The following is a 55,575-nucleotide window of genomic DNA, read 5'->3' as shown; positions in this document are numbered from 1 at the left end:
GCACAAATCAACCGACTGCTGGAACCCGGCCTCAGACAGCAGCAGATCCTGATCGCCGGACCCTATCGTTCTGGAACGGGAGACGATCCGAATCTTATCCGGCGGAACATGGACTTCATGAACGAAATGGCTCTTCGAATATATGAGGCCGGGCATCTACCTGTTCTTGGCGAATGGTATGCGTTGCCGTTAATCGAGAAAGCGGGATCGCGAACGATCGGGGACGAGATCTTCGATCGCATTTTTCACCCCTCCTCCGTTCGGCTCTTGAATCATTGCGATGCTGTTCTTCGCATCGGAGGGCCCTCCCTAGGCGCCGATGAAATGGTGAGAACCGCGCTGGAATTGGGAAAGATCGTTTACCGGGATCTTCAAGAAATCCCTCCGTGCAATGGTGTTTGAAATGATACTTATAGTCCGTCGATCTCGCATCCCATTTCCCGTTACCATCTATAATGGGGGAGACGGAGAGGAATGGGGAGTTGCGATTTCCCCCGGAACCGTGAAGAAAAGGAATGATTCAATGGCTAACATGAGAAAAGGAGAGAATGTCATTGAGCGAAAAAGAAATTATCGAACGTACGAGGCAGCCCAACACCGTATCTTCCATGACCCGACAACTCGGGCAGCTGGGCGTGCGTCAGGGAGATACGCTGCTCGTGCATTCTTCGCTGTCCCGCCTCGGCTGGGTATGCGGAGGTCCGCAAGCCGTGATTCAGGCGCTGCTCATGGCAGTCGGCGAAGAAGGCACGATCGTCATGCCAGCGCAGAGCGGCCATTGGAACGATCCAGCCGGCTGGCGTAATCCAGGCGTTCCAGCCGAGTGGCTCGAGACGATCTACCGCGAGATGCCCGCATTCGATCCGGCGCTGACGCCGACAAGCGGGATGGGGCAGATCGCGGAGTTGTTCCGTACTTGGCCCGGCACGCTGCGTTCCAGCCACCCGCAAGTGTCCTTCGCGGCAAACGGCAAGCATGCCGCGGATATTGTCTCCGAACATCCGCTCACGCCGCAATTCGGAGCGGATTCACCGCTCGGCAGGTTATATGAGTTGGAGGCTAAGGTGCTGCTGCTCGGAGCCGGATACGACTCGTGCACCTGTATGCATCTGGCCGAGACAAAGATCCCCGGCATGCCGAGGAAGCGCAAGGGAACCGCGATGATGGCGGGAAAAGAACGAGAATGGCGCTGGTTTGAGGATTTCGAATACGATGCGGACGATTTCGACCAGATCGGTCTTCTCTTCGACAGAAGCGGGCGTGTCGCATCCGGCCGAATAGGCGAGGCCGAATGCAAGCTGTTCGGGGCAAGGGAAGCCGTCGACGCTGCGGAAAAATGGCTGCGGGCGAACCGCAGGTATGATCGAGGGTAAAATAGTGCTTCACTATAAGCGTTAAACATACTGAAGTAATATATTCCTGGGCAAGGTACCTTGGTTAACAATAGGCATATGATGGGGTATTCAAGTGCGGGAGGGCATGAAAGAAAATGTACGCTGTGAATCATTTCACGAATCCAATGCATCCCTGGTATCCTTGGCTATTGTATTATCCCTATCAAATGCGTTTCCATCCTCATTACGCAATGGGATTTCCATCGGTGTATCAACCCTACAATGCCAGCGAGAGGTTCAATTCTTGGCATAGGATGGAAATACGGGACCATGGAAAAGAACCGTTTGTTGTCAACATCAACCAAGTAGCAAAACAAAATAACACGTACCGTACCGCTTTATGGACAGGGGAGCATTTTCAAGTCACTGTAATGAGTATTCCTGCGGGAAGCGATATCGGTTTGGAAGTACACCCGAATACCGATCAGTTTATTCGAATCGAAGAAGGACAAGGCTTGGTTCAGATGGGAAAATCCCGAGACAAGCTGGATTTCGAGACTTCGGCCTTTGAGGATGATGCCATTATGATCCCCGCCGGGACATGGCATAACGTAACCAATACCGGCAATAAGCCATTAAAGGTTTACGTCATTTATGCACCGCCTCAGCATCCGTTCGGCACCGTTCATCTAACGAAAGCTGACGCTATGGCATCCCATGAAGAACGGTATCGATAGTAAGTGTTGGAGTTCGTTAATTTAGATATTGATTTGGAGAGAAGCCGGCTACCCGATACGGGGCGCCGGTTTTTGTTTTATTTAGGTTCCTTAAGATGATTAAGTTCTTCATATGGTTTCGTATCCTGTTTGACAAAATAATCGATCATCATTATTATACCCATAGGGGTATAGGTAATCTATCAAATGATTTAAATCTAAGGAGGTTCTCGATATGCCCGATATCAAAGCGAATCAAACGCTGGATTGCAAAGGTCTTGCTTGTCCGATGCCTATCGTGAGAACGAAGAAGGCGATGGATCAGCTTCAGGCCGGCCAAGTCATTGAAGTTCAAGCAACAGACAAAGGCTTTCTTGCGGACATCCAAAGATGGGCTCAAAATACGGGCCACCAGTATTTAGGAACTATAGAAGAAGGGGACGTTATGAAGCACTACCTTCGCAAGTCCAGTCCAGAAGAAGTCAAGGAAGAGAAGAAACATCCGAGAGTCGTGTCTGCCGAACAGCTGCAAAGCAAGCTCGCTGTTGGCGAGAAGGTAACGGTCCTCGATGTTCGGGAACCGGCCGAATATGCGTTTCATCGGATTCCAGGCGCTATATCCATTCCGCTCGGCGAACTCGTAAGCCGCATCCGCGATCTGAATCCGGACGACGATATTTATGTTATTTGCCGGACAGGCAACCGCAGCGACCTCGCCTGTCAGTTGCTCGCGGAGAAGGGCTTCAAAAAAGTGAAAAATGTGGAGACCGGCATGTCCGGATGGACCGGACCTACGGAGAAAGCTCAATAAAAAGGGGGAAACGTAAGATGGAGGCCTCTACAGGATTGAACACTATGACGGCCAAGGACCTTACTCGAATCGTCTTGGACAAGGAACCGCTTTTCATTCTCGACGTGCGCAACGAGAGCGACTTTATCGACTGGAAGATCGAAGGCGCAAGCATCGATATTCTGAACATCCCGTATTTTGATCTGTTGGATGGTGTGGACGAGGCGATGGAGAAGATACCGGCGGGCCATAAACTGCTCGTGGTCTGCGCGAAGGAAGGTTCTTCGAAGTTCATCGCCGAGCAGATGGTTGAAGCGGGCCGAACCAACGTGTACTACCTGGAAGGCGGAATGAAGTCGTGGAGCGAGCATCTGGAGCCGGTGAAAATCGGCGACCTGAAAGACGGAGGATCTCTGTACCAATTCGTACGATTCGGTAAGGGCTGTCTCTCGTATATGGTCATTTCAAACGGCGAGGCTGCTGTCATTGACACGCTGCGTATGACCGACGTGTTTGTACGATTCGCGGCAGAGCAAGGCGTGCAAATCAGACATGCCCTCGACACGCACCTGCATGCGGACCATATTTCCGGCGGACGAAAGCTGGCCGAAGAGACAGGGGCTAGGTACTGGCTGCCGCCGAAGGATGCGGACGAAGTGACTTTCTCCTATGAGAAGCTGGAGGAAGGCCGGGATATTGCGGTAGGGAATACCTTAATTCGTATTCAGCCGATTTATTCCCCGGGCCACACGATCGGCAGCACATCTTTAATAATAGACGATCATTACTTGATGACCGGAGATCTTCTGTTCATCGAATCCATCGGCCGACCCGACCTGGCAGGCAAAGCGGGGGATTGGGTAGGGGATCTTCGAGAGACGCTTTATAAGCGTTATAGAGGACTCTCGCAGGAATTGATCGTTCTGCCTGCTCACTTTGGCAAAGTCGCCGAATTAGGTGAAGGCGGCCGCGTGATGGCCAAGCTGTCGGACCTATACCGAAGCAATCCGGGGCTGCGCATTCAAGACGAGGATACGTTCCGGCGCACCGTAACGGAGAATTTGCCGCCGCAACCGAACGCGTACCAGGAGATTCGGCTGACAAATATGGGCAAGTTGACGCCTAACGAAGACGAACAGCGCGACATGGAAATCGGTCCGAACCGTTGCGCGGTCCACGATCGTTAAGAGGAGGAAAAAGGATGAGAAAAGCAGATATTGTTGTAGACACGAAGGGAATGGCATGCCCGATGCCGATTGTGAAAGCAAAGAAAGCTTTGGACGGTCTTGCAAGCGGCCAAGTCATGGAGGTGCTGTCGACGGATAAGGGCTCCGTGAATGACTTTCAGGCATGGGTGAAGCAGACGAAAAACGAGCTTCTTGAACACGCGGAGGAAAACGGCGTCTATAAATTCTATGTTAAGAAAGTCTAACGCCCAAGCCGACATCCTATTTTAGATAAATAGTAAAGGTGGACTGTAGAAAATGGCTGATAAATCAACGATCGTCCTCTTCAGCGGCGATCTCGATAAAGCTATCGCGGCTTTTATTATCGCAAACGGTGCAGCAGCCTATGATCATGAGGTGACGATCTTCTTCACCTTCTGGGGGTTGAATGTCCTTCGTAAAGATAAGGCAGTGAAAACCAATAAGGGCTTGCTCGAGAAAGCTTTCGGGTGGATGATGCCGCGCGGTGCCAAGAAGCTTGGTTTGTCCAAATTGAATGTCGGCGGATTAGGGCCGCAAATGATCAAGCATGTCATGAAGAAACATAATGCCTTGTCCTTGCCGCAGTTGATAGAGCTTGCGAAGGAGCAGGGAGTGAAGCTCGTAGCCTGCACGATGACGATGGATCTTCTGGGTCTTAAGCAAGAGGAATTAATCGACGACTTGGAATACGCCGGGGTAGCCGCTTATTTAGGCGATGCGTCGAACGGAAAGGTGAACTTGTTTATTTAATAGGTGTACGCTTATATTTTTTACCTTATACTATACCTATACCGGTATGTATATGAAAGGTGCAGGTGAACGATGGATTACAATTACACGGATTCGATGAAAACGCGTCTAAGAAGAATCGAAGGGCAGATACGCGGCGTTCTTCGGCTAATGGAAGAAGGGAAGTCTTGCAAGGAGGTTGTGGCTCAGCTATCCGCCGTTCGAAACGCTTCGGATAAGGCCATTGCGCAGATTGTCGCCGAGAATCTGCACCAATGTATATTAGCTGAGTTAGAAGCGGGCAATAAAGATACGGACAAGATGGTCCAGGAAGCTGTCGAGCTGCTGGTGAAGAGCCGTTGATTAACGACCCGCAAGAGTTCCGGCAAGATGGATGGCTATGATTACACTTTAGCCACAAGACTATCGTTGGGGAGCTTGCCAAGAAGGCAAGCTTCTTTTTCTTATATCGAATTTATCGGGCATCGTTGGGATTTTAAATATAGGGGGGTGGGGTAAAATTTCTGTTGACTAAATATAGGGTACGGGGGTATTCTATATACGCGAGCTAAGTGCATTCAACCCATCATGAAAGGATGAGGAAATATGACGAACGTAACATTGAAAGTCCAAGGAATGAGCTGCCAACATTGCGTTCATTCGATTGAAGGCGCCCTGAAGGAGATCGGAGCGCAAGGGAAAGTGAATCTTCAAGATGATTCCGTTGATGTTGCTTTCGATGTGAGCAAAGTTTCCCTTGAACAGATTAAGGAAGCGATCGAAGAACAAGGCTACGATGTCATATAAAGCGGCCCATAAGGGGAGTTGGTAAATATGGAAGCTGAAGAAACAATCGAGATGCCGGGTGATGACACGGTCTCCGAGGTCGCTCAATTTGCTCTCGAAGGAATGACATGCGCTGCATGCGCGAATAGAATCGAAAAAGGACTCGGCAAGTTGCCCGGTGTTTCTAACGCATCGGTAAACTTTGCAATGGAAACCGCACGCGTCGAATTCTCGCCCGGTGAAGTCTCCATCGAGGATATGCAAAGCAAGGTCCAAAAGCTTGGATATAAAGCAATCGTTAAGCAGGGAGACCGGAAAGCAAGCGATCATCGAAGCAAAGAAATAAGCAGTCAGAAACGGAAGCTTCTGATCTCGGCCATCCTTTCATTCCCTCTGTTGTGGACAATGGTAGCTCATTTTTCATTTACCTCCTGGATCTACGTCCCGGATTTTTTGATGAATCCCTGGTTTCAACTTCTCTTGGCCACTCCGGTTCAATTTTATATCGGGAAGCCGTTTTACGTCGGTGCCTATAAGGCTCTCCGCAATGGCAGCGCCAATATGGATGTTCTGGTTTCCCTTGGAACATCGGCTGCTTACTTCTATAGCTTATATCTTACAATCGACTGGTTCGGCATGGGCGACGGCATGCACCATGGACCATCCTTGTATTTTGAGACAAGCGCGATCTTAATTACTTTAGTCATTATGGGGAAATTGTTTGAGGGACTTGCAAAAGGACGAACCTCGGAAGCGATCAAGTCCTTAATGGGCTTACAAGCCAAAACGGCTCTGGTTATACGAGATGGCAGCGAGCTGACAATCCCCGTGGACGAAGTAAGGGTAGGAGATGTCGTCCTGATCCGTCCTGGCGACAAGGTTCCGGTGGATGGGGAAGTTCTAGAGGGAACATCGTCGATAGATGAATCCATGCTGACTGGGGAGAGCCTTCCCGTAGAGAAGAAGGTCGGCGATACCGTAATCGGTGCCACAATGAATAAGAACGGTATCCTTCGTATAAGAGCCACAAAGGTCGGGAAAGACACCGCGTTAGCGCAAATCATTAAAGTCGTGGAAGAAGCTCAAGGATCCAAGGCGCCGATCCAACGGGTAGCGGACGTTATTTCCGGAATCTTCGTTCCGATCGTTGTCGGGATCGCAGTGATTGCTTTCTTGGTCTGGTACTTCTTCATTACCCCGGGAGATTTCTCTGGATCCCTAGAAAAAGCAATTGCAATTCTGGTTATTGCATGCCCGTGTGCTCTCGGACTGGCAACTCCGACATCGATTATGGCGGGATCCGGACGTTCTGCCGAACTTGGCATCTTGTTCAAAGGCGGAGAACACTTGGAACAAACTCATAAAATCGATGCGATCATCCTCGATAAGACCGGTACTGTAACAAAAGGAAAACCGGAACTAACCGATGTTTTGGCTAGTTACGAGGAGTCCGAATTTCTTAGGCTTGTCGGATCGGCGGAGAAAAACTCAGAACATCCTTTAGCGGAGGCAATCGTTGCGGGCATTATTGCTCGCGGCGTTGAACTTCCTGCAACCGAATCTTTCGAAGCCATTCCGGGCTTTGGCATTAGAGCCGTGGTGGAAGGCAAAGACTTGCTGGTCGGAACTCGCCGACTCATGGAGAAATACGAGATCGACGCGAAATCTGCTTACGATACGATGTCTCGCTTAGAAGAGGCGGGAAAAACCGCTATGCTCGTTGCCATTGACGGTCGGTATGCCGGCATGGTCGCAGTGGCGGACACAATCAAAGAAACGTCGAAAGCCGCTGTAAGCCGACTGAAAGAGATGGGGATTCAGGTGATCATGATAACCGGCGATAACGAAAGAACAGCCAAAGCAATCGCTGCCCATGTGGGAATTGATCACGTTCGCGCCGAAGTTCTTCCTGAAGGAAAAGCAGAAGAAGTCAAGAAACTCCAGTCTCAAGGCAAAAAGGTGGCAATGGTCGGCGACGGAATCAACGATGCACCGGCTCTTGCGACGGCGGATATTGGGATGGCAATCGGAACTGGAACGGACGTTGCGATGGAAGCTGCCGATGTCACCCTTATGCGCGGCGACCTTTCAAGTATCCCAGATGCCATAGCCATGAGCCGCAAGACCATGAGCAATATCAAGCAAAATTTATTCTGGGCGCTTGGGTATAATGCTCTCGGCATTCCTGTCGCAGCAATCGGTCTGTTAGCACCGTGGGTTGCAGGCGCAGCGATGGCTTTGAGTTCGGTTTCCGTAGTGCTCAACGCCCTTCGACTGCAACGTGCAAAAGTTCGTCACTAATTAGACCAATGACAGGAGAGGGTCCAATATGAAAAGGAAAGCGATGATTATGTTAACCGGCGTTGTGGCTTTCGGTGTTTTGTCTGCTTGCGGGAACTCCAAAGAAAGCGCGCATTCGGATAGCCACGGCGGCATGAATCATGAAGCAAAGAGCTCCGTATCCGCTAATGAATCGGCAGGCGACTATCAGGCGGCATTTTCATTTGCATCCGGAGCGGTGATGGCAAACGAACAATCTAATATTCATATCCAAATTACCGACGCAACAGGCAATGCCGTAAATGATTTCGAACTAAATCATGAAAAGCTGCTTCACCTTATCGTGATAAGCAAAGACTTGTCCTATTTTAGCCACATTCACCCTGAATATCAGGGGGAAGGGAAATTCTCTATCGGCACGACGTTCCCGAGCGGGGGAGAATACAAGGTCTTTGCCGACTTTGTACCTAAGGGAGGATCGAGCACCATACTCAGCGATTGGGTGAATGTGGAGGGCGAACCCCATGCGGCCGAGACGATCAAAGCCGATTCAAACCTAACCAAAGTAGTTGATGGAATAGAAATCGAACTGACGATGAGCAGCGCTAAAGTAAACGAAGAAGTCACCTTGTCGTTTAACATTCTAGACGCGCAGACAAAGGAAGGAATCCGTAATCTCGAGCAATATCTCGGGGCAGTCGGCCATGTCGTTATTTTATCGGAAGATGCGGAGCAATATCTCCATGTTCATCCAATGGATGCGACAGCGACGGGGCCGAAGGCGGAATTCATGACGTCCTTCCCCAAGAGCGGCATCTATAAGATATGGGGTCAGTTCCAACATGGAGGCAAAGTGTTCACAGTACCTTTCGTCGTGGAAGTAAATTGATGATCCAGATCGTAGGAAGGGAAGATATTTATGGGGGAAACGGTGAAAATCGCCATAAGTCCAGCGGTTCAGCTTGGTGGCAGCTTGTTTTCTTCGAACCAGCTTGTTGAGATCGGGAAAGTCGTTGAGGCTAACACGAAAATAGAGCTGACGCCTTTTAAACAGCTCTATGCGGAAGTGCCCGCCTCTCGGCGAGATGCCATCAAAGATCAGCTGGAACGACAAGGGCTCGAGATCAATCCAGCGGGCTTCGTGACGAAAAGTCTTATCGCTTGTAACTTCTGCAAAGGAGCCGAGATCGCGGGACTTGAAGTCGCGAATCGCTTGAATCGAGCAATATCGGGAATAGCGACTCCGACTCCGCTTAAAATCGGATTTGCCGGATGCGCGTTAGGTACAAGCGAGCCGTTGATCAAGGATATTGGCATCGTCAAAATGCGCGATAAATTCGACATCTATGTTGGCGGCGAGCCGAAGGGACTTAAACCTTCTTTCGCTAAGTTGCTTAGTTCCGGAGTAACGGAAATTCAACTTATTCCCGCTGTTATGGCCATTATAGAATTTTATAAGGGACATGCAAAGGGGAAAGAAAAGTTCAGCAAATTCTTGGACCGGATTACGCTTGAACGGGTTAAGGATTTACTTAGGGCGAGAGGGGATGTTAATGTGTAATTCAAAGGAGTTGATCTAATTGAACGAATCGACACCGCAGGAGTCTGCCTCATGTAATCATACATCTGAACGTAAAAGTCACCATTCCGAAAAAACGAAACAAAGCTTGATTCATCGATTAAATCGTATCGAAGGGCAAGTTCGTGGAGTAAAGGGAATGATCGAAAAAGACACTTATTGCGACGATGTGTTGCATCAAATCGCCTCCATCCAGTCTGCTCTTAATGGATTGGGCAAACAGCTTCTAGAGCATCATTTAAAAAGCTGTGTCATTGAACGAATCGAGGAAGGCGATAGAGACGTGTTAGATGAACTGATGACCACGTTTAATAAGCTTATCAAATAATCAGTCCACAGGATAAACAGAAAAAAAGGTGCTCCATCTGGAGCGCCTTTTTCGTGTATCTAAGGAGGGAGGGATTAAAAATTCCGATCTAACAGAATCCCCGTTTGTTCTGCCATGACAAGAGGAGGTATGGGCATGCCATTCCTGAACCACCATTCCACTGCGCCCACGACCGCCGCTCCAAAAAATTGAAGAATGACCTCTTCGCTTAATCCTTTATTTTTCCCTTCGGTTACATTTACTTCTACCTTATACTCTTGGACGACTAAATCCAGGAATCGACTGCGAAAATAAGCCGCGCTCTTCGTGTTTAACATGGTTGAAAAAAACAAGTGATTTTCCGCAAAGTACTCGAACCAGACATAATTTCCTTCTTGGAAGGTCATCTCGGACGCAGAATGGCAAAGCTCGCGTAGATTGCCGATGTGTTCTTCGATAAGCTTATCAAGCAAATCATATTTGTCCATGTAATGGAGATAGATGGTTCCTCGATTCACATTGGCCCTGTCGGCAATATCCCTGATGGTAATATCATCGAAGTTTTTTTCGGACATCAGTTCAAGAATAGCCTTCTTAATCGCTTCTTGAGATTTAAGTACTCTTCGATCCACTTTCGTCATGGTAAATCTCCTTCTGAGATAATCGGCAATTTGGAATGATATGTTGAGTAATTCACACAATACGCAGAAGTGATTATTGCACGCATTCGGCTTCCGTATAGAATTATAAACGTGAGTTGATTAAACGATCAATGTCCATTTTGTTTGAAGACGCCGTTTAAGCAGGAGGTTTCGTTATGAATCGAATCGAAAAGAGCGAAGAAACATATAAACGTCTATTCGGCGACGGAGTGCCGGCAGCCTATGCTACCGATCCTGCCTTTCAGGATATCCTGGGACGTTTCATTTTTGGCGAGGTGTTCGATCAAGGCAACCTGGACGATAAACAGCGCGAGTTGATCACCCTGGCGGTGCTTGCCGCTAACCAAACCTTGCCTCAGCTCAGGGCACATGCCGACGCGGCCCTGAATGTCGGACTTACGCCGGTGGAAATCAAAGAAGCTGTTTACCAGTGTGCGCCATACCTTGGATTCCCAAAAACGCTAAACGCGGTTAACGAGATCAATGAGGTTTTCAAAGCAAGAAATATCGCCTTACCCCTGGAAAACCAGACGCGAGTTACAGAGGAAACTCGTTTTAACAAGGGACTAGCCGTGCAGACCGAGATTTTTGGCGACGTTATCGCCAAAATGCGCGAAAGCGTTCCAGCTAACCAAAAACATATCCAGGACTTTCTTTCTGCTTTCTGTTTCGGTGATTTCTATACGCGCGGCGGGCTTCATTTGCAAACACGGGAGTTGCTGACCCTGTGCATCATAAGCGCGATCGGCGGCGCGGAAGGGCAAGTGAAGGCTCATGTGCAGGGCAACAAGAATGTGGGCAACGACAAGGAAACCTTGATTGCCGCCATAACTCACTGTTTGCCCTATATAGGCTTTCCGAGAACACTGAATGCCCTAGCTTGCATCAATGAAGTGATTCCGGAACAAGCGTAAAGGAGACAAAAACATGTTTAATGAAACTATCAAATTATCAAACGGCGTAGAAATTCCGAAATTAGGTTTGGGCACTTGGCTGCTTAACGATGAACAAGCGGCACAGGCCGTTCGCGATGCGGTATCTATCGGATATCGACATATGGATACGGCTCAAGCTTATATGAACGAGGCTGGTGTAGGAGAAGGAATCCGTTCCTGCGGCGTCGCAAGGGAAGAGCTTTTTATTACGACGAAGGTTGCTGCTGAAGCAAAGAATTATGATGCCGTTACGAAGTCGATTGATGAATCTTTAGCAAAAATGAGACTGGATTATATAGACCTTCTAATTATCCATAGCCCGCAGCCATGGAAGGAGTTCCGCGAGGATAACCGTTACTTCGAGGAAAACAAAGAAGTATGGAAAGCAATGGAGGACGCTTATAAGACGGGCAAACTAAAGGCCATCGGCCTTTCCAACTTCCTTCAGGACGATATAGAGAATATTCTTGCTAGCTGCGAGATCAAGCCGATGGTCAATCAGATATTGGCGCATGTAAGCAATACTCCTCTAGAGCTCATTGAATTCTGCCGAAAAAAAGACATTCTGGTGGAAGCTTATTCGCCAATTGCTCACGGTGCAATCCTTGATCATGCAGAAGTTAAAGGAATAGCCGATAAGTATGGAGTGTCCGTTGCTCAGCTTTGCCTGCGTTATGATATCCAGCTGGGTCTTGTCGTCCTTCCCAAGACGGCAAATCCGGATCACATGAGAATCAATGCCAAGCTTGATTTTGTAATCGGCGATGCGGATATGGAGGCTTTAAAGAATATGGAGCTTATTCAAGATTATGGAGAGCATGGCTTCTTTCCTGTATTCGGCGAGAAAAATAAAATAAAATGATTTATTAATTGGAGGGTGCAAAGTGGCAAAACATGAAGAAGTAAAAAACGGCGTGATTTTCCCTGCGGGCGAGAAGAATGATGCATTCGCCAAATATTTCGTGGGACAAAGTTACCTAAAGACCTTGGTTGCCGATCCTAAAGTTAACGTTGGGGTGGGGAACGTGACCTTTGAACCGGGGTGCCGGAATAACTGGCATATTCATCGCAATGGATTCCAACTTCTATTGGTAACCGGCGGCGAAGGCTGGTACCAAGAAGAAGGGAAGCCCGCTCAGTTCTTAAAAGCCGGCGATGTTATCATTATTCATGACGGCGTTAAACACTGGCACGGTGCCGCCAAAGACAGCTGGTTTGAACATATTGCAATCACAGCGGGTACGCCGGAATGGCTGGAGCCCGTCTCGGACGAAGAGTATAACAAACTCTAGGCGCCTAGAGTTTCCAACAGCCAAGGCTCTATTCGTGTCCGAATAGAGCCTGATTTTTAAAATCGGATTCCATTGCATGAAGCAATTGCAACATTTCCAGATGAGCATGAATTTGTGCCATTGTTTTTTGTGCGTCGGCTAATTGACCTGTTAACTCATTAAAAATATTGATTTGAAGTTGATTTTCTGTCATTTCGATCGTATTTAGTTGATTTTCGAGGCTTTCTTTTTTAGGCTCTATCGAAGTTTCTGCCGCCGTTGTTGCATTTGACGTTGCTTTTGGTATGATTTTTGGCATTCCTTTTGGCGATGCTTTCAATGTCGCCTTTTGAATTTCTTCTTTTACGAATTGTCTCATTATCCTTAAATCGCGTTGAATATGTTGCTCCGCGCTTTGAATTTCGCTTTTCATTTCTTGCTTGAGTTTGTCGTTCGATAGTTGAATAAATTCCTGTAGCTTAATTCGCTGAGCATGCAATAAATCTTTAATCCAATCCTGCATTTTATCGTTTGCTTTTTTAATGTGCATTTGATTTTCTTTTTGAACATGAATAAGCCCTGATTGAATTTCATTTTTTGCTTTTTCGATATCGTTATGGTATTGTTCCGCGAAATTTATCATGTTGTCATAAGTTGTTTCTTTATCGTACGCTTCAAATTCGAGAGCAGCCTCGATATCCGTTTTTGCTTGCCATCGACTTAACGGCAAAGGAGTTTGTTCGGGAACGGAGGCGTTGTTATTAGAATGGGATTTTCGAATAACGACTCCGATGGCTAACGCGAACGCCAATAAGATCACGATCGAGACAGTTAAGAGCATTGGCCATTCCCTTTCTTTAAAAAGAGGGTTACGTAACCCTACGCAACCCCGCTTGTGAATTATTGAATCGTCGACTGATTCATGTTGCTTTGGTTCGTATTTTGGAAGCCGGAGCTTTGTTGCGTCATTTGATTGGCTTGTTGTTGGGATTGCTGGATGAGCTGCTGCATTTGGCTTAACATTTGAAAAGATTGAACGGTTTGATTCGCTTGATTCAGGGTTTGATTCGCTTGTTGGATAGACTGTTGAAGCTGTTGGATGGATTGTTTTTGTTGGTTTTGAATTTCAGTGCTGAATTGGTTCATTTGACCGATCAGTTGGTTGAGCTGTTGCGAATTTTGGCTCTTCGATCCCGACGAAGCCGAGCTCGAGCTTTGGTTCGAGGACAGCTGAGCTTGAGACAAAATCTGTTGCATTTGTTTAAGCTGATTCTCTAACGGAGAAAGCTCATTCGCAACTTCCGTTTTTACCGTTTCCGCGATTTCCGCCGCCATTCCCGATTGAGCCACGGATTTTATTACTTCGTCTTTTTTGGAAGTCATTTCTGATGGATTCCTCCTAAGCTGATTTGACAACGGATTGTAGTATGCGTCTGGGAACTGTTTTTATTCTTTACATATAGGCATTATTTCGTTTATCAAGTCAAGGAACATACGGAATTATAGGGACTGCGATTACACTAAATGATTATCCCAGTACGGGAGCTAAACCGGCAGCAACGACGACCAAAACGTCTCTTGCCATGTCTTCCGCCGATTTAGATTGCGGATGCCTGCTCCACTCGACGGCCGATCCAAAAATACCCCAGCTTGCAATCAAAGCGGCAGTCTCCACCGTCTCTCGTGAAACGGTCGGTTCCGCTTGTTCACTTAACCAGGTTAATAATAGGTCATATAGTTCCTTTTGCATCGCGACCTGAAATAACGGTTCATACTGACGATCGGATAAAGTCAAATACGGACGAGTGCAGAAAAGAAAATCGTAAACGATTAAAATAAGCGTTCGCAGGCTTCCTATATCGGATAATGCAGCATTAGGCAGCTCATCCTGCAGCTTCTCTTTGAATTTCTCCCTCATCCAGCTCTCAAGAAATGCGAATTTGTCTTCAAAATGCGCATAGAACGTGGAGCGATTTACGGTTGCGTAAGCCGTGATATCTTGTACGGAAATAGAAGAGACATTTTTCTTCTGCTCAAGCAATTCCATAAAAGCTTGCATTAATAGTTGACGCGTCCGTTTCACACGGGGATCTTCTGTACGAGTGAGCATGTTATGCATCTTCCTCTCTCTTGGGATATATGGGTTAGCCGTTCGTTTCGGGAAAAAAGGACAACAAATAAGCACGTGTGTCGGATAAGCCACGAATACGCTTGTTTACTGGTTGTACATCCCAAACCTCTTAGCTAAGATTAGCACAGACAGTGTAGGTTTTACTACACTGTCGGGTTAATCGTTATAAACCAAGGGAGGAAGTTGAGAATGGAAAACAATCCAGTAAGTAAATATGCAGGCAAGAACGTCGTGATCACGGGAGGGAGCAGCGGTCTTGGCCTCGCGACGGCGAAGCTTCTAGCGGAGGAAGGAGCGCGCGTTCTGATCACCGGACGTACCCAGGCTACGCTCGACTCGGCGCGCGAAATACTCGGCAATAATGCGGTAGCGGTACAGAGCGACGCCGCATCGTTGACGGATATCGACAAGTTGGCCGACCGGGTCAAGGCCGAGTTCGGCACGATCGATGCCCTGTTCGTTAACGCCGGCATCACGCGCTACGTCCCCTTCGATTCGATGCCCGAAGAAGTATACGACGAGTTGCTTGCCGTCAACGCCAAAGGACCGTACTTCACCGTGCAGAAACTTGCTCCATTCCTGAACGCAGGAAGCGGCGTAGTGCTCACCACCTCTATCACGAACGTATTGGGTATCCCGATGATCAGCGCATACGCAGCCAGTAAAGCAGCGCTGCGTTCCATGACGCGCAGCCTGGCCCGCGAGCTGTTGCCGCGAAATATTCGCGTCAACGCGGTCAGCCCCGGGCCAATCGACACCGGCATCTTAGAGAGGTCGATGCCGAAGGAAGCTGCCGAACAGACCGAGGCGCAGATGAAACAGCAGATCCCCATGCTGCGTTTCGGAGATCCGGTCGAGGTCGCCAAAGCCGTAGCCTTTTTAGCCTTTGAGGCCACCTATACGACCGGTGCTGAATTCCCTGTCGACGGAGGGGGCTCCCAGATCTGAGCACTCTCCGTTCGCGGCTGGCTCAGGGCTTCTCTTCAGACGTTTGACATCACGAAGAACACTTTACCATCAGAACAAACTGAAAGGAGCATTCAATTGGATAACTTAGATACGACTTTCCAAGATGTGAAGAATCAGGCATCCCGCCCTGTAACCATGCGGACAATCCGGTTCCACGACTACGGCGAACCGACCGATGTCTTGCGCTTGGAGGAGGCGGCGATCCCGGAACCGGGGCCGGGACGCATTCGCGTAAGGGTACGAGCTTGCGGATTAAATCCGGTTGACTGGGTGACGTGCCGAGGACACTTTGCCGGTCAACTGCCTTTGCCTCGCGGAATCGGGTTGGATGTATCAGGGGTTGTAGACGCAATAGGGGAGGGCGTAACCGATGTCGCCATCGGCGATGCCGTTCTGGGTGGCACCGATTTCATGAGTGGATCGAGCGCCGGTGCGTCCGACCAAGCGATCATGTACTACTGGTTCCGCATGCCGGCCGGACTCGACTTTGTTCAAGCTGCAGCGCTGCCAATGGCGGTCGAAACCGCCTACCGAGGCATCGATTCCCTCGGGGTGAGGTCGGGTCAGACCGTACTCGTGCACGGAGCAGGCACCACGGTAGGCTTCGCCGCCGTCCAGATTGCCCTCATGCGCGGTGCCCGCGTGGTCGCAACCGCCGGTGCCACTTACGCCGACAAACTCCGCTCCATGGGAGCGATGGTGACCTCGTACGGTGACGGAATAGTCGAACGGGTGGCCGAACTTGCGAAGCAGCCGGTTGATCTCGCCCTGGATACCGCGCCAATCAGCGGTTCATTGAAAGATCTGGTCCAAATCGTCAATGGGCATCCCCAGCATGTCCTAACCGTCAGCGATTTCGCCGCAGCCGCTGAACTTGGCGTTCGCGCCAGCTATGGTGAATTACATACCGCACGTTATGACGTTGTAGGCGATTTTGCCCAATACGCAGCAGACGGCAAGTTCACGATTCCGGTCGCCAGGACTTTCGCACTCGACGAATGGCGTTCAGCCGTCGAAATCAGTCAGAGTGGGCGTGCCCACGGCAAATTGATCCTCCTGCCCGCCTCCGACTAAAATACGTGAATATTCTGAAATACGGAGGAAGACATCCATTGATTACGAACCCACGGGAACATATCGCACTGGTTACGGGCGCAAGCAGCGGGATCGGGTTGGCATTAACCCGGAAGCTGCTGTCGGAGAACTGGCAGGTGATTGCTTTGATCCGGTCGGATTTTCCAAAGGACGATAGATTGATCCAAACTCAACTTAAAGAAGGATCGCTCCGAGCCTATAAAGTAAAGGATCTTACCGATTATGGCAGCTTGAGACACTCTTTGGACGAAATCAAAGGCAAGGAGCAGCGGATCGATATTCTGTTCAACAATGCCGGAGGCGGCTTAAGCGAGCTGCGCTATTCGAAACAAGGCCGCGAATTGCATTATGAATTGTTGACGGTCGTTCCTTATATTATTCTGATGGAATTAATGGAGCTGTTGAGAAACGGCCGCTTAAAAACGGTGATTAACACTTCATCGCAGGCGCTTAAATTTACGAAGGAGTTTACGATCGATACCTTGGAGCATCCCAAAACCTTCCGTAAAATGTTTGGCCCCTATGCGACATCAAAGCTGGCGCTTTCGTTGTGGACTCAAGCCATCGCACCGCAACTTGCCAAGGAAGGCATCAAGATTCGCAGCGTCGACCCGGGAATTAACAACACTCTAAAAAAAGGAAAAGATTCCGGTCTGACCTTATGGTTTGAACTGTTTATGAAGTTCTTTTCCTCTCCGCCTACCCATGGCGCCAACCAATTATATGAGGGAGCACTCGGCAAACACCACAATGAGACCGGAGTGTTTTTGTTGAAAGATCGGGTTGCGGCCTTGAAATTTACAGAATATGCGCAGCGTGTCCTGGATAAAGTCTCTGATATCTATAGCCATGAATTTCTTGGCGGGAGTGTTCAAGTTAAGTAATGAGGACAAGCTGATTATGAGCTCAGTCAAAAAAAGAAGCCGACCATTTCGTTGGTCGGCTTCTTTTTTTCTTATTGCGCAGTCAAAATTTGCGGACCTTCAGCCGTGATGGCGATCGTATGCTCGTATTGGGCGGCCAGCTTGCGGTCCAGCGTCCGCGCTGTCCAACCGTCCGGATCGACTGTCATGGAGTAGGTGCCTTCGGTGATCATGGGCTCGATCGTAAAAACCATGCCTTCCTTGATGCGGAGACCTTTGCCGGGCTTGCCGACATGCATGTAAGTCGGCTCCTCGTGCAGGTCGCGGCCGATGCCATGGGCGAGGAGGTCGCGCACGACGCCGAACCCGTGCGATTCCGCATGCCGCTGAATCGCGCTCGTTACGTCGCCGAGTCGATTGCCGGGCTTCGCCTGCGCTATTCCCAGGTCAAGACATTCTTTCGTGACACGCATCAACTTCTCGGCCGTCGGCGAGATCTGCCCGACCGCATAACTCCAGGCCGAATCGCCAAGCCAGCCATCGAGCTCGGCGACCGTGTCGATCGTCACGATATCGCCTTCCTCAAGCGGCTTATTGCTGGGGAAGCCATGCGCGATCACGTCGTTGACGGAGGCGCAGGTCGCATATCGATAGCCCTTATAGCCCTTCTGGTATGGCTTTGCGCCGTGCTTCAACATAATGTCCTCGAATATGCGTTCGATCTCGTTGGTGGTAATGCCCGGTTTGATCTGCGGGGCGATTGTACGATGGCATTCAGCCACCACTTGGCATGCCTTGCGGATAGCCTCGATTTCATGCTTGCTTTTTAAAATGACCATGTTCGTATCAAGACTCCTTCGTAATAGCTTGCATAGCGAGTCGGGCGATTCGATCGACGTCCAGGTCGGAATTGCCCGCATAGTAGTGCAGCCCGCAGCAACCGACCAGCACGGCAAGCATGTGGTCGACGCTGTCGTCTTCGCGCCGGGCGATCGATTGAACTGGAACGTACAACCGTTCCATGAATCGTCTCTTGGCGTGGTTTCGATCTCTTTCAGGCAAGCCTGCATAATGTTCCGCCGCCATTTTGTAGACGAGGTAGGCGCGGGCGTCCGACTGCCACAGCCGGAGCAGCGCCTTGCAATACGTCAACAGCTGCCTGTCATCCAGGCTGCCGCCGCAGTTATTCACCCATTCCGCCAGGGCTTGCTCGCATCGCTCGAAACCGCTGTCCAGCACATCTTCTATTAATAAATGCCGGTTGGGATAATAATGGTATACCGTGCCGTACCCGAGCTCGGCCTCGCGCGCGACGTCGCGAATGTCAAAGCTGCCGCCCGTGCGAAAGTAGGAGCGAGCGGCGACGTCCAGGATCTGTTCTCTGCGCTGCATGCGGATGAGTTCATTTTGTTCTTTGGTACGGGGGCACATGAACGCGTGAACCTCCTTGTATAGACCTACAAATTTGTCGATAAAAAGATAGTAACTCATGCGGGGAAGAAATGCAATTCTATGGATTCCGGAACCAAATCGACTGCGAAACAGAGTAAATCGGCAATTTTAGGTGAAATGTTGAGTAACTCACACATCGAGGAGAAGTGATTATTGCAAGCAATCCGCTTCCGTTTAAAATTATAAACGTGAGTTGATTAAACGACATTTTCCTTTTCGATTAGAGTTGCCGGAAATGTTCTGCTCAAGCTACACCCGTTCTAAGGAGGAAGCTATTCATGGGAACATGGTTAAAAGAAGAGCTGCTCAAGATTAAAGATGCCGATGACCTGCACATTTCACCGTTCCGCGAAGACGGCGTAACCTATGGCACCCCGACTTGGATATGGTCCGTTGTGGTTAATGACTCTCTCTATGTACGCGCCTATTACGGGCAGAATTCCCGTTGGTACCAAGCAGCAGTCCGGCAGATGGCAGGGCGAATCACTGTCGCCGGCATGACGAAGGAAGTCTCGTTTGAACCGATCGAAGGTCAGGTGAACGACGTCATCGACAATGCGTACCGTGCGAAATATAAGGGCAGTCCCTATCTAGATTCGATGATTAGCATGAGAGCCCGTTCTGCGACCGTTAAGGTTTTACCGCGAGAAACCAGCACCTGATTTACAACGATTCAACCGCTCGTTTGATCCTTAATGAGGCAAATGGAGGAACAAAGAAATGGATTATACGAAACTAGGGAATACCGGTTTGGATGTATCCCGAATTTGTCTGGGTTGCATGGGCTTCGGCGACGCATCGAAAGGGCATCATCGTTGGGTGCTTGACGAGGAGCGCGCGCGCCCGATTATCCAAAAGGCTCTTGAAATGGGAATCAATTTTTTCGATACGGCAAACGTATATGCTGAGGGAACAAGCGAGGAAATCGTCGGAAAGGTCCTTAAGGATCTTGCTAACCGAGACGAAATAGTTATCGCGACTAAGATAAATGGGCGAATGCATGAAGGACCAAACGGCGCCGGACTTTCCCGCAAAGCGATCATGAGCGAAATCGATAAGAGCCTGAAGAGGTTGAATACCGACTACGTTGATTTGTACCAGATTCATCGTTGGGATTACAACACGCCTATCGAAGAGACAATGGAGGCCCTTCATGACGTAGTCAAGGCTGGTAAAGCGCGATACATTGGCGCATCTGCCATGTGGGCATGGCAGTTCCAGAAGGCATTGCATGTAGCCGAGAAAAATGGATGGACAAGATTCGTATCGATGCAGAATCATCTGAACCTCATTTACCGTGAAGAGGAACGGGAAATGCTGCCGCTTTGCAGGGAAGAAAAGATCGGGGTCATTCCTTACAGCCCGCTCGCAGGAGGTAGATTGGCACGGGAGGCAAGCACGCAGCGCGCTGAAACCGATGAAATTGCCAAACAGAAATACGATGCAGCGGCAGACCTGGATCAATTGGTCGTTGATCGCGTTGCGAATCTTGCGGAAAAACATGGCGTCCGCCGCGTTCACGTCGCGCTAGCGTGGCTTCTGCACAAAGAACCGGTAACCGCCCCTATTGTCGGGGCAACGAAGATTTCCCATCTCGAGGATGCGGTAACGGCTCTTTCATTTAAATTAACGCCTAAAGAAATTGCGTTCTTGGAAGAACCCTATGTACCTCACCGAGTTGTCGGGCATTTTTAGATGGAAAATGATTGAGAAATTTTTCTGCGGCGCTAGTGAAGTAAAAACGAAAAATCGGCAATAGCATTATGCTATTACCGATTCCGGATCAATCTAATACGGCAGTTATGTGCGCTTTGGTAACGGACCAGTGTGTAGCGCTCCAATATTTCGCTTTGTCCTTCACGTAAATAATCTGAGGGGACTCATGTTTAACGTTCAAATCCTCTGCAATTTGATTCGATACGGGGCGGGATTCAATGACCTTGACCAGGGTGAAGTCGACGTTATTATTGGGTGAATCCTTCAAATACTCTTCATATTCACGGAGAGCGTTAGCGCTAACTGGACAAGTCGTACTATGTTTTAAGATAACTTGTCCTCGCTCAGAAGATTTATTAACAACGGCATTCCACTCTTCAAGGGTTGAGATCTCTCTCCAGGTCATTTGGAATTCCTTCTTTCTTAACATCAAAGTCAAATAATTGATTGAATTTTATCATAAACGAGCTTTGGCGGCAATTACACGTTCACCAGAGAGGAGGATAAGAACATACATACATTTGAAGCCGCGCTGTGCGCGGTTTTTTCATTTTTAGCAAGGCAAGTTCTTGTCCAAAGCTGAGGACAAGAACTTGCCTTGCTTGCCGTATCGGTCAGGTTAGAGATCAAAGCTATAGATTGAAGATTGAGTCTGCCGCGTTCGAAAAATCATCACTTTTCAATCGATTTTATAGCCCCATCGAGTCATATTGGAACGGCAGCAATTGGGATACAATGAATCGGAATCGAGGTAAATGAATCAATCGGCGTGCTGAGGGGGGGACGAATGAACAGACAAAGAATGAACGCAGATATACGAGGGGCAAGGAGCAGCAGGTTGTGGATCGCACTTATAATCGCACTTGCTTTTCTAACAGGGACCGATCTATCTAGAGCCTTCTCTAGTTCGACGGAGGGAGTTCTCCTACAACCCTTAATCGATGCGACGCCTCAAGGAGAAACGCTCCTCCTCGATAAGGGACAAACCTACGTCGGACCGGCGATCATTGCCAAAGAGATCACGATTCGATCCGAGGGGGAAGCAACGGTAACGAATGACAGCGAGGAACCCGTCATTACGATACTTGCCGATGGAGTCGTCCTGCAAGACTTTATCGTTCGCAATCTTAATAAGGACCCCAAGAAGCCGGCCATTCTCGTTCAGAGCGATCGCAATCGCCTGGAACGCCTTAGGATCGTTGCGCAAGGCGGCGGCATTTATCTGCGGGATGCGAACGATAATGAGATTCGCGGCAGTCGCATCGAAGGGGCGAATTCGGCTAATCGCAAGGAAGCCTTCTCCAAGAGAGGTAACGGAATCGATCTGCACGGCTCTTCGCGGAATCTCATTGAAGACAACACGATCATCCATATGCATGATGGCGTGTACGTAGAGAGCAGCAATGCAGCAACTGTGAGAAACAACTATGCTAGCGATTCTCGCTATGGCTTTCACTTCATGTTCTCGGGCCAGCCCGTGCTGGAAGAGAACATAGGGGAAGGCAATGTCACGGGCGGGATGGTCATGGGAGTCGAAGGAGCGATCGTCCATGACAATCGCTTCGATAAGCAAACGGAGAACGTAAACTCCCAGGGAATTCTCCTCTTTGACGTGCATCGTTCGGAGATCAGCGGCAATCGTGTTGACGGCAATCGAGTCGGGCTCTATATCGAGAACTCAACGGAGAACATTCTCTCGGATAACGAAGTCTCGCGTAATTTTATCGGAATGCAGATGATCCAGTCGGATACGAACTCCTTTCGTAACAGCGCGTTTGTTGGAAACGTGATTCAGGCACAATCGACGGAGAGCGTTGATAATGAGCTCCGGGGGAATTATTGGGAAGATATCGAAGGCTTAGACACGAACGGTGACGGATACAGCGATATGACGTATGAGATCGATCCGTTCTTTCTGCAGGTCACCAAGGATATCGATGCCTTTCAAGTATTCTTTCAATCCCCGGGAATGCCATTCCTAGCTCAGATGTTCCAAGCGGATACATCGAACTGGCTCAAAGATCTTGCACCCAAGATGGAGCCTCCCGATTGGTACGACATCGCGGAAGTGTCCGATAACAGATGGTTTCCCTTAACGTTAGGCGTATTGCTGCTTATTCTCTCCATAACTATCATTTATCGATGGGGGTATCGTAAATCATGAGAAAAACAAGCTTGTTAATGCTTGCTGTAGTTATAGGATTGACTTTGTTATCGGGGTGCGGCAAATCAACCTATGAGCCTGTCGCCATCGATGAAACCGTCGATAAGTGTCCGATTTGCAACATGGCGGTAGCAGACGATCAATTCGCGACCGAAATCATACTGAAGAACAAGAAAGCTCTCAAGTTCGACGATCTCGGAGACCTTCATGTCTGGAAGGATCAGAACGGAACCGATGAGATTGGCGAGCAATTCGTGCGCGACTACAACACGAAAGAATGGGTCAAGCTGAGCGATGCGACTTACGTCTATGACAAGTCCATTCGCACGCCTATGGCATTCAACGTTATCTCGTTCAAGGAGAAGAAGGATGCGGAAACATTCGTCGCTCAAGAGGGAGTCGGACAAATCCTGACGGCTAAGGAGCTGGAGAATCACGCCTGGGAAATGAACGAAGACATGATGAAATCGATGATGTCGGAGCATGCCGGAGAAATGATGGATATGGAGAACTCCCACGACGATGCCGAGGGCAGGGACGCGGAGAACTCTGCTGAACATAGCCCCGAGGGCATGATGGACATGAACTCGGAGTCGAAGTAAGGGGTTGATGGGATGCTCCATCTTCGCACAATCGCTTTAAGGGAGATCAAACTCGGCTTCCGGAACCCGTGGGCTTACTCGTTTATGGTCCTGTTCGCCTTATTCAGTCTCGCCTTGCTCCTGATTCAATCTCGGGCAAGTCTCGATGGCTATACGAGTACCACGGGGACGATGATCAATCTGATCCTCTACCTATTGCCGCTTATGACCATGCTGCTCGGTTCCTTCTCGTTGACCTCGGAGAAGGAAGAAGGAGGGTGGCGATTGCTTTCCTCCTTTTCGCTCCGCTCAAGCAATTATCTGTGGGGTAAATATGCCGGGTTAGCTGTCGTCCTGCTGTTGATCGTAGCCTTTGGATTCGGCCTGTCAGGCGTAATCGGCGCCCTGTTCAACCAAGCGTTCGAACCATCGGCTTTCGGTCAATTCTTGTTGTTCTCCGCAGTCATCATACTTATGTTTCTTGGAATTGCCGTCTTGATCGGCGCCGTCTGCCATAACCGATGGCAGGCGTTAACCTATGGAGTTGGCGTTTGGTTCTTCTTCATCCTTGGTTGGCCGACGATACTCATGTCCTTCTTGGGATTCTTGCCTTACTTATGGATCAAACCGGCATTGGTCTCGCTTATCTTCATCAATCCTGCGGAACTAAACCGACTGTTCCTCATCGTGAAGATGGGAGGAGGATCTATCCTTGGACCCGAGTATTACCAGTGGGTGGAGTGGATTCAGAAACCGTCTGGAAGCCTAGTATTTGCCGGTATTTGTTGTTTGTGGATTCTCGTGTATGTAGGACTGGCCACTTGGGTATGGGAGAGAGGGCGTAAACGTGAGTAACCCGCTGCTGCAGGTCGAAAAGGTATCCAAATCGATTGGGCGATCGATATTGCTGCATCCCTGTTCGTTAGAGGTCAGAAGTGGAGAGATCCTTGCCCTATGCGGAGGCAACGGGGCAGGGAAAAGCACTCTTATACGAATGATTGCCGGCATCTCGCAACCGACGGAGGGTTCCGTGACTCTATCTGGGGCCAACTGGTTGAACAACCGAGTCGAGTATGCCGATCACATCGGTTATATGCCGGATGAATTTCAGTTCGGCTCCTCGCTGACGGCGTACGAGACGCTTCAGTTCTACGCATCGCTGCGCCGGATCGGAAGAGATCGAGTCGTAGAGCTATTAGATACCGTCGGATTGCTGGAGGTCAGCAAACGGAAAGTCTCCTCGTTCTCCAAAGGGATGCGCCAACGCTTGCTCTTCGCTCAAGCGATGTTGGCGAAGCCTGCTCTCTTGTTGCTGGACGAACCGACAAACGGCCTGGATCCTTATTGGATGGAAGAATTCGGCCATCTCATTCGGCAAGCCGCTCAAGATGGCCAAGCTGTCGTCTTCTCCACGCATCAGTTGAACATTGCGGAGTCCTATGCGGATTATGCCTTGTTCATGAGCTCTGGACAGGTACGATACTCAGGAGATATTGTCTCGTTGTCGAATAAATATCGACACGATGGCGGATTATACGGCGCTTTCCAGGATCTCGTTACGAATAAGGAAAGCGACCTCGGAAAGGATACGAGGCATGCCACAAACCAATAAACCCATATCGATTCGATGGGCTGCGATTCCGATCTGCTTGCTGCTCCTCACGCTTATGCTGGTGGGTTGCACTTCTTCAAGCTCGACATCATTGAAATCCTCAGAAGTAACACTTGTGACGGATCCTTCCGCGCCGATCGCCAATCAACCAACCCAATTTACTGTCCAAATCGATAATGCCGACTATGCGGCAATGAATGCAGTCGTGCAGCTCCAGATCAACTCCAATCGATCTTTGCCGGAACTCTTGGACACGACCCGCGAGGGAGAAGCGTACACGGTTGCTTATGAATTCCGTTCAGCAGGGGAGTACACGGTCACGGTTCATTTAAGCTACGATGAAGATCACTATGCATTCGCTAAGAAACTTAGCGTCCAATGAAATGAGCGACATGGTCAATCATACAGGAGAGCGTAGGTGATCTCGTTATGGAACAGCTGATTCGCGTCGTCATCGTAGACGACCATAGCCATGCCAGAGAAGGAATGCGCGCTATCCTTAGCGAGGATTCGATCTTCGAACTCGTTGCGGAAGGAGCGAGCGGCCAGGAAGCGATTCATCTCACGGACCAATGGATGCCTGATCTTATCCTGATGGACATTAACATGAAGGGAATGGATGGCCTGGAGGCCACGAAGGAGATCAAGTCGAGATACCCTTATGTGAAGATTGTCGTGGTTACGATATCCGATGACATTCTGCATTTATTCGATGCCTTGAAGAAGGGAGCTTCGGGTTACCTCCTCAAGAATTTGAATTCCGAAGCCTGGCATCAATATTTGCGAGCGATCGCCTATGATGAGGTTCCCTTGTCCCGAGAGTTCGCTCAGCGAATCCTGCAGGAATTCGCATCCCCATCCCGCATTACGGCGCCTCAGATCCCTATAACGCCTCGTGAACAGGAGATTCTTAAGTGGGTATCCAAGGGGCTATCGAACCGAGAAATCGCCGATAAACTGATTATTTCCGAACACACGGTCAAGAACCACTTGAAGAACATCCTGCAGAAGCTGCATTTGGATAACCGCGTTCAACTGGCCCGTTACGCCTTCCAACAAGGGTTTGACAGGTGATGAATAGAAGAGCAGATTGGCCTAGAGGACGGAATAAGGCAATCTGCTCTTTGCTTTATTGTTTGGATGCAAGCCAATTGGTGAGAATGATTAATTGTTCTTCCGATAGTTTATTCTCGTATTTCGGCATTCCGCCTCCGCCTTGAGCGATCTGTTTGTAGATTTGTTCTTTGGCCATTTCACTGCCTACACGGGCAAGCTCAGGCCCGACACGTCCTTGCAACTGGTCTCCATGACAAGAAAGACAATTGCTCTTGTAAATTTGCTCCGCGGCTGCCATGTCAACCGGAGCGTCCGGAACCGTGAAGGATGGAGACGGTTCAGCGGTTTGTTCTTTCTCGGGAAGTTCAGTAACTAACAAAACGATTCCGAATAGACAGGCAACTACCACTAAGCTAGAAAAGACCCACTTGAACAATTTAACACCCTCCTTGAACGAATTTATCGTTTTTTCGTGAAATCGTCTTCATATTAACAAGCACAGCAAGCGTATGACTATGGCTCCAAATAGTCATTTGTAGGCGAGTTCCCGACAGTGTCAATCTTCAAATAAAAATGACTCGTTGCAACAGCTGAACTTGGTGAAAATCTACGAGCACTATATTACGATTACTCTAACTTCCCATGCTATGCCGGTCACGCCGCCACCTCCCAAGACGACGGCGCGAGTCGTCGATTTCCTATTAACGCCCCCGACCAATCGATATTATGAAAAGGAAGGGAACAAATTCGAGATCTCTCTAGCCATTAAATTGTTACGAAAAAAGATGAAGGGAATGGAACACAGAAAAAGCGAGTTGGAGCATACGCAGGTGCTGCTCGCCCGAATGCTGGCTAACAAGCTGGCGTTACAGGAAAAGATGAAAGACCCAACCTGAAGGAAACTAAAGCTCAAAAGCGATGAAGGGGAGGATTGACGTGAAGATTTTTCGTGTTTCCGTATTAATTATTGGCTTGCTCATTTTATTCGGCTGTTCAAACGATGAAGAAAAGAACGCTAAGGTTAACCCAAGTTTTGTGAGCGAGGGAGTCAGCATGCAAGGCATAGAAGGAAAAATCGGCATATTGGGTTTGGGTTTCGTCGCCAATGAACCGAATAAACATATGTGGCATTTATGGGGAAGTGAAGAGGAACTTAGTGGAGATTTTAAAGTCGAAGCCGTTCATTTGAAAACCGGAGAAAAGATAAATCCGTTTATCAGTGATAATCCGTCGACACTTGGAGGTCCTAACAACGGGGCGGATGCTCATTTACCTTCCTCGATGATATTACCTAAAAAAGGGTTGTGGCAGCTTGATGCATATCTTGATGATGCGTTGTTCGGTAGCATTATTGTCGAGGCCAAGTAACTTTTAAATGCACCCAAACTGAGATTTTGCGCAATAGCTGCTACTATGAACCGTACCACAAGTGACGGCGATAAATCGGGGGGTGGGTTTGATGGATAAGAGCAAATCACATAAAAGGATTTATAGCCGCTGAGACCTTGAGTCTCAGCGGTTTTGGTTCGTTTTGTCTGAAGGACAGAACACTATGATCATTATGCTTCTAATCCGCTTTTACATCAGATGGTTATTGACTGGACGGCGCTTTCTTTTCGAGATGGGCGATGTGCCGTGAATTTTTCATGTTGTTGACTGAAAGCCGTTTGATCCTATTAGCAAAATCGCTTGATATCACCCGCCGGAGAGAACCCGAACAGGCGACGGCGTGCTTCCTGCAGTCGAATTTTGCTTCTGATACTGTATCGGAGTCATGGCGGTCGCTTCTTTGAAGTGACGATATAACGAGGAGGAGCTCAAGTTCGCCAGCCGATTAAAGTCATTCAAAGCGTACTGCCTTATATGCGGAAGCGGCGATCAGGGCATATCATCAATATATCTTCAATTGCCGGCTTTGCTCCGCATATGGGTTGGAGCGTATACGCAGCGACGAAGTTCTCGCTAATGGGATTGACGGAAGTACTTGCTCAGGATGTCCAATCTCTGGGGATCAAAGTGACGGCAGTAGCACCCGGGGGATTTAGAACCCAGTTCAATAAAGCAGATTCCTTGGTTTTGTCTGAGAATAAAATTGAGGATTACAGCGAGCTTCACTCTGTGCACAACCATTTCGTAGCGACAGACGGCAAGCAGCTTGGCGATCCTGAGAAAGCGGCAGAGGTGTTCATCGATCTGGCGGAATCATCGAATCCCCCGGTCCGATTGTTCCTGGACAGTGATGCTTACCGGAGAGCGTCCGAGAAGCTGGATCAATTGCGTGAAGAACTGGAAGCGAACAAGGACATCAGCTTCCGTACTGATTATGAATAAGTGGTGATCGCTAACCTGTGAAGAAGGATAGGAGTCAGTGTTTTGTTAAAAACAAAGACGAAGCAGTGCAGCGGAAAGCAGCTTCGTATACCGCGAATTTGTCATTTGACAAACTACCTACTAGATGGTAGGCTATTGATATGAAAAATTTACCTAACACCCAAAATGACATTCTGGCTTGCGCGCGTAATCTGATCGTCGCCGGCGGCTACAACGGTTTCAGTTATGCCGACATCGCTGATGTGGTTGGGATTCGTAAGGCTAGCATCCATCACCATTTCCCTAGCAAGGTTGATCTGGTCCGAACGTTAGTTGCGCGGTATCGAAAAGAAGCCGAAGCAGGAATGGCGAATATCGAGCTTCACGTATCCGATCCGCTTGAACAGCTTCGGTACTACGCCGGTTATTGGGAAGCCTGTATCGCGGACGCCAGCGCTCCTTTTTGCGTCTGCGCGTTGTTGGCAAGCCAGCTCCCGGTCCTGCCCGAGGAAGTTGCTCTAGAGGTCCGGGCGCATTTCAGCTACCTGTCGGCGTGGTTGACATCCGTGCTGGAGCGCGGTGCGCGGCACGGGCAACTTCAACTGATGACTACTCCTCGTACCGAGGCGGAAACGTTCATGGCGACAGTTCACGGCGCGATGCTCTCGGCGCGGGCTTATGGCGATCCGAAGATATTCGGCATCGTGACAGGTCCGCTCTTGGAGCGACTCGCTTCGCGATTCCCTTGAGCTGAAAGCCGCGATGGCGATGGTTGCAGTCATGATCAAGATGAAAGGAGGTCAACATAACCTAATTGAGGATAAGATTGTCCATTTATGATCATAGCTCATTCGCCAAGGGCCGATAAAGGGCATGAAGACTACATATTTTGTCAGCCTGCCCTTTGTCGATCCGCGGGGTGATGTCACGAGTGGAATGAGGCGAAGAATGAAGTAGAATTCAGGATTTATCTTTTAAACCTACCATCTAGTAGGTAGTGTGATTTATTATTAATATTTCTGACTATACCGCATTAAGCGCGTTCTAAATGCTTATTTCAGCCCGTGGATGACCTTAAGCCCGCCAAGACAGAAAAAATACCCTGTCCTTAAGGACTGGAAGGAGACATTTATGTTTGGAATTTCATCACTCGGCTGGGTACATACGCTCAGCAGCTTGCCAGCCATTCCGCTCGCTATATATATGTTTGCTCGCTACGGACGGATAGTGCCTCGGTCAAAGCCTGGTGTCGTCTACTTCTTTTCAATGCTGATTGGCGCGATCACGGTATTCCCCATCGCACATCAGTCGGTCAGTTATGTCATTGGTACGGCAACGATCCTGCTGCTGTTCGCCGGATACGGCATAGGGCGTGTTTCGAGCTTTGAACGTTCAGGCAAGTACCTAGAAACCATCTTTCTTAGCCTGACGGCGTTTCTGCTGATGTTGCCGACCATTACCGAAACCCTGACCCGTGTCCCTAACGGCCACCCTATAGTTGCTGATTTGAATTCACCTATTCTACTCGGCGCTCAGGGCATTCTCTTCGTTATTCTTATCGTTGGCCTAACCGCCCAAATCATCCATTTGCGAAGGCAAAACAGGCTCGCGGCATTCACCTCGCCAGCCGAGATGTCCGCCGAATGAAGTATCATTAACTAAGAAAAAAGGAGCTACACGACATGTCATTAACTCAAGCTTTAGCGGAAGCCAAGCAGGAATTTATCGCGCATACCCCTTTGGAGATTCAAACGGAGATGTTTCGTCAGATCCGTGAGCAGCAAGAATCTGGTTTTGCTTACGGCCGACAGGAGGGGCAGAAGGCAAAGGATTTTACACTCATGAATGCTTTGGGAGAAAAGATAAGTCTTTATGAAGAACTGTCCAAAGGACCTGTTGTCCTGACTTTTTACCGGGGCGGATGGTGCCCGTTCTGCAACACTCAGCTTAAGGCCTATCAGAAGGTACTGCCGGATATCGAAGCCCTTGGAGGCCAGTTGATCGCGATCAGCCCGCAAAGCCCTGACAACACGCTTTCCCAGCAGGAGAAAGAAGAGCTGACCTTCCAAGTGCTTAGCGACACACACGGTCTCGTGGCCGCTTTCTATAACATTCTTTACGACGTTCCAGATTACATTAAGAACATTATGAAACAAATTGGCATGGACTTGGCGGAATACAACGCGACGAACCGCTGGATCCTTCCGATTCCTTCCACCTTTATGATCGACGAATCCGGCATCATCCGTTCAGCCTACGTGAATCCGGACTTTATGCAGCGGTTGGATCCGGAGAATATTCTGCATGAATTGAGAAAGCTTTAATTGTCGACCCAACTTTCTCAGCTTCAAAAACATAGCCTAAAATGAAGAGTGCACAGTAATGATATATGCGAGAAAAATTCAAAAGGAATCACTCAATAAAAGCTGATCCTGGTTTTGGGGATCAGCTTTATGGAAAGCGAAGGACAAGAACTTGGAACCCAAGCTTCCTACTGTGATGCATATGATAAGAAACCTCTTGAAGATTCAAGGGAACTGCAACTTCAAGATATGCTGGTACTTCAATTACTGCCTAATATGAGTGAGAAGCTTGCTGAAGTATACTCAGACAAACTTTCAATACCAGGATCACCCAATATATATCCTTATTTTGTTTATGTGGAGCGGACTTTGCTGGAGTTGAGCCTAAGAAATTTGAACACCTCAAAGATCCCAACAAGAATGATTTCCCACCAAACTACCAAGATCTTTTGAAGTAACGGGGATGTTAGTTGAATTGTACATCGGCATTCTAGGGCATTTGTGCCCAAGAATGCCGATGTTTCTTATCACTTTAACTGCGCCCAAAGCTGACACCGTAGAAGTCATAGAAGGGAGGATATAAACAGCGACTTTTAGTTCTCCTACAACAAGGAGCTACTATCTGGCCCGCGCCATTGCACCGAAGTGTGGACCTATTTCAACCTGGCGCAGCTGCATACCGGGTCTCCGAGCGCCGGCAGCCCGGCTCGCCCGCGTACAAGAATTATGTGTACTGAAGCCTTTGAACTGGACGATGAGGTTTGCCGAATAACGGTCGGCGGTGGAGATAAAATCATAGAGGAGATCGGACATTGACGTAGTAGTGGCATCACATCTGCTTAATGAATACAATCGGCTGCCGTTCGAGTATTGAAGTATACATATGTATAAAATACGGGTTTTGTGAAAATGTTTGGATTGCTTTAGGAGTCCCGGGATTTCGATGAACGCGCATCCCCCGGCGATAACGATAATGCCGGCTATCCACCACATTCCCTAGGTCTCCCCCTTTTCTTCCGTAATCGGGTTGGTTATCGTGCCGTTGCGCTTGATTCTAACCGTGGCATCGACATCAACCTGGGCATGCTCGAAGTTCTCTTCCCAATCGTTCATTACCGTTCTCCAAGACTTTGGGGCACTGCGGTGAATGGCGCTTCCGAAGCCGAATATGTCCGCTTTGTACTCGGTCTGCACCTTCTCAAGCGTTCGATAAACGAGCTCTTCCAACGACTTCTGTGACAACCGTTCTAGTTCGTCCAGACTGTCCGGCTGAGTGAGATCCAATCTGCATTGAACTTCCCCCACGTTCTGTTCGACATTCAGCTTAATCTTAAGGCGCGCACGTCCCTCCGCGACCCTTCCTTTGATTTCGGCTTTGGAATGTGTCGTTTCCAGCGCTACATTCCCTCCAGCGGGACAAGCGACATGGTCGACCATACTCTTGATTTTGTTCAGAATGAAATTGTAGCCGATACTCTCTTCCTCGTTTAACCATCCGATCAATTTATCGTCCCGGAAAGCCGCCAGACCGGCAGTCCGGATTTGGACGGATGGCCGAACGCGCTGTACGCTCTTAGGGGAGTTCCCTTGCTGCCCGTCTCCTAATACTTCAATGACTCCGAGAACGGGCTGCTTCCCTTTGCTAGCCATATCCTCAATGAAATCGTCGAGCGTCACCGCCGTCGTCGGAGCCCAGCTTTTCTCCGACATATCGATGGAACGATAAATTTTGTTCGCCGGAATTTTCTCTAGCGGGGTTAGAATGGACAACAGGCTTGCGGCAGTCGTTCCTTTGGCCACCAAGAGATAGAAATCCTTCCGGAATTCATTATCCCTGGACAGTAAATCGAGCGTGTCTCCGATCCCTTCCCGCGCCATCTCCTCTCCGAAAACAACGAATCGAAGATGCGCCGAATAGATTTTCCTCGGACTGGTATTCGTCATCCGTCGCAACGCTTCGAAGATCGTCACGCCCTTGGACTCGAACAAAGAGACGGGCGTCGATTCGATCCCGCCGCCGGTCTTCTGTGCGACGGCGCCCGGCTGAACGACTTGTATCGATACCCGATATTCGTCTCCCGCCTTGTCGATGCCCATCGCCATGGAGATACCAAGCTCGTTTAATTCCCGCCTGTCCCAACAGCCCGTAAAGATCGGCACTATCAGCAAAAACAAGGCTCCTATCGACAATCTCTTCCGCTTCATCATGAGCCTTTGCCGGCGGGGTTCTTGGGTTTCTTGCCCTGCCGAATGAGGTTCCGGCTTCCGAAGAACCGGGGGCGGGTCTTCATTCGCGAATGAGGAACCCGAAGGATGACATCCTTCTGATCGCTCACGACGAAGGGGCCCACCGGAGCCATGTACGGCACACCGAACGAGCGAAGACTGCTTAAATGCAACAGCAACGCGTTGATTCCGACGAAGATGCCGAACAATCCGAAGGCCGCTGCGAGACCCATGAAGAGGAATCGCGTGATCCGAACGGCGATCGACATGTCGAATTCCGGAATGACATAGCTGGAGATGGCCGTAATCGACACGACGATGATCATGCTTGCGGAGATGATTCCGGCTTCCACGGCTGCTTGTCCGATAACGAGCGTGCCTACGATCGATACGGCCTGGCCGACCGCTCGAGGCATGCGGATTCCGGCTTCCCGGAGTACTTCGTAGGTTGCTTCCATGATTAGAGCTTCGATAAAGGCCGGAAAAGGAACTCCTTCGCGTTGGGCGGCCAGGCTGATCAATAATTGCGTCGGCAGCATCTCCTGATGGTACGTCGTGATGGCGATGTAAAGCCCGGGTCCCAGCGAAGCGATAAACAGCCCGAAGTAGCGGAGAACTCGAATCAGCGTGCTGATATCGGCTCTCTGGTAATAATCTTCGGCCGCCTGAAAAAACTGGACGAATAGAGCGGGAACCATTAGCACGTGCGGCGTCCCGTCGATCAGTAAGGCCACGCGGCCTTCCAGCAAAGCGGCAGCGACCGTATCGGGCCGTTCGGTGTTCTGAATCGTTGGATAAAGCGAATACGGCTCGTCCTGAATGAATTCTTCGATATATCCGCTCTCCAGGATAGCATCGGTATCGATGGCGGAGAGCCGGCGATTCACCTCCTCGACGGCTTGCTCGTCGGCGAGACCCCGAATGTACATGACCGAAACGTTGGTTTTGGTGGACCGCCCGACGGTTCGGTTCTGAAGCTGCAGGCTCGGGTTTTTGACAATCCGGCGGATCAAAGCGCTATTCACGCGGATATTTTCCGTAAAAGCTTCCTTCGGACCGCGGATAACCGTCTGATTGGACGGCTCGGTGACAGCCCTATGTTCCCAGCCGGCCATCGAAATCTCAAAGCCGCGTCGGTAACCGTCTACTAGAAAAATGACGCTGCCGTTCATCATCGCTTCTACCGCTGCGTCCAAACGTTCCAGTTCCTTAAGCTGGCCAACGGATAGTACGGAGTCTTTTATTTCTTCCAGTAAACCTTCCTCTTCAGGATCGGCTCCTCCGGGCGAACGGCCGCGAGCCATAACCGGCTCCATGATAAACTGAAAGATCGACTTTTCTTCGGTAAGCCCGTCGATATAGCAGATAGCGACTTCCCGGCGCGCGCTCTTCCCCATTCGGAACGGACGGATGACGAGGTCGTCGCTGCCGCCCATTCGCCTCTTAATATCTTCAATATTCCCGTTTAGGTTGGAATTCAGCATAACGGCTTCGTTCATGCCATACTCACCGACTTCATTTTATCGCTTATGTGCAACCATTATTGCCATGACCCTATTGACGGATACCCTCCGACTTCGGATCGATAGCCAGGATATTCTCAATCGCCTGAGCCGCTCCTAAAACCAAGCATGGCGAAAGGACATAGTATAGCGGATCCCACCAGGTAAGACTTTTCAATATCCCCGTGGACTTAAGCACGACGGTAATGAGCAAAGCGAAGCCGGCTATGAGCACGTATTTAGCCCATTGCATCCGCCCGTTCAGCTTGATCGCTACCACATGGAGCACGCTTATGGACAAGTAATAGACGGCAGCGAAAGCGGTCGTATCTCGAGAAGGGTCGGCGAACCAATCGACTTGGTAGATCCTGCACTCGAACAGCATAATAGGTAAAATATGCAACGTTCCGGATAACGGGCTTACGATCAAGTATAGGATCAGCCAATGAAGCGTCCCCCGCAATCGCCGACTCATCTGCCGATACAATACTTTGCCGACCCAGAAATAGACGGGAAACCCGGCTGCCGTGTAAATCAACTTCCACCAATGATGCTCGTAGATTCCCAATTTCAAAAACAACCACTCGATTAAAACCATGAGAACCGTTAAGCCGGTTATCCATCTCCAGCCCAGCCCGAAGTAGGCGATAAACGTAGCGACCGCGGGCAACGTCAACATATTGGAGGCTACCGCCCCCATGTTGCTATCGTAATAGGGATCGTTCTTAATCAACTTAGGATAATATCGATAGCTGTCCAGGAATATGTAAATAACGGTTTCGATCAAGTAACCGAAGCCAACCATAGCCGCAAACAGCAGCAGACACCGGGCGCTTCTCGTGCGAAAACACACATAAGCCAATAACAGCAGGCTAGCGATTCCCAAACCTAAATACCAATAAGAGTTGGAATGCATCTATGTTAACTCCGATCAAGGGACCCTCCCCTTCACCGTTTCCATATTGTTCGTTCTTTATACCCGGTCGAAAGTCTGTTTCAGATGGAATAGGTGTATGCTACAATGTGTGATGAGGTGAATAGAGTAGATGAGTGATTTTATTAGTTCGATTATTTTGGGTATCGTTGAAGGCTTAACGGAATTTCTTCCCGTGTCTTCGACGGGTCACTTAATTCTCGTAAGTGATCTGTTAGGGTTCGACGAAGATTGGACAACCACGTTCAAGATCGTCATCCAGCTAGGCGCCGTAATGGCGGTTCTGATTCTTTATTGGAAAAGATATCTTGGAATCGCCAAGGACGTCGTTACGTTTAAGCTCACGCCGAATAAGTTAAACGTCTTCCACCTGATCCTTGCCATGATCCCTGCTTTAATCGTCTATCTGGTCGCCAAAGATTTCATCAAGAACGAATTGTTCGGCCCGGCTCCCGTGCTCATCAGCTTGATTGCCGGCGGTATTCTTATGATCATTGCTACAAGAGTCAAGCGCAAAGTTACCGCCGAAGAGACCGATGATATCAGCTACAAGCAGGCCTTCGGCATCGGCTTGTTCCAATGCTTGGCGCTGTGGCCCGGCTTCTCAAGGTCCGGATCGACGATCTCCGGCGGATTGCTGCTCGGGACAAGCCAGAAAGCGGCCGCGGACTTCACGTTCATCATCTCCGTGCCGGTCATGCTGGGCGCTACCGTGCTCGATATGTACGACAGCCGCGACATGCTGACCTCCGATCGATTGGTCCTGTTCCTGATCGGATTTATCGCCGCCTTCATCGTCGCCATGATCGCCGTCGTCACCTTCCTGAACTTGATCAAGCGTCTTCGCCTGGAATGGTTCGCGGCCTATCGGTTTCTGATCGCCATCCTGTTCTATGTCTTCGTTATGATGTAATAAACATAAATGATATTATGTAAACTAATGAAAAGCCAACGGCAGTCTCGGACAAGTTCCAATGTCCTCGACTGCCGTTGGTTTCTTTCTTTATTCGAACGTTATTTTTTCAGATGGTAAGGAACTGTCGTAATGATAATATCCTTGCTGTACATTAACAGTCGCGCCCGGATCATGAAACTCGTCTGGTTGTGAAGGATGTTATGCCAGCCCTTCTTCGGAATGAATTGAGGAATGATGACCGTGACCTGATAGTTCGACTCGCTGGCCTTGCGTTGAACCACGTCGAGGAAGCGGATGAGCGGCTGAATGATCGTACGGTACGGCGAAGGCAGGGTGACCAGTCGAATATCGGGCTTCCACTTGTTCCATTTTTCCTCGAAGCGTACTTCGTCTTCCCTCTCGAACGGAATATAAACCGCAATGATCTGTTCGGCTTTAAGCGATTGGGCGTAGTTCAGCGAGTGCTCGACGACATGCGTGATTCCCGATACCGGCACGATGATCACGTTGCCCTCGATCGGCACCGCCGGTTCGCAGGATGCCAGCCTCAGCTGTTCTCCGACCGCCGCGTAATGCCGCCTGATCTGATAGAAGACGAAGATAATGATCGGCAGGAAGACGAGTATCGGCCACACCATGGGGAACTTCGTTAGGAAGAAAATTACCGACACCGTAAAGCTGATCAGAGCGCCGATAAGGTTGATGGCGAGCTTTGTTCTCCAGCCTCGCGGCTTCTCGCGGATCCACTTCAGGATCATCCCCGATTGCGACAGCGTAAACGGAATGAACACGCCGACCGCATATAACGGGATCAAGTGCTCCGTCTGCCCTTGGAAGGCAATGATCAGAAGCATCGAGAACACGCCTAGGAAAATAATGCCGTTGGAGTAGCCCAAACGGTCGCCTCTAACCGTGAACATGCGCGGGATGAACTTATCCTTGGCCAAATTGACGGCGAGCAGCGGAAAGGCCGAGTATCCCGTGTTAGCGGCCAGAATCAAAATCAAAGCCGTCGTTCCTTGGATAAAGTAGTACATGAAGTTCCGTCCGAACGTTTCTTCCGCGATCTGCGAGACGACCGTTACGTCGTGTCTGGGCGCAATCCCGTAATAATAAGCCAGGAACACGATTCCGGAGAATAAGGCCGCCAGCAGGATCCCCATCGCGGCTAGCGTCTTGGCAGCGTTGTTCGGAGCCGGAGCTTTGAAGTTCGGAATCGCGTTGGATATCGCCTCGACTCCCGTCAAGGCCGAGCTTCCCGAAGCGAACGCCTTCAGCAGAATAAACAAGCCGATGCCGGCGACCGGTGTTCCGATCGAGGCGTGGAGCTCCGGCGAGACGTCGCCCGCGGCTATCCGGTACAGTCCGACGCCGATAAGAATAAACAATGCCAATACGAACAAGTAGACCGGATAAGCCAGGATCGAAGCCGACTCGGTAACTCCCCTAAGGTTGAGGATGGTAATAAAAATAACGAAAGCCACCGCGATCGGAACGTTATAATCGTGCAAACTTGGAAATGCTGAAGTTACGGCATCCGTTCCCGCCGAGACGCTGACGGCCACCGTCAGAATATAATCGACCAGCAGCGAGCCGCCGGCCACGAGACCGTAGGACAAGCCGAGATTTTCCTTGGAGACGACGTAAGCGCCGCCGCCGTGCGGATAAGCGAAAATAATCTGGCGATAGGACAGAATCAGGGCCGCCAGCAGGATCAGGACGCCGATCCCGATCGGGACGGAGTACCAGAACGCCGCCGCGCCGATCGTCACCAGCACCAATAAGATTTGTTCCGGGCCATAGGCTACGGAAGACAAGGCATCGGAGGACAGAATGGCCAGCGCCTTCGTTTTTCTAAGCTTTTGTTCCCCTAGCTCGGTCGACTTAAGCGGCTTGCCGAGAAGGATTCTTTTGATCTTGGATGCCACGCCTATCACCGTTCCTCAAAGGTCCTTATGATCGATTGGTTGCCGTTTGTTGAAGTATCCCCTGAAATCAAGTTGGGTACCAGGCCTTTCAATCTTGTCGTTCTTAGTGAATTCTGGAGCTCATTCCATGCTTAATAGCCGCGGAGAACCCTCCGCGGCCCATCGTTCGGCCGAAGCTGTTTCACCTCTCTAACAACGCTTACGAGGTTAGCTGACGGATTCGGGCGATTAGAGTCGCCCTACGGAAGCATGAGTTCACGCCTCCGATTCACCCCGCGCGGACAAACGCGCTCCGCGATTGGTTCCCCCGATCCCCCGCCGGAGATTCAGCGATAAACGGATATAGGATGTATCGGAGTTGATCATACTGCAACTCTCTCCGATTGCCAAAAGGGATTTCCGTTGGAAAACAAGGAACCACGCCGAATGGACAATCGAATAAGCGCTTACACAACAACGGCTCTTATTTTATATCCCTGTATCGCAATTTCGCGCTGCCATTCAACAAAAAAGGAAATGATTAACGCTTGCGGCGTTATCATTTCCTTCCTTTTTTAGGTTTGTAACGTTGCGGCCGCTCGGGCATTCTTCTTCCGGACGAAGACGCTTCGGTAGAGAATAAGGATTCCGACGTGCGCGATCGCCAGCACCAGGTATAAATTGCTGAAGACGAAAGCCTCCTCATGGGACTGCCATGGAAGCCAAGGCGCCTGCGCCCTGTGATCCATGATTTTGCCGTAGATGCCTGTCGCTACCGCTCCCGATAGGAAATTGCACAGAGTCATCAGCCCCATGCCGACGCCCACTTGGTCCTTCGGAATGCTGCGGGAGATCGTATTCGACAGAGCGATCTGCATGAACATCTGTCCTACCGTCCCGAAGGCGAAAATCAATCCGATAACGGCGGCGGTACTGCCGACGAAGAACGATAATGACAGGAAGCAGCCGAACAACAGCCCGAAAGCCGAATGGTACACGAAGGAGTTGCCCTTGATATCGGCCATCTTGCCGACCTTGCGTCCCAAATAAGCGGAGACGCACGCTCCCGGAACCATGACGAAGCCGATCCATCCGGACTCCAGCCGATTAATATCGGCAAGCAGTTGAGGGGTCAGAAACGGCAAGGCGTAGCTGATGCTCATGACAAGCGCCGCAATGGTTAACCCCATTAAATAAACGCGATCTCGGAGCAAGGCTCTTGACACGAACGGTTCGGCGGCCGATCGGATCCTCCAGAAAAAGACTAGGAACGCCGCCAGACTGCCTGCTCCAAGGGTCAGGCTTCCTTGGGTGATGGCCAAGAGAAGCAACGCGACGGTTCCCGCCAGCAGGCCTCCCCCCAACCAATCGATTCGCCCTTCCGTTCTCCTCTCTTCCACGAGAAATTTACGGTAGAAAGGCAGCGTGGCCAGAATGAGAAGCGGGATGGCGAACAGCCAGCGCCAATGAACGAGCGAGACCAGCAGCGAAGAAACGATAGGTCCGATGGCGTTGCCCAGCGCCAGACCCGTTGACGATATTCCCAGCGCTCTCCCTCTTCTCTCCGGCGGGAAGTAACGGACCGGAATCATCATTGCCAGCGCCGGAACGACGGATGCACCTATCGCCTGCAGCACTCTCGCCGACAGAACGAAGACGAACGAGGTCGCTAGCAAGCCTAGCAGCGATCCGGCCGCGAACACGAGCAACCCGAACGAGATGAGCGTCTTCGCCCGGTATCGATCGAGCAGTTTGCCATAGATTACGGAACCTACCGCATAAATCAACAAGTAAACCGTGGAGACCCAGCTTACCTGCGCCACGGAGAGGCCGAAGTCGGCGCGGATCTCCGGGAGGACGATATTGAACATCGTCGCGCTCATCGAAGATAGGATCAAGGTGAAAGCGAGAATTTTGATCAGAACGTCTCCGTTCTTCGGCACATCGGAATTAGTTTGGTTTGTCGCCATCTGCGATCCCTCCTGCAATTCCTTCCACCTCCCACTATACCCTTCCAGTTCGATAAATGATAATATATATTATTATATGTGATGATATACTCCAGTATATGAATGGGAACGAACGGGACAGGAGGCTATACGTTATGGAATTGCTGCAGCTGCACTATTTTCGTACGGTGGCGAAGTATGAGCATATGACGAAAGCGGCCGAAGAGCTCCGAATCGCGCAGCCGGCTTTAAGCAAGACGATCTCCAGGCTTGAAGAGGACGTAGGCGTCCCTCTGTTCGATCGGCACAACCGGCAGATTCGGCTGAACCGGTTCGGCAGAGCGTTCTTGCAGCAGGTGGAAACGGCGCTGGGCGCTCTGGAGGACGGCCGCCGGGAGCTGGCCGACATGGCGGGCAAGGAGCAAGGAACGATTCGTTTGGCGACGCCGACGCTTAACCGTCTCTCCTCTTCGATCAGCGCCTTCCGTAAGGAGAACCCGGAGATGATGTTCCGGGTCGTTCAGATCCCGCCCGCTGCCTCCGACGATATGATCTCCCTGCTCGAACGAGGCGAGGTGGATCTCTGCTTTATCGCGGCGTCCCTCAAGCAGCCCTGGATACGGGAGATGACCGTTCTGAAAGCCGAGGTATGCTTGGCCGTTCCGATCGGTCATCGGCTCGCCGATCGCTCGAGCGTTGCACTAGACGAGGTCATGAACGAAGCTTTTATCGAATACCATGAGGAGCATCCTTTCCGGCAATTGAACAACGAATATTGCCGGAATGCCGGCATCGACCGGCAGATCATCTGCGAGGTGGACGAACCTTCCGCTCTATGGAGCCTTGTCCAAGCGGGTCTCGGTTTGGCCTTCACCCCGCGCAATCCCAACGCGGTAGAAGACGAGAACGTAAAGCTGCTAAGAATCGATAAGCCGGCCTGCGAACGAGAGTTCGCGATCGCTTGGAACGAGAAGCGCTACCTGCCGAACGCCGCCCGTTCGTTCGTGGAATTTCTGGAGTCGTATTTCCACTTGGAGCCGGCCGCGGGCGACAAGAGCCGTTAACCAAGAGCCGTTAACGTAAAGAACCGACCGTCTCCTTCTTATCGGGAGCCAGTCGGTTCTTGCGCATGTCTATCTATTAAAAGTTAAAGTTGAAGTCATCGTCGGTCAGAGGCTCTACGTTCAACGTGCGCACGTACCCGTTCCCCTTCTTGGAGAAGAAGTCGTGCTGCTTCGTCTTCGTGCTGATGCCGTTGAAGACGATCGGATTCACGTCTTCCACCGGGAAGATCGGTTCTAATCCCAGGTTCATCATCGCCTTGTTGGCATTATAACGAACGAACGTCTTGACCTCTTCGTCCAAGCCCAGCTCGGTGTACAGCTCGTCGGTATAGTTCATCTCGTTCTGATGGAGATACTGCAGGAGACCGTTAAACGTCTCGGTCGCGTCCTTCTGCTCGTCCTCGTCGAGTTCGGCGAACACTTCCTGCGCCAGAAGGCCGACGTAGACGCCGTGAATGCTCTCGTCGCGAAGGATCAAGTCGATGATCTCTCCGCTGCTCGTCATCTTGCCTTGACCCGCCAGGTAAAGCGGGTAGAAGAAGCCGCTGTAGAACAGATAGCTCTCGAGCAGAACCGATGCCGCCATCGCCAAGTAAAGATCCTTGCGGGTCTCGATGCTCTTGTAGTATTGCGAGATCGTATCGGCCTTGATCTGAAGATACTTGTTCTCCTCCACCCAACGAAAGACCGAATCGATCTCTTCCGTCGTGGCGAGCGTCGTGAAGATGCTGCTGTACGACTTGGCGTGGATCTGCTCCATCATCGCCATGAAGCCGAGCACGGCTTTGCGCTGCAGGCCGTCCACGTGCTCGAGAATCTTCGGCATCCCGATGCCGCCTTGCACGGTATCCAGCAGCGTAAGGCCGCCGAGCACCTTCTTATAGAGCGTGCGCTCGGCATCGCTCAGCTCCATCCACACCATCTTGTCGTCCGACAGCGGGATTTCTTCGTCGGTCCAGAACTGCATGATGTTCTGGCTCCAGAACATATTCGTATAATCGTCGTCCGGACGGTTCCAGTTGACGGCTTTCATCGCGCACATGCTAATTTGTCCCCTCTCAGGCCGCGCAGAAGCGGCGTTACCGTGCTTATACCGCGCAGCTGACGCAATTCTCGACGGACAGAATGTTCGTCCGCGTGTAATACAGGGATTTTAATCCCTTCTTGGCCGCGTAAATATAGAACCTCGACAATTCGCGCGTCGTGACGTCGCTGTTGACGTGAAGGACGGTCGAGATGCCTTGGTCGACGTGAGCTTGAATCTCCGCGATCAGGTCGATGATCTTGAATTGGTCCATCTGATAAGCGGACTTGTAGTAGAAGAAGTTGTCGCGGGACAGGAACGGCATCGGATAATACGTCGTCGAATTCGCATAGGTGCGCGTCTCGATCGGCTCGACGATCGGCATTACGCTTGCGGTCGAGTTCTGAACGTACGAGATGCTCTGCGTCGGAGCGATCGCCAGGCGGTACGCATGGTACAGGCCATGCTGCTGAACGTCGGAAGCGAGCTTCGCCCAATCTTCCGTTGTTGGAATCGCGAGTCCTTCGAACAATGCCTTCACCTTGTCCGTAACCGGACGGTAATCGGTCGATTTATAACGTTCGAAGTACGCGCCGCTCGCATACTCCGAACGTTCGAAGCCGGCGAAGGTTTCACCCTTCTCCCGGGCGATCTCCATGCTTCTCTCGATCGAATAGAAATTCACCATCATGAAGAACGTGCGCGCGAAGTCGCGGGCTTCCGCGCTCTCGTAGGCAATGCGGTTCTTCGACAGGTAACCGTGCAGGTTCATCGCGCCCAGACCGACGGAATGAAGCTCATCGTTCGCCTTCGCGACGCCCGGAGCGTTCGCGACGGTAGACATGTCGCTGACCGAGGTAAGTGCCGTAATGCCTTCATGAACGGATTCGCGGATCTTGCGGGTATCCATGACGTTGGCGATATTGAGCGACGCCAGGTTGCAGCTGATGTCGCGGCGGATGATATCCGGCGTGCCGTAATCTCCGATCTCCGACGTCTCCTGCAGCTGGAAGATCTCCGTGCACAGGTTGGACATCTTAATCGAGCCGATTCCCTTAAGCGCATGCTCGCGATTCGCGTTCGTGCGGTTCATGATGTACGGATAACCGGATTCCAGCTGAATCGTCGCGATCTTCGTCAGCATGTCGCGCGCGCTCAGGACGACTTTCTTCTTGACGCGGGAATCGGCCAGAAGAGTGTCGTACATCTCGTCGAGATCCATGTCGTCCAAGTGCTTGCCGTAAGCCTTGTATACGGAATAAGGTCCGAAGACGTGAAGCGGCTCGTTCTTCTCGGCCAGCTCGTAGAACTTGTTCGGAACGATCAGGCCGATCGACAGCGTCTTCAGGCGGGTCTTCTCGTCCGCGTTGATCTTCTTGCTGTCGAGGAATTCCATGACGTCCCAGCCGAAGATGTTGTAATAGCCTGCTCCGGAGCCCTTGCGCTGCCCCATCTGATCCGCGTAGGAGAACGCATCCTCCATCAGCTTCAGAACCGGCATGATGCCCTTGGCCGCGCCTTCCACGCCCTTGATCGGTTCGCCGCGTCCGCGCAGCTTGGAGAGGTTGACGGCCACGCCGCCGCCGATCTTGGACAGCTGCATGCACGTGCCTAGCACGTAGTTGATCGAGTTCAGCGCGTCGTCCATCTCGAGCAAGAAGCAGGAGACGAGCTCGCCGCGGCGGCTCTTGCCTGCGTTAAGGAACGTCGGCGTCGCCGGCTGAACGCGCTGCTCCATCATCGCGGAGGTCAGCTTCAGCGCCGTGCCCAGGTCGCCGCGGCCAAGATGCAGGGCGACGATGGCCACGCGGTCCGGATAGTGTTCGAGATACAGCGATTTGTCATTGCTCTTCACCGCGTAATCGGTGTAGAACTTGGATGCCGCCATGTAGGATTGGAATTGGAAGTCGTAGGAGTGGGCAAGCTCGTACACTTGCTCGACCGCATCCTCGGAATAAACGTCATAGACGTTCTCGTAGAAGTCCTCGTCGATCATATAACGAACCTTCTCGGACGTGCTGGCGAAAGTCAAGCTCTTGCGCTTCACTTCCTCCATGAACGCGCCCACCGCCTCGCGGTCTTTATCTAATTGGAAGAAGCCTTCGGAATCCCGCTGCATGAGCAGGTTGTTAAGTTCAATATGACGCAATGAGGCTCACCTCTCTCTTGAATTTTTCTACGTCGACGGAAGTTCCCGACATCTCGAATTTCATCAGGACGGGAACGCCGTATTTCTGGGAGATCAAATCCGCGCTCTTGGCGAACCCGTCTCCCCAGTTGCGATTGCCGCTGGCGGAGACGCCAACCATGCGATCGTGGTTATGTTGGAGGAAAGACATGACTTTGGCGGGAGGTTGCCCGAATCCCGTGGTGTATGTAACCAGAACGAATGGCTCGTCCAGCTTGGTCTGTTCGTCGATCTGTACGGCAGGCAAATCCAGCTTGCGGATAAACCTCTTTACGTTGCCTGTTTTGGAATCGTAAGCGATCAGCATGGCTCCGTCTCCTCTCTATCTCTTTCCCTTCTGACAATAAAAGACGCATCCGGCAACTTCTGGAATTCAAAATGCCGAACGCGTCCATGGCTTGTAACGGGGAGGTATTCCTCCTCGAATGCCTGGCAGGACGTATCGGACACGCTCCTATCCATCGTAGGAGGGGGTGTGTCTCTCGGCATGAGCGGGTCTCTGGCTGAGGCCCGAGTCTCTCTATATCTAGTAGAGAAACTCTGCCTTCACAGTGGCGGGACCGCGCCGGATTCGAACCGGCTTCCCTCTTGCGCCTTGAATCTTGTCGAAGTCCAAGGCACTCACACCGACTATATGTAGTTCGTAGTTCTAAATTTAAATCAATATTTTGTGGGTGTCAACGGTTTATCTCGGTTTCTTGCTCAAGAAAATTGTCCATAAGCCTGGAGTCCTAAATCCGGAATCCTAGTCACGAGAAATGAGTTTATCACTCTATTGTTCGCTAGTCAAAGCAACATATTCGAACGAAAAAAGCAAGAAGCCGCTCCCTGATTGGGACGAGCGGCTTCGCCACGAATTGTGAAGTAGAGGTAAAATGCGTTAAACGACGTTAATCTGCGAGGCCGTGATCTGTCCGCCAATGAATTCGGATAGTCTTGTCGTCCGAATCTCCACCTTGTCGCCGACATGGATCCGCTCTTCGGAAGCATGATTCCCCGACACTAGATATTGGGTGAATTCGGTCAGAATGACCTTGTCTACCCCAACCATCAGATAATTCTCCTCGCCGGGACTATCGGACAGGTGGAATTCTTTCACTGCTCCCGTCATCTCCGGCTCCCCCGGATCTCTATCCAGCACGTCCAGCGCGAGTCCCGACGTCATTCCCGGATAGCTGGTCAGCATGAGACCCTCACCCCATGCTTGCACGCGGTAGCCGATCCGGATATCGGATAGAGCAATGTCGGTTCCGTCCGCAAGCTTCAAGCTCGCATCCGCCGTATTGAAGTTATACCAGGCGGCATCCGGGGATTTATCGACGCCGATCCTGCGCTCCTCGTCCACGATCAGCAAGCGGGTACCATCGATGGCTGTCACGCGTCCTTGCGTATTCGGTTCGCCGCCGACGTCGAGCGCGCTGAGCTCCAAATTGAACTTGTACCCGACTTCGTCATAGATCGCTTGCTCGACTCTCCGAAGATCCTCCTCGTCCAGAGGCTTGCGCACGTCCCCGATCCTTCTTACTTGAAGCTCGACCTCGTCCTCCGAGCCCGAAGAGCTCAGCGCCTTGACCTCGGCTTTCGCGAGCGTCTCCTCGAAGCCCTTGCCCATCAGCCTTGCGCTAAGAGAGTCATAGTCGGGCTTGCCGGAGGAGAACATGCGAGGTCCGTCTCCGCATCCGCCGACAAACAAGATCGTTAATGCCATTAACCCAAGAAGCCTCCGCTTGCTGCCGATCATAAGATTCGCCCCCATTATCTAATGTCGTTACCCATCAGACGATGGAGCGCTTCCGAAAGTTACGAGAAGTTATCGACCAAGCTTCTCCTCAACGGATGCCAGCTTCTGCTCCATCGTTCCCTTCTTGTCGCGGCGGTCGTCAATTGTAATGGAAGTAGAGACGCGCTGAGCCCCTTCTCGGAACGGCACCTCGTGCAACCTCCTTATTACGGCGAGCAGGTCGTCCAGCTCGCCTTCGATAATGGTGCTCATCGGAGTCAGTTGATATCGGATAGGCTCTTTCGCTTGATCGAGCTCTTTCTTTATCGCGGCGACATACTCGCCGACGCTCGGGCTTCCCGTTCCCAGCGGAACGACGGTCACTTGGACGATTGCCATTCTTATCTTCCTCCTTATCCATCCCAATCCGCGATTTATTTTAGAGCGTTAACGATTGGGCGGTGCTTCCATGTTATACTATTAAAATCATTATCTCCACGGGTGATCGAATGAATCTGCAGAAAAGAAAAGACAGAGAAGAGCTCGACAAACGCGTGCCTGCCATGCCTTGGTACGTGGAGAAGTTTATCAATTACAAGCTGCCGGACCTCTCCCCTTCTTCCTTGCTGGAGTACGTTCGGGACTACGAGACCTTCTTCTCCTGGCTGATGGCCGAAGGCTTGACGAGCGCGCAGAAGATCGGAGATATTCCGATCGAGGATCTGGAGCGGCTTCATATGGAGAGCGTGGACAACTTTCGCATGTACCTGTCGACGAAGACGGAGAACGCGAACAGCCGGACGACGATCTCGCGCAAGCTCTCCTCCCTTCGCTCGCTTTTCCATTATCTCAGCCAGATAGCCGAGGACGAGAATTTCTACCCGCTGCTCAAGCGCAACGTCATGGCGAAGCTGTCCATCAAACGGACGAACAAGCCGAAGGATACCGCGGCCAAGCTGGAGGGCAAGCTTCTGCAGGAAGAAGAAATCGCCGAATTCATCCGATATATCCATGCCGACTACGCCCAGGACGTCGCCGCGAACAAGCAAGCCTTGTACGCCCACGAGCTGAACCATATCCGGGACGCGTGCATCGTAAGCCTGATTCTCAATTCCGGCCTTCGGGTATCGGAGCTGGTGAACCTGAACGTCGACGACCTGGATCTCAAAAAAAAGCTAACTTACGTATACCGCAAAGGGAAAAACGACGATACGTTCAAAACGCCCGTGTTTTTCCGTCAGGACGCCATCGCCGACCTCGAGGCTTACCTGGAGCAGCGCGAACTCCGGTATCATGCGCCCAAACGCGAGAAAGCCCTCTTCCTCGCCATCGCCAACGGCAAGAAAGAAGGCTCTCGGATGACCAAGCGCGCCATTCAAGAGATGGTCATCAAGTACGCCAAGCGGTTCGGCAAGCCTTATTTGTCCGTCCATAAGCTGCGGCACTCGTTCGCGACCGACTATTACCTCCGGAACGATCTCTATAAGACCCAAGAACAGCTGGGGCACGCGTCTCCGGAGACGACGCAGATCTACGCCCACTTGACGGACAAGACGATGGAGCAAGCCATCGACAAGCCGAGGACGGCCGATTGATTCGGCCGTCTTTCTTTATCTCTACGAGAGGGCCCGGCACCAATCCCTAAGACGCTCCTCCATCCCTCGCAGCTTGGTCAAGCCTTGCGCGGCGTCTTCAATCTGCTCCCGCAATACCGCCGGCCCATCCACCCCGTCGAGATATCTCCCAAGAAAATGCACGAAGACGTCCAGCTTCCTCAGTTTAATCAACAGAGGAATCGCTTCCGCTTCCGGCTCCGTCAACCGTACGATCGCGGAGAAGCCGGCGAGAAAGGCCGGGATCGTCTCGCGGCTTCCTTCTCCCTCCAGCATGCCGGAGAGCACGACGGCCGGCTCCATCGCGCGAAGATCGTTCGTGCAGAATTCGAAATCCAGTACCGCCCGTATTCGCTCCTTGTTACCGGTCTCGGCCAAGAGATTGGAATCGTTAACGTCGCCGTGAACGAGCTGGTGAGGCAGCCGTCTCAGCCCGGGCAGAAACGTCCGGAATCGCTCCAGCTCGGCCAGCACCTCTTGAAGCTGCACGGCCAAATCGGCAAATTCCGGAGGCGGCTGCTCGCTGAAGCTTCGGATCGTATCAAGGCTGCAGGACGGATGGGCGAGGTCCATCTCGTAATACGGGGGATATTCGGGAGCTTGCTCCGGCTCAATCTCCGATAAGGCCCGGCTTAACCTTCCGACCGTATCGCCGACGGCTCCGGCGACCGCGCGCTCTCTGCTGTTCGGACGTACGCCTTCCATGTAGCGGAACAAGCAAGCGAAGCGTCCGTCCTCCAGACAGAGGAAGCTGGCCCCGTCCCGATCCACGACAGGACGCGGAGACTGGAACGGCAGGTCCAGCTCAGCCAGCTTCATTAGAACGGCGTGCTCGAAGCGGATTTTGGCCGAATCGCGATGAGTCTCATAGATCCGAAGGACGAACCGCTCTCCGCGGCTATCGATGTAACGAGTCGTGTTGTTGTAGCCGGAGGCTCCTTCCGACAAAACGTAAGGCACATCCCCGAAATAGTGATTTAGAATGAATGAGTAAGGCAAGCCCGGGTTATCCTCCGATCTTCGTCACGCTTCGGTCGATGACGTTAAGCTCCGCTTGGCTCAAGATGCCGAGCCTCCACAACGCAACCCCCGCCAAGTCGTAGCGCTTGGCTAGACCGATCTTGTCGCCGACGGTCGTCTCGTTCTCGTTGTCCATGTTGACGGCGAGCAGCAGCTTATTCTTCGGCACCCCTCGTTCAAGAGCGAGTTTGATCGCTTCATCGACTTTCCCGATCGGCTCCGGCGTTTTATCGGCAACGTATTGATAAGCCATAATGACAAGCTCATCCGCATAATTAGCGAGCGTCTTATAATCATATCCCTTATAAGAGCCGTTTAAGGGCTGAAGGGAAAGAGACAGCTTGAGCCCTTCCTGCTTCAACCGCTTGGACAGCAGCGCCACGTAATCGTTGAACTGCTTCTGGGCGGCAGCCGGATCGTCCTTCCAGCCCAGTCCTTCGTAATCGAGCATCACGCCTTTAAAACCATGCTCCTTCGCTTGCGCCACCATCTGCTGAATGGAAGCGTCCCTGGCGGCGGAATCGGTGAACAGCTTGGTCAACTGTCGATCCCCGTCCACTCCGATCACCATCAGATAGCTGTCCTCGGCGCGTTCCACGATCGACTCCGGAGTCACGTCCCCGTCTGCCTGAGGCCACCGATACGGCTTCTCGGCCGTGGTGAATTCGCCGTTCGCGTTGATCTGGCTCCAACCGAAAGCGACCGAATTCAAGCTATCGATCCGATTTACTTGATCGTAAGAACTGATAGCATAATACCCCATCAGGCGCATTTCCTTTTGAGGGGATTGAATTCGCACGGTTTTATTGGCGCCGTCCCAATCGACTTGCGCGCCGAACTGGCGGCCGAAGAACGCCATCGGAATAAGCACTCGCCCTTGCTGCGTGACGGGAGCCGCAGTCAAAGCGACTTCTATCCCGTTCACTAGGGCTGTCTTCCTGCCGACCGTCAGCACGACCTTGGCGTCATTGCCGCTAGCATCCTTGCCGGCAGCGACAACCGTCTTGGAAGCCGAATCCCATACGACCGCGATGCCGAGCGCTTCCGCGATCGTGCGGAAGGGAACAAGCGTGACGCCGTTATCGATACGGGGAGCCGAATCGAACGGCAGCGGGTAATTGTCGAGTACGATTTGAATGGATGAGCTCGAAGCCGCCGTTGCCGCGTTCGCAACGGGAGCAACCTGGGAGATAGGCAACAATAACGATATTCCTGCGACGGCCGCAATGGCCGTCTTGCCCCAACTTCTGATCATAGCTTCATGCTCCTCTCTGGTCTATGAAACTAGCATACCAGAGAATTATAGCAAATTCGCTCGAATCTCACAAAATAGTATTGGTAGAAATAAGTGGAAGCACATGTCCCTCGGATGGAATAAAAAATGGATTGAATTGGAAAACTAATGGAGGATATAGCTCGCTTGAATGGTCGGGAGAGGATCATAGCTACCGATACGCGCCGTCATCTACGCCAATCCTGATTAAAGGAGCGTTAATTGTCTCATGAACCCGCCCCGCTACGCCTTGGCTTCGTTAAATCAGTACGGCGTCACTTCTCTGCATTTGCGAAATCCTTTGATCGTGGCGTGGTGGTCCGCCGCTTTTCCCGGCTTCGGCCATTTTCTGCTGAACCAATACCTGAGAGGCACTTTTCTAACCTTATCGGAAGTCGTCTTCAACACGTTGTCCCATCTGAACGAGGCGATGGTTTACAGCTTCTGCGGGAAATTCGCTCAAGCCAAAGCCGACTTGGAGCCCCGGTGGATTCTCGGCTACATTCTCGTGTTTTTTATCGCGATCTGGGACAGCTACCGTTCCGCCATTTATCAGAACAAGGTTTGCTACGTGGCGCGACTGGAGAATGCTCCTCTTCCCGTCTTTCGATTGTACCGTTCCGAAGTTCAATACATTCAACGGAAGAACCCCTGGGTAGGCGTCGGTTTCTCTTTCGTTTTCCCCGGCTTCGGCCAGCTGTACAGTCACCGGATCGGTCTCGGCTTCTATGCGATTACTTGGTGGTGGATCTATATTACGCTGTCCCATCTCAATGAATCGATCATCTATCTCGTCAATGGGCGGATGAAGGAAGCCGTCCTCATCTTGCACCCTCATTGGTTATTATTCATGCCTTCCGTCATCGGCGGTTCCATGTACCACGCTTATGTAATAGCCAGGGAGCACAACCTGCTTTATTGCCTAGAGCAGCGACAATACCTAAGGAATCGGTACGGTACCTCCTCCGTTCGACTTTTTGGCGATCGAGGGGAAGCCTTATGATCGTTATCGGAACCTTTCAGCATTCGATCGAGCTCGAGCAAGCCCTTCATCAATTGGAACAGTTAGGAATATCCGGTCATCATTTGCTTGTCGTCAGCATGGACGGCGATAAGAGGGATTTGGGCGCGGATAAGCCAAGCGCGGATAATTTGAAGGCCAAAGGAGTGGAAGTCGGCTTCGCGGTCGCAACGGGCCTGTCCGTCATAGGAACAAGCGTGGGATTTACGCTACCATGGGGACCGGTCATTTCCGGATTGGTCACCGCCATCGCGGGTTTCTTCTTGGGGTTCGGAATCCACTCCCTAATGAGCGTCAAGGGGAAGCCCAGTCTAAAGATAAAACCGGAAGTGATCGTGATCGCCCAGTGCCAAGCCGATCTATCCGCCCCCGTACAAGAAGCGATGTGGTTGAACCAAGCCTTAACGGTAGGCATAGCCCATGCTTCGGCGGAATGACGGCCGCATTCAAGGAATGGAGAGCTTGCGATGAACAAAATCACGAATTATCAGCTGTTTGCGGTTACCTTCATCTTTCAATTGGGCACGACGATCATCTTCGGCTTCGGCGGCTCGGCCGGCCGGGACGCCTGGATCGCCGAGCTTGCGTCCTGCTTCTTGGGATCATTGCTTATTCTCGTCTACATCGCCTTAATGAAGTTGAATCCGGGGTTATCCCTCGTTCAATGGTTTCCCGCGCAATTCGGACGGTGGATCGGAACGCCGATCGCGCTTCTATACCCTCTTCTATATATTTATGAAGTCGGACGGATTATCGCGGATATCCGGGATATGGTGTCGACCGCCCTGCTATCGAATACGCCGCTTAGTATCATTGCAGGATTGTTTGCCATCGTCGTCGCCTATTGCGTTTACGGAGGCATTCCGGGAATCGCTCGCTTGGGAGAAATGTTCCTGCCTATCGTATTAATCTTGTTCTGCATCGAAGGGATTCTCCTCTTGGGATCCGGCGTCATGCACGTCCATCATCTTCTGCCCGTTCTTGAACACGGATGGGGGCCTATCTGGAAAGCGGTTTACCCTCCCGGCATCACCCAATCGTTCGGGGAAACGATATTTCTAGCCATGTTCTGGCCGCTGACGCAGAACCCCGACAAAGTCCCGAAGATAACCTTTCTCTCTACGTACCTGTCCGGAATCATGATCACCGTTTTCAACTTGATGGCCATCATGGTATTCGGTAACTTGTTTGCCGGCTTCCTTTATCCTCTTTACACGCTGCTTAGCGTAATCAGCATCGGCAAATTCATCGAGAACCTGCAGATGCTCGGCGTGCTTTATTTTTTGATGACGGCGCTCTTAAAAAGCGTAGCTCTCATGCTTGCGGCGGTAATGGGGATTCAGCAGCTAACGAATAGGAAAAGCTTCAAACCGTTCGTCATTCCGGCATGCGCCGTCTCCTTGTTCCTTGGATTAACGATGTCCCGGAACATTGCGGAGCACATCTATCGGCACCACTTCGAAGTTCTGGTTCCTTATATATGGGTTCCGATGCTCATCGTCATTCCCGCGATCCTTCTCGTCGTGACGGTGCTGCGCCGTTGGATCGGTAAAACCTTCACTTCTTGATCTCCTTGGGGTTTAATTGAAGCGCGGGCCCGGTAACGCCTATCCGCCGAACCGTCAGGTTCGCGCTCACGGTTACCTCGGCTGCCCGAAACTCCTCTTCCCAATCGTCTTTGACCGATCTCCATAGCGACAAGTCTTTCCTGCGGATCACATCGCTGAAGCCGAAAATATCGGTACCGTACTCCTGCTGCACTTTCATGATCGTTCGGAGAGTCGTTTCTTCCACGTGCCGATTCAACGCTTTCTGAAGCTCTTTGATGTTTGCCGTCCGCGTTAAATCCAGCCGGGTGTTGTTTTCGCGAATGGCTCCTCTCCCCGTTAACGTGATATGGATTTTCAACCGGCCTCCCTGCATGGCCGGTTGAATCCTGCTGCGCGTCCTTTGGAGGTCAATGCTGACGTTTCCGTCTTCTCCCGGAACCTGTTCGGATACCGTCAGCTTCTTCAAATTCCCGGTTACCCAGCGCATGGCCCGAGATTCCTCCAGGTTCAGAAACCCGACCAATTTCAACTCTTTATCGAGAATGCCGGAGCCCGCAATTCGGAAGCCTTCTTCCTTGTCCGCGTTAGAGCGAACCTCCGACTCTTGCGCGCCTTGAGAGGCATTGTTCATGCCGATTACGATTGTGGGCAAGCACATGGATGCTCCGTCGCTCGTTGCGGCTAGCAAAAAATTCAACAGCCCCACCTCTTGAGGCGTTCCCATCTGCCCATATTCCCCTAGCACTCCGAGTCCGGGGATATTCTCCAAAGGGTACGATACGTTAAGCAGATCATTCGCGGTGCTTCCCTTTACGATAAACATATCCGTCCTCAGCTTAAGATTCGGATCCCGGCTGTAGGTATCGAAGATTTCCTTGATTCCCCGTCTGGCCATGGATTCTCCGATCACGATGACGCGCCGGTGGCCTCTGAACATGCGACGGGAGAGCTTGGTTTGCATTCGCTGCACCGCATCGAGCGTGTTCAAGCCGTCGCTCGAGACGACGAAATATGGCTTCCCTTTGCCCCCTCCTCCTCCACCCGTGCCCATATTCGATCCTCCGCTGAATTTCGACGGGACGATGGTTTGGGCGCTGATCCGGATTCGATTGTTGTCGGCGGCGTCGATCCCCCATGCAAGTTCGATGGCGATATCGTTGACTTCCGAGCTGTCCCAACAGCCGGATGTAACCAATAGGGAGAGCAACAACCCGACGCTTGCCGCCCGCTTCCCGATCATCCTCCTGCCCCCCCTCGTTTAGGACTCGGCTGCTGGCCCTTGGGAATGCGCGTCTTGTTGCGTCCGGAGAACAAGGCGGGCCGACGGTTCATCGTCCATCTAGGCGCCCGAATAAAGACATCCTTCAGCCCGTTCGGCACCTGAGGCACTACCGGGCTCATATACGGAACCCCGAACGAACTAAGGTTGATAAGATGGATGATCAAGAGAAAGACTCCGATCACGATTCCGTATAAGCCTAACAATCCGGCCAATACCAACACCGGGAACCGAAGAAGCCGATAGGCCGTCCCGAAGTTATAGCGCGGAATGGCGAACGAGGCGATCCCGGTCGTGGCGACGATGATGACGACGGGAGCGGACACGATTCCCGCTTGCACGGCGGATTGGCCGATGACGAGCGCCCCCACGATGCTGACGGCCGAACCGACGGCCTTCGGCATGCGGATTCCCGCTTCTCTCAGCCCTTCGAACATAAATTCCATGAGCAGCGTTTCGACGAACGTGGGAAACGGCACTCCTTCCCTGGAGTTCGCGATGCTGATGAGCAAGTTGGTAGGGATCAGTTGTTGGTGAAAGGTAGAGAGCGCGACGTACAAGGAAGGCAACAGAAGCGCGATATTGAATAAGGAATAGCGCACGAACCGGACAAACGTGGTGTAAATGGATCGTTCGTAATAATCCTCCACGGCCTGCAGCCCGGTCCAGAAGGTCATCGGAACGATCAAGACGAACGGCGTGTTGTCGATAAGGATCGCGACTTTCCCTTCCAGCAAGGCAGCGCATACGATATCGGGGCGTTCGGTGTTTTGGATTTGGGGGAACGGAGACCAAGTGGAATCTTCGATGAACTCCTCGATATACCCCGACTCCAATACGCCATCGATACGAATTCGGCCGATTCGGCTGCGGACTTCCTCGAGAATCGTATTCGAGACGATTCCTTCTATATAAGAGATGACGATATCCGTTTGAGAAAATTGCCCGATCCCGATCGGTTCCATCTTCAGCTTCGGATTCCGGATTCGTCTGCGGATCAAGCTCGTGTTGATTCGCAGCGTTTCCGTGAATCCGTCCCGCGGTCCGCGAACGGATATCTCCGCGGCCGGCTCTTCGATAGATCGGAATTCGAATCCCTTGAGATCCGCGATAAGCGCCCGGTTATCCCCATCGACCAATAGTCCGATATTCGCCTTCAATACGCCGTCGATGACCTTATCAATCTCGGATACCGTCTGGATCTGCGAGAGGGCGACGAGTCGGTTCCGGACGGCCTCCCCCGAGAGAGGCTCCTCGTTCGTGCCGCCGGAGCCTCCTTCGTACTGGATCGGCTTGATGACGACCTTCTCCAGCGTCGGGGCATCGATTAACCCGTCCACGTATATCAATAGAATTTTGGGGTTGAAGCAGATGGGACGGAACACGATGTCGGAGCAGGCTTGAAAGGCTTCCCGAAGAGCCTTCTCGTTCGCGGAGAGTTCCGTGCTTAGTTCTGCCTGATGCGGCTGTTGTACACTCTTGATCCTCATCGAACGCTTTCTCCTCCATCGCATCGCATAAGGGATCGATCGATCCCAGA

61 protein-coding genes, 1 pseudogene and 2 riboswitches (1 of these 64 only partly in view) are annotated in these 55,575 nt (G+C 51.2%); of the genes and pseudogenes, 39 read left to right on the top strand and 23 right to left on the bottom strand.

The window, feature by feature from the left end; genetic code table 11:
• The 13 genes from nudK to H7B67_RS23325 form a co-directional block, all read left to right on the top strand.
• Window positions 1-402, top strand: the 3' portion of a protein-coding gene (gene nudK / locus H7B67_RS23380) for a GDP-mannose pyrophosphatase NudK (protein WP_343069210.1). Its footprint begins 561 nt before the window's first position; 402 of the gene's 963 nt are visible here — the last part of the coding sequence; the start codon falls outside the window, past its left edge; it ends in the stop codon at window positions 400-402.
• 152 nt (window positions 403-554) lie between these two features.
• On the top strand, window positions 555-1,373 hold the full coding sequence (locus tag H7B67_RS23375) for an AAC(3) family N-acetyltransferase (RefSeq protein ID WP_185122264.1): 819 nt from the start codon (window positions 555-557) through the stop codon (window positions 1,371-1,373).
• Window positions 1,374-1,489: 116 nt separating this feature from the next.
• Window positions 1,490-2,071: a cupin domain-containing protein gene (locus H7B67_RS23370; RefSeq protein ID WP_245363349.1), complete on the top strand. Its 582-nt coding sequence runs from the start codon at window positions 1,490-1,492 to the stop codon at window positions 2,069-2,071.
• A 214-nt stretch (window positions 2,072-2,285) separates the two neighbouring features.
• Window positions 2,286-2,861 (top strand): sulfurtransferase TusA family protein, encoded by a 576-nt coding sequence (locus H7B67_RS23365; protein ID WP_185122263.1) that lies wholly within the window; start codon window positions 2,286-2,288, stop codon window positions 2,859-2,861.
• Window positions 2,862-2,878: 17 nt separating this feature from the next.
• Complete coding sequence (locus H7B67_RS23360) at window positions 2,879-4,027, top strand: MBL fold metallo-hydrolase (RefSeq protein WP_185122262.1); 1,149 nt, start codon at window positions 2,879-2,881, stop codon at window positions 4,025-4,027.
• Window positions 4,028-4,041: 14 nt separating this feature from the next.
• Entirely contained in the window at window positions 4,042-4,272 is a 231-nt protein-coding gene (locus tag H7B67_RS23355) for a sulfurtransferase TusA family protein (RefSeq protein WP_185122261.1), read from the top strand.
• A 52-nt stretch (window positions 4,273-4,324) separates the two neighbouring features.
• Complete coding sequence (locus H7B67_RS23350) at window positions 4,325-4,798, top strand: DsrE/DsrF/DrsH-like family protein (RefSeq protein ID WP_185122260.1); 474 nt, start codon at window positions 4,325-4,327, stop codon at window positions 4,796-4,798.
• A gap of 72 nt (window positions 4,799-4,870) precedes the next feature.
• A complete protein-coding gene (locus tag H7B67_RS23345; RefSeq protein WP_185122259.1) occupies window positions 4,871-5,140 on the top strand; it encodes a metal-sensitive transcriptional regulator in 270 nt (89 codons plus the stop codon).
• A gap of 243 nt (window positions 5,141-5,383) precedes the next feature.
• Window positions 5,384-5,584, top strand: coding sequence for a copper ion binding protein (locus tag H7B67_RS30975; protein ID WP_209649166.1), 201 nt, complete (start codon window positions 5,384-5,386; stop codon window positions 5,582-5,584).
• 27 nt (window positions 5,585-5,611) lie between these two features.
• Window positions 5,612-7,864, top strand: coding sequence for a heavy metal translocating P-type ATPase (locus H7B67_RS23340; RefSeq protein WP_245363351.1), 2,253 nt, complete (start codon window positions 5,612-5,614; stop codon window positions 7,862-7,864).
• 28 nt (window positions 7,865-7,892) lie between these two features.
• Window positions 7,893-8,732 carry a hypothetical protein gene (locus H7B67_RS23335; RefSeq protein WP_185122258.1) on the top strand — a complete coding sequence of 280 codons (840 nt, stop codon included), beginning with the start codon at window positions 7,893-7,895 and terminating at the stop codon, window positions 8,730-8,732.
• 30 nt (window positions 8,733-8,762) lie between these two features.
• Window positions 8,763-9,404: an NAD(P)/FAD-dependent oxidoreductase gene (locus tag H7B67_RS23330; RefSeq protein WP_185122257.1), complete on the top strand. Its 642-nt coding sequence runs from the start codon at window positions 8,763-8,765 to the stop codon at window positions 9,402-9,404.
• Between the two features lie 19 nt (window positions 9,405-9,423).
• Window positions 9,424-9,750 (top strand): metal-sensitive transcriptional regulator, encoded by a 327-nt coding sequence (locus H7B67_RS23325; RefSeq protein WP_185122256.1) that lies wholly within the window; start codon window positions 9,424-9,426, stop codon window positions 9,748-9,750.
• 74 nt (window positions 9,751-9,824) lie between these two features.
• Here the strand turns inward: H7B67_RS23325 and H7B67_RS23320 are convergent, their stop codons facing one another.
• Window positions 9,825-10,370, bottom strand: coding sequence for a TetR/AcrR family transcriptional regulator (locus H7B67_RS23320; RefSeq protein ID WP_185122255.1), 546 nt, complete (start codon window positions 10,368-10,370; stop codon window positions 9,825-9,827).
• Between the two features lie 176 nt (window positions 10,371-10,546).
• Here H7B67_RS23320 and H7B67_RS23315 point away from each other — a divergent pair, with 176 nt between their 5' ends.
• Genes H7B67_RS23315 through H7B67_RS23305 form a run of 3 tightly spaced genes read left to right on the top strand, consistent with a single transcriptional unit; the run spans window position 10,547 to window position 12,618 of the window.
• A complete protein-coding gene (locus tag H7B67_RS23315; protein WP_185122254.1) occupies window positions 10,547-11,305 on the top strand; it encodes a carboxymuconolactone decarboxylase family protein in 759 nt (252 codons plus the stop codon).
• Window positions 11,306-11,318: 13 nt separating this feature from the next.
• Entirely contained in the window at window positions 11,319-12,188 is an 870-nt protein-coding gene (locus tag H7B67_RS23310; protein ID WP_185122253.1) for an aldo/keto reductase, read from the top strand.
• A gap of 22 nt (window positions 12,189-12,210) precedes the next feature.
• Window positions 12,211-12,618, top strand: coding sequence for a cupin domain-containing protein (locus H7B67_RS23305; protein WP_185122252.1), 408 nt, complete (start codon window positions 12,211-12,213; stop codon window positions 12,616-12,618).
• A 28-nt stretch (window positions 12,619-12,646) separates the two neighbouring features.
• Here H7B67_RS23305 and H7B67_RS23300 read toward each other — a convergent pair whose 3' ends face one another.
• From H7B67_RS23300 to H7B67_RS23290, 3 genes are all read right to left on the bottom strand, one after another.
• Window positions 12,647-13,438, bottom strand: coding sequence for a hypothetical protein (locus H7B67_RS23300; RefSeq protein WP_185122251.1), 792 nt, complete (start codon window positions 13,436-13,438; stop codon window positions 12,647-12,649).
• Window positions 13,439-13,497: 59 nt separating this feature from the next.
• Entirely contained in the window at window positions 13,498-13,980 is a 483-nt protein-coding gene (locus H7B67_RS23295; RefSeq protein WP_185122250.1) for a hypothetical protein, read from the bottom strand.
• Between the two features lie 145 nt (window positions 13,981-14,125).
• Complete coding sequence (locus H7B67_RS23290; protein WP_245363353.1) at window positions 14,126-14,716, bottom strand: TetR/AcrR family transcriptional regulator; 591 nt, start codon at window positions 14,714-14,716, stop codon at window positions 14,126-14,128.
• A gap of 201 nt (window positions 14,717-14,917) precedes the next feature.
• Here H7B67_RS23290 and H7B67_RS23285 point away from each other — a divergent pair, with 201 nt between their 5' ends.
• From H7B67_RS23285 to H7B67_RS23275, 3 genes are all read left to right on the top strand, one after another.
• On the top strand, window positions 14,918-15,676 hold the full coding sequence (locus H7B67_RS23285) for an SDR family oxidoreductase (RefSeq protein WP_185122249.1): 759 nt from the start codon (window positions 14,918-14,920) through the stop codon (window positions 15,674-15,676).
• 96 nt (window positions 15,677-15,772) lie between these two features.
• Complete coding sequence (locus tag H7B67_RS23280; protein ID WP_245363355.1) at window positions 15,773-16,771, top strand: NADP-dependent oxidoreductase; 999 nt, start codon at window positions 15,773-15,775, stop codon at window positions 16,769-16,771.
• Window positions 16,772-16,809: 38 nt separating this feature from the next.
• Window positions 16,810-17,676, top strand: coding sequence for an SDR family NAD(P)-dependent oxidoreductase (locus H7B67_RS23275; RefSeq protein ID WP_185122248.1), 867 nt, complete (start codon window positions 16,810-16,812; stop codon window positions 17,674-17,676).
• A gap of 71 nt (window positions 17,677-17,747) precedes the next feature.
• Here H7B67_RS23275 and map read toward each other — a convergent pair whose 3' ends face one another.
• Window positions 17,748-18,494, bottom strand: a complete 747-nt coding sequence (gene map, locus H7B67_RS23270; protein ID WP_185122247.1) for a type I methionyl aminopeptidase — start codon at window positions 18,492-18,494, stop codon at window positions 17,748-17,750.
• Window positions 18,495-18,501: 7 nt separating this feature from the next.
• Window positions 18,502-19,086: a TetR/AcrR family transcriptional regulator gene (locus H7B67_RS23265; protein ID WP_185122246.1), complete on the bottom strand. Its 585-nt coding sequence runs from the start codon at window positions 19,084-19,086 to the stop codon at window positions 18,502-18,504.
• A gap of 299 nt (window positions 19,087-19,385) precedes the next feature.
• Here H7B67_RS23265 and H7B67_RS23260 point away from each other — a divergent pair, with 299 nt between their 5' ends.
• Both H7B67_RS23260 and H7B67_RS23255 read left to right on the top strand, forming a co-directional pair.
• Window positions 19,386-19,769, top strand: coding sequence for a DUF2255 family protein (locus H7B67_RS23260; RefSeq protein WP_185122245.1), 384 nt, complete (start codon window positions 19,386-19,388; stop codon window positions 19,767-19,769).
• A 58-nt stretch (window positions 19,770-19,827) separates the two neighbouring features.
• Window positions 19,828-20,802, top strand: coding sequence for an aldo/keto reductase (locus tag H7B67_RS23255; protein ID WP_185122244.1), 975 nt, complete (start codon window positions 19,828-19,830; stop codon window positions 20,800-20,802).
• Window positions 20,803-20,890: 88 nt separating this feature from the next.
• On the opposite strand, the gene ytxJ is transcribed toward H7B67_RS23255, so the two are convergent.
• The gene (gene ytxJ / locus H7B67_RS23250; protein WP_185122243.1) at window positions 20,891-21,229 is read right to left on the bottom strand and encodes a bacillithiol system redox-active protein YtxJ; all 339 of its coding nucleotides are present in this window, start codon (window positions 21,227-21,229) and stop codon (window positions 20,891-20,893) included.
• 381 nt (window positions 21,230-21,610) lie between these two features.
• Here ytxJ and H7B67_RS23245 point away from each other — a divergent pair, with 381 nt between their 5' ends.
• Genes H7B67_RS23245 through H7B67_RS23220 form a run of 6 tightly spaced genes read left to right on the top strand, consistent with a single transcriptional unit; the run spans window position 21,611 to window position 26,254 of the window.
• Window positions 21,611-22,987, top strand: a complete 1,377-nt coding sequence (locus H7B67_RS23245; protein WP_343069209.1) for a right-handed parallel beta-helix repeat-containing protein — start codon at window positions 21,611-21,613, stop codon at window positions 22,985-22,987.
• The gene (locus H7B67_RS23240; RefSeq protein WP_185122241.1) at window positions 22,984-23,589 is read left to right on the top strand and encodes a nitrous oxide reductase accessory protein NosL; all 606 of its coding nucleotides are present in this window, start codon (window positions 22,984-22,986) and stop codon (window positions 23,587-23,589) included. The genes H7B67_RS23245 and H7B67_RS23240 overlap by 4 nt, the downstream gene beginning before the upstream one ends.
• Window positions 23,590-23,601: 12 nt before the next feature.
• Window positions 23,602-24,423, top strand: a complete 822-nt coding sequence (locus H7B67_RS23235) for an ABC transporter permease (protein ID WP_185122240.1) — start codon at window positions 23,602-23,604, stop codon at window positions 24,421-24,423.
• Entirely contained in the window at window positions 24,416-25,180 is a 765-nt protein-coding gene (locus tag H7B67_RS23230) for an ATP-binding cassette domain-containing protein (protein WP_185122239.1), read from the top strand. The genes H7B67_RS23235 and H7B67_RS23230 overlap by 8 nt, the downstream gene beginning before the upstream one ends.
• Entirely contained in the window at window positions 25,164-25,562 is a 399-nt protein-coding gene (locus H7B67_RS23225; RefSeq protein ID WP_185122238.1) for a hypothetical protein, read from the top strand. The genes H7B67_RS23230 and H7B67_RS23225 overlap by 17 nt, the downstream gene beginning before the upstream one ends.
• Window positions 25,563-25,609: 47 nt before the next feature.
• Window positions 25,610-26,254, top strand: a complete 645-nt coding sequence (locus H7B67_RS23220) for a response regulator (RefSeq protein ID WP_185122237.1) — start codon at window positions 25,610-25,612, stop codon at window positions 26,252-26,254.
• 55 nt (window positions 26,255-26,309) lie between these two features.
• Here H7B67_RS23220 and H7B67_RS23215 read toward each other — a convergent pair whose 3' ends face one another.
• Window positions 26,310-26,672 (bottom strand): c-type cytochrome, encoded by a 363-nt coding sequence (locus H7B67_RS23215; RefSeq protein WP_185122236.1) that lies wholly within the window; start codon window positions 26,670-26,672, stop codon window positions 26,310-26,312.
• 500 nt (window positions 26,673-27,172) lie between these two features.
• On the opposite strand from H7B67_RS23215, the gene H7B67_RS23210 reads away from it, so the two are divergent.
• Complete coding sequence (locus tag H7B67_RS23210; protein WP_342592422.1) at window positions 27,173-27,604, top strand: DUF4871 domain-containing protein; 432 nt, start codon at window positions 27,173-27,175, stop codon at window positions 27,602-27,604.
• A 308-nt stretch (window positions 27,605-27,912) separates the two neighbouring features.
• Here the strand turns inward: H7B67_RS23210 and H7B67_RS30970 are convergent.
• Window positions 27,913-28,084: pseudogene (locus tag H7B67_RS30970) on the bottom strand (helix-turn-helix domain-containing protein); the annotation flags it as partial.
• A 15-nt stretch (window positions 28,085-28,099) separates the two neighbouring features.
• Here H7B67_RS30970 and H7B67_RS23205 point away from each other — a divergent pair.
• The 5 genes from H7B67_RS23205 (at window position 28,100) to H7B67_RS23185 (ending at window position 31,302) form a co-directional block, all read left to right on the top strand.
• Window positions 28,100-28,567, top strand: coding sequence for an SDR family NAD(P)-dependent oxidoreductase (locus tag H7B67_RS23205; RefSeq protein WP_245363358.1), 468 nt, complete (start codon window positions 28,100-28,102; stop codon window positions 28,565-28,567).
• 140 nt (window positions 28,568-28,707) lie between these two features.
• Entirely contained in the window at window positions 28,708-29,295 is a 588-nt protein-coding gene (locus H7B67_RS23200) for a TetR/AcrR family transcriptional regulator (protein ID WP_185122234.1), read from the top strand.
• 382 nt (window positions 29,296-29,677) lie between these two features.
• Window positions 29,678-30,193 (top strand): hypothetical protein, encoded by a 516-nt coding sequence (locus H7B67_RS23195; RefSeq protein WP_185122233.1) that lies wholly within the window; start codon window positions 29,678-29,680, stop codon window positions 30,191-30,193.
• A gap of 35 nt (window positions 30,194-30,228) precedes the next feature.
• Window positions 30,229-30,870, top strand: a complete 642-nt coding sequence (locus tag H7B67_RS23190) for a peroxiredoxin-like family protein (RefSeq protein WP_185122232.1) — start codon at window positions 30,229-30,231, stop codon at window positions 30,868-30,870.
• Between the two features lie 129 nt (window positions 30,871-30,999).
• Complete coding sequence (locus tag H7B67_RS23185; RefSeq protein WP_245363360.1) at window positions 31,000-31,302, top strand: hypothetical protein; 303 nt, start codon at window positions 31,000-31,002, stop codon at window positions 31,300-31,302.
• A gap of 543 nt (window positions 31,303-31,845) precedes the next feature.
• On the opposite strand, the gene H7B67_RS23180 is transcribed toward H7B67_RS23185, so the two are convergent.
• Genes H7B67_RS23180 through H7B67_RS23170 form a run of 3 tightly spaced genes read right to left on the bottom strand, consistent with a single transcriptional unit; the run spans window position 31,846 to window position 35,493 of the window.
• Window positions 31,846-33,018: a Ger(x)C family spore germination protein gene (locus H7B67_RS23180; protein ID WP_185122231.1), complete on the bottom strand. Its 1,173-nt coding sequence runs from the start codon at window positions 33,016-33,018 to the stop codon at window positions 31,846-31,848.
• A 35-nt stretch (window positions 33,019-33,053) separates the two neighbouring features.
• Window positions 33,054-34,574, bottom strand: coding sequence for a spore germination protein (locus H7B67_RS23175; protein WP_185122230.1), 1,521 nt, complete (start codon window positions 34,572-34,574; stop codon window positions 33,054-33,056).
• Window positions 34,575-34,629: 55 nt separating this feature from the next.
• Window positions 34,630-35,493, bottom strand: coding sequence for a hypothetical protein (locus tag H7B67_RS23170; RefSeq protein ID WP_185122229.1), 864 nt, complete (start codon window positions 35,491-35,493; stop codon window positions 34,630-34,632).
• A 130-nt stretch (window positions 35,494-35,623) separates the two neighbouring features.
• On the opposite strand from H7B67_RS23170, the gene H7B67_RS23165 reads away from it, so the two are divergent.
• Window positions 35,624-36,424, top strand: a complete 801-nt coding sequence (locus H7B67_RS23165) for an undecaprenyl-diphosphate phosphatase (RefSeq protein WP_185122228.1) — start codon at window positions 35,624-35,626, stop codon at window positions 36,422-36,424.
• Between the two features lie 101 nt (window positions 36,425-36,525).
• On the opposite strand, the gene H7B67_RS23160 is transcribed toward H7B67_RS23165, so the two are convergent.
• Entirely contained in the window at window positions 36,526-38,355 is a 1,830-nt protein-coding gene (locus H7B67_RS23160; RefSeq protein WP_185122227.1) for an amino acid permease, read from the bottom strand.
• Between the two features lie 180 nt (window positions 38,356-38,535).
• A riboswitch (cyclic di-AMP (ydaO/yuaA leader) is annotated at window positions 38,536-38,697 on the bottom strand.
• A 212-nt stretch (window positions 38,698-38,909) separates the two neighbouring features.
• Window positions 38,910-40,304: an MFS transporter gene (locus H7B67_RS23155; protein WP_185122226.1), complete on the bottom strand. Its 1,395-nt coding sequence runs from the start codon at window positions 40,302-40,304 to the stop codon at window positions 38,910-38,912.
• Window positions 40,305-40,438: 134 nt separating this feature from the next.
• Here H7B67_RS23155 and H7B67_RS23150 point away from each other — a divergent pair, with 134 nt between their 5' ends.
• Window positions 40,439-41,347, top strand: coding sequence for a LysR family transcriptional regulator (locus H7B67_RS23150; RefSeq protein ID WP_185122225.1), 909 nt, complete (start codon window positions 40,439-40,441; stop codon window positions 41,345-41,347).
• Between the two features lie 76 nt (window positions 41,348-41,423).
• On the opposite strand, the gene nrdF is transcribed toward H7B67_RS23150, so the two are convergent.
• The 5 genes from nrdF to H7B67_RS23125 all read right to left on the bottom strand — a co-directional run bounded on the left by nrdF (window position 41,424) and on the right by H7B67_RS23125 (window position 46,678).
• Complete coding sequence (gene nrdF, locus H7B67_RS23145) at window positions 41,424-42,389, bottom strand: class 1b ribonucleoside-diphosphate reductase subunit beta (RefSeq protein ID WP_185122224.1); 966 nt, start codon at window positions 42,387-42,389, stop codon at window positions 41,424-41,426.
• Between the two features lie 46 nt (window positions 42,390-42,435).
• Window positions 42,436-44,520, bottom strand: coding sequence for a class 1b ribonucleoside-diphosphate reductase subunit alpha (nrdE, locus tag H7B67_RS23140; RefSeq protein ID WP_185122223.1), 2,085 nt, complete (start codon window positions 44,518-44,520; stop codon window positions 42,436-42,438).
• Window positions 44,507-44,866, bottom strand: coding sequence for a class Ib ribonucleoside-diphosphate reductase assembly flavoprotein NrdI (gene nrdI / locus H7B67_RS23135; protein WP_185122222.1), 360 nt, complete (start codon window positions 44,864-44,866; stop codon window positions 44,507-44,509). Before nrdI ends, nrdE begins: the two co-directional genes overlap by 14 nt.
• A gap of 166 nt (window positions 44,867-45,032) precedes the next feature.
• Window positions 45,033-45,199: riboswitch (cobalamin riboswitch) on the bottom strand.
• A gap of 240 nt (window positions 45,200-45,439) precedes the next feature.
• A complete protein-coding gene (locus tag H7B67_RS23130) occupies window positions 45,440-46,267 on the bottom strand; it encodes a hypothetical protein (protein WP_185122221.1) in 828 nt (275 codons plus the stop codon).
• Between the two features lie 102 nt (window positions 46,268-46,369).
• Window positions 46,370-46,678 carry an MTH1187 family thiamine-binding protein gene (locus H7B67_RS23125; protein ID WP_185122220.1) on the bottom strand — a complete coding sequence of 103 codons (309 nt, stop codon included), beginning with the start codon at window positions 46,676-46,678 and terminating at the stop codon, window positions 46,370-46,372.
• A gap of 110 nt (window positions 46,679-46,788) precedes the next feature.
• Here H7B67_RS23125 and xerS point away from each other — a divergent pair, with 110 nt between their 5' ends.
• Window positions 46,789-47,874 (top strand): tyrosine recombinase XerS, encoded by a 1,086-nt coding sequence (gene xerS / locus H7B67_RS23120; RefSeq protein ID WP_185122219.1) that lies wholly within the window; start codon window positions 46,789-46,791, stop codon window positions 47,872-47,874.
• A gap of 21 nt (window positions 47,875-47,895) precedes the next feature.
• On the opposite strand, the gene H7B67_RS23115 is transcribed toward xerS, so the two are convergent.
• Together H7B67_RS23115 and H7B67_RS23110 are read right to left on the bottom strand one after the other, a co-directional pair.
• A complete protein-coding gene (locus H7B67_RS23115) occupies window positions 47,896-48,891 on the bottom strand; it encodes a phosphotransferase (RefSeq protein ID WP_185122218.1) in 996 nt (331 codons plus the stop codon).
• 7 nt (window positions 48,892-48,898) lie between these two features.
• The gene (locus H7B67_RS23110) at window positions 48,899-50,167 is read right to left on the bottom strand and encodes a stalk domain-containing protein (RefSeq protein ID WP_185122217.1); all 1,269 of its coding nucleotides are present in this window, start codon (window positions 50,165-50,167) and stop codon (window positions 48,899-48,901) included.
• A 247-nt stretch (window positions 50,168-50,414) separates the two neighbouring features.
• Between H7B67_RS23110 and H7B67_RS23105 the strand changes: the two genes are divergently transcribed.
• Genes H7B67_RS23105 through H7B67_RS23095 form a run of 3 tightly spaced genes read left to right on the top strand, consistent with a single transcriptional unit; the run spans window position 50,415 to window position 52,774 of the window.
• Window positions 50,415-51,188 (top strand): hypothetical protein, encoded by a 774-nt coding sequence (locus H7B67_RS23105; protein ID WP_185122216.1) that lies wholly within the window; start codon window positions 50,415-50,417, stop codon window positions 51,186-51,188.
• Complete coding sequence (locus H7B67_RS23100; RefSeq protein WP_185122215.1) at window positions 51,185-51,643, top strand: hypothetical protein; 459 nt, start codon at window positions 51,185-51,187, stop codon at window positions 51,641-51,643. Before H7B67_RS23105 ends, H7B67_RS23100 begins: the two co-directional genes overlap by 4 nt.
• Window positions 51,644-51,673: 30 nt before the next feature.
• Window positions 51,674-52,774, top strand: coding sequence for a GerAB/ArcD/ProY family transporter (locus H7B67_RS23095; protein ID WP_185122214.1), 1,101 nt, complete (start codon window positions 51,674-51,676; stop codon window positions 52,772-52,774).
• Here H7B67_RS23095 and H7B67_RS23090 read toward each other — a convergent pair.
• Together H7B67_RS23090 and H7B67_RS23085 are read right to left on the bottom strand one after the other, a co-directional pair.
• Window positions 52,764-53,996 (bottom strand): Ger(x)C family spore germination protein, encoded by a 1,233-nt coding sequence (locus tag H7B67_RS23090; RefSeq protein WP_185122213.1) that lies wholly within the window; start codon window positions 53,994-53,996, stop codon window positions 52,764-52,766. The genes H7B67_RS23095 and H7B67_RS23090 overlap by 11 nt on opposite strands.
• On the bottom strand, window positions 53,993-55,525 hold the full coding sequence (locus tag H7B67_RS23085) for a spore germination protein (RefSeq protein ID WP_245363363.1): 1,533 nt from the start codon (window positions 55,523-55,525) through the stop codon (window positions 53,993-53,995). Before H7B67_RS23085 ends, H7B67_RS23090 begins: the two co-directional genes overlap by 4 nt.
• Window positions 55,526-55,575 lie beyond the last annotated feature (50 nt).

The organism is Cohnella thailandensis (genome assembly GCF_014212135.1).
In the GTDB taxonomy this organism is placed as follows: Bacteria; Bacillota; Bacilli; order Paenibacillales; family Paenibacillaceae; genus Cohnella; species Cohnella thailandensis.
This window is presented reverse-complemented; position numbering and strand designations above follow the sequence as displayed.

What these genes read in the sequence shown, in the direction of transcription:
- H7B67_RS23370 (WP_245363349.1), top strand. Translation starts at nt 1,490, where the DNA reads ATGTACGCTGTGAATCATTTCACGAATCCAATGCATCCCTGGTATCCT.
- H7B67_RS23365 (WP_185122263.1), top strand. Translation starts at nt 2,286, where the DNA reads ATGCCCGATATCAAAGCGAATCAAACGCTGGATTGCAAAGGTCTTGCT.
- H7B67_RS23360 (WP_185122262.1), top strand. Translation starts at nt 2,879, where the DNA reads ATGGAGGCCTCTACAGGATTGAACACTATGACGGCCAAGGACCTTACT.
- H7B67_RS23355 (WP_185122261.1), top strand. Translation starts at nt 4,042, where the DNA reads ATGAGAAAAGCAGATATTGTTGTAGACACGAAGGGAATGGCATGCCCG.
- H7B67_RS23350 (WP_185122260.1), top strand. Translation starts at nt 4,325, where the DNA reads ATGGCTGATAAATCAACGATCGTCCTCTTCAGCGGCGATCTCGATAAA.
- H7B67_RS23345 (WP_185122259.1), top strand. Translation starts at nt 4,871, where the DNA reads ATGGATTACAATTACACGGATTCGATGAAAACGCGTCTAAGAAGAATC.
- H7B67_RS30975 (WP_209649166.1), top strand. Translation starts at nt 5,384, where the DNA reads ATGACGAACGTAACATTGAAAGTCCAAGGAATGAGCTGCCAACATTGC.
- H7B67_RS23340 (WP_245363351.1), top strand. Translation starts at nt 5,612, where the DNA reads ATGGAAGCTGAAGAAACAATCGAGATGCCGGGTGATGACACGGTCTCC.
- H7B67_RS23335 (WP_185122258.1), top strand. Translation starts at nt 7,893, where the DNA reads ATGAAAAGGAAAGCGATGATTATGTTAACCGGCGTTGTGGCTTTCGGT.
- H7B67_RS23330 (WP_185122257.1), top strand. Translation starts at nt 8,763, where the DNA reads ATGGGGGAAACGGTGAAAATCGCCATAAGTCCAGCGGTTCAGCTTGGT.
- H7B67_RS23320 (WP_185122255.1), bottom strand. Translation starts at nt 10,370, where the DNA reads ATGACGAAAGTGGATCGAAGAGTACTTAAATCTCAAGAAGCGATTAAG.
- H7B67_RS23315 (WP_185122254.1), top strand. Translation starts at nt 10,547, where the DNA reads ATGAATCGAATCGAAAAGAGCGAAGAAACATATAAACGTCTATTCGGC.
- H7B67_RS23310 (WP_185122253.1), top strand. Translation starts at nt 11,319, where the DNA reads ATGTTTAATGAAACTATCAAATTATCAAACGGCGTAGAAATTCCGAAA.
- H7B67_RS23300 (WP_185122251.1), bottom strand. Translation starts at nt 13,438, where the DNA reads ATGCTCTTAACTGTCTCGATCGTGATCTTATTGGCGTTCGCGTTAGCC.
- H7B67_RS23295 (WP_185122250.1), bottom strand. Translation starts at nt 13,980, where the DNA reads ATGACTTCCAAAAAAGACGAAGTAATAAAATCCGTGGCTCAATCGGGA.
- H7B67_RS23290 (WP_245363353.1), bottom strand. Translation starts at nt 14,716, where the DNA reads ATGCATAACATGCTCACTCGTACAGAAGATCCCCGTGTGAAACGGACG.
- H7B67_RS23285 (WP_185122249.1), top strand. Translation starts at nt 14,918, where the DNA reads ATGGAAAACAATCCAGTAAGTAAATATGCAGGCAAGAACGTCGTGATC.
- map (WP_185122247.1), bottom strand. Translation starts at nt 18,494, where the DNA reads ATGGTCATTTTAAAAAGCAAGCATGAAATCGAGGCTATCCGCAAGGCA.
- H7B67_RS23265 (WP_185122246.1), bottom strand. Translation starts at nt 19,086, where the DNA reads ATGTGCCCCCGTACCAAAGAACAAAATGAACTCATCCGCATGCAGCGC.
- H7B67_RS23260 (WP_185122245.1), top strand. Translation starts at nt 19,386, where the DNA reads ATGGGAACATGGTTAAAAGAAGAGCTGCTCAAGATTAAAGATGCCGAT.
- H7B67_RS23255 (WP_185122244.1), top strand. Translation starts at nt 19,828, where the DNA reads ATGGATTATACGAAACTAGGGAATACCGGTTTGGATGTATCCCGAATT.
- ytxJ (WP_185122243.1), bottom strand. Translation starts at nt 21,229, where the DNA reads ATGACCTGGAGAGAGATCTCAACCCTTGAAGAGTGGAATGCCGTTGTT.
- H7B67_RS23245 (WP_343069209.1), top strand. Translation starts at nt 21,611, where the DNA reads ATGAACAGACAAAGAATGAACGCAGATATACGAGGGGCAAGGAGCAGC.
- H7B67_RS23240 (WP_185122241.1), top strand. Translation starts at nt 22,984, where the DNA reads ATGAGAAAAACAAGCTTGTTAATGCTTGCTGTAGTTATAGGATTGACT.
- H7B67_RS23235 (WP_185122240.1), top strand. Translation starts at nt 23,602, where the DNA reads ATGCTCCATCTTCGCACAATCGCTTTAAGGGAGATCAAACTCGGCTTC.
- H7B67_RS23225 (WP_185122238.1), top strand. Translation starts at nt 25,164, where the DNA reads ATGCCACAAACCAATAAACCCATATCGATTCGATGGGCTGCGATTCCG.
- H7B67_RS23220 (WP_185122237.1), top strand. Translation starts at nt 25,610, where the DNA reads ATGGAACAGCTGATTCGCGTCGTCATCGTAGACGACCATAGCCATGCC.
- H7B67_RS23205 (WP_245363358.1), top strand. Translation starts at nt 28,100, where the DNA reads ATGCGGAAGCGGCGATCAGGGCATATCATCAATATATCTTCAATTGCC.
- H7B67_RS23200 (WP_185122234.1), top strand. Translation starts at nt 28,708, where the DNA reads ATGAAAAATTTACCTAACACCCAAAATGACATTCTGGCTTGCGCGCGT.
- H7B67_RS23195 (WP_185122233.1), top strand. Translation starts at nt 29,678, where the DNA reads ATGTTTGGAATTTCATCACTCGGCTGGGTACATACGCTCAGCAGCTTG.
- H7B67_RS23190 (WP_185122232.1), top strand. Translation starts at nt 30,229, where the DNA reads ATGTCATTAACTCAAGCTTTAGCGGAAGCCAAGCAGGAATTTATCGCG.
- H7B67_RS23185 (WP_245363360.1), top strand. Translation starts at nt 31,000, where the DNA reads ATGGAAAGCGAAGGACAAGAACTTGGAACCCAAGCTTCCTACTGTGAT.
- H7B67_RS23175 (WP_185122230.1), bottom strand. Translation starts at nt 34,574, where the DNA reads ATGAACGAAGCCGTTATGCTGAATTCCAACCTAAACGGGAATATTGAA.
- H7B67_RS23170 (WP_185122229.1), bottom strand. Translation starts at nt 35,493, where the DNA reads ATGCATTCCAACTCTTATTGGTATTTAGGTTTGGGAATCGCTAGCCTG.
- H7B67_RS23165 (WP_185122228.1), top strand. Translation starts at nt 35,624, where the DNA reads ATGAGTGATTTTATTAGTTCGATTATTTTGGGTATCGTTGAAGGCTTA.
- H7B67_RS23155 (WP_185122226.1), bottom strand. Translation starts at nt 40,304, where the DNA reads ATGGCGACAAACCAAACTAATTCCGATGTGCCGAAGAACGGAGACGTT.
- H7B67_RS23150 (WP_185122225.1), top strand. Translation starts at nt 40,439, where the DNA reads ATGGAATTGCTGCAGCTGCACTATTTTCGTACGGTGGCGAAGTATGAG.
- nrdF (WP_185122224.1), bottom strand. Translation starts at nt 42,389, where the DNA reads ATGTGCGCGATGAAAGCCGTCAACTGGAACCGTCCGGACGACGATTAT.
- nrdI (WP_185122222.1), bottom strand. Translation starts at nt 44,866, where the DNA reads ATGCTGATCGCTTACGATTCCAAAACAGGCAACGTAAAGAGGTTTATC.
- H7B67_RS23130 (WP_185122221.1), bottom strand. Translation starts at nt 46,267, where the DNA reads ATGGCATTAACGATCTTGTTTGTCGGCGGATGCGGAGACGGACCTCGC.
- H7B67_RS23125 (WP_185122220.1), bottom strand. Translation starts at nt 46,678, where the DNA reads ATGGCAATCGTCCAAGTGACCGTCGTTCCGCTGGGAACGGGAAGCCCG.
- xerS (WP_185122219.1), top strand. Translation starts at nt 46,789, where the DNA reads ATGAATCTGCAGAAAAGAAAAGACAGAGAAGAGCTCGACAAACGCGTG.
- H7B67_RS23110 (WP_185122217.1), bottom strand. Translation starts at nt 50,167, where the DNA reads ATGATCAGAAGTTGGGGCAAGACGGCCATTGCGGCCGTCGCAGGAATA.
- H7B67_RS23105 (WP_185122216.1), top strand. Translation starts at nt 50,415, where the DNA reads ATGAACCCGCCCCGCTACGCCTTGGCTTCGTTAAATCAGTACGGCGTC.
- H7B67_RS23100 (WP_185122215.1), top strand. Translation starts at nt 51,185, where the DNA reads ATGATCGTTATCGGAACCTTTCAGCATTCGATCGAGCTCGAGCAAGCC.
- H7B67_RS23095 (WP_185122214.1), top strand. Translation starts at nt 51,674, where the DNA reads ATGAACAAAATCACGAATTATCAGCTGTTTGCGGTTACCTTCATCTTT.
- H7B67_RS23090 (WP_185122213.1), bottom strand. Translation starts at nt 53,996, where the DNA reads ATGATCGGGAAGCGGGCGGCAAGCGTCGGGTTGTTGCTCTCCCTATTG.
- H7B67_RS23085 (WP_245363363.1), bottom strand. Translation starts at nt 55,525, where the DNA reads ATGAGGATCAAGAGTGTACAACAGCCGCATCAGGCAGAACTAAGCACG.